This is a genomic window from Streptomyces sp. NPDC085481, assembly GCF_044541845.1.
Classification (GTDB): Bacteria; Actinomycetota; Actinomycetes; order Streptomycetales; family Streptomycetaceae; genus Streptomyces.
The window spans coordinates 167,167-221,663 of record NZ_JBITTJ010000009.1; the positions used below are offsets into that span (position 1 = coordinate 167,167).

Annotated in this window: 54 protein-coding genes, 2 pseudogenes and 1 riboswitch (1 of these 57 running past the window's edge); of the genes and pseudogenes, 24 read left to right on the forward strand and 32 right to left on the reverse strand. The window is 72.4% G+C overall.

Going from position 1 to position 54,497, the window contains the following annotated elements:
• Positions 1-432: the 3' portion of a hypothetical protein gene (locus tag ACIGEZ_RS20585; protein ID WP_399833023.1), read on the forward strand. 180 nt of this gene lie to the left of the window's left edge; 432 of the gene's 612 nt are visible here — the last part of the coding sequence; its start codon lies beyond the left edge, outside the window; it ends in the stop codon at positions 430-432.
• Positions 433-635: 203 nt separating this feature from the next.
• Positions 636-1,067 (forward strand): ATP-binding protein, encoded by a 432-nt coding sequence (locus ACIGEZ_RS20590; protein WP_399833025.1) that lies wholly within the window; start codon positions 636-638, stop codon positions 1,065-1,067.
• A gap of 105 nt (positions 1,068-1,172) precedes the next feature.
• Here the strand turns inward: ACIGEZ_RS20590 and ACIGEZ_RS20595 are convergent, their stop codons facing one another.
• The 3 genes from ACIGEZ_RS20595 to ACIGEZ_RS20605 all read right to left on the reverse strand — a co-directional run bounded on the left by ACIGEZ_RS20595 (position 1,173) and on the right by ACIGEZ_RS20605 (position 3,102).
• Positions 1,173-1,649 (reverse strand): C40 family peptidase, encoded by a 477-nt coding sequence (locus ACIGEZ_RS20595; RefSeq protein ID WP_399833027.1) that lies wholly within the window; start codon positions 1,647-1,649, stop codon positions 1,173-1,175.
• A 3-nt stretch (positions 1,650-1,652) separates the two neighbouring features.
• Positions 1,653-1,850, reverse strand: a riboswitch (cyclic di-AMP (ydaO/yuaA leader).
• Positions 1,851-2,165: 315 nt separating this feature from the next.
• Positions 2,166-2,471, reverse strand: coding sequence for a hypothetical protein (locus ACIGEZ_RS20600; protein ID WP_399833029.1), 306 nt, complete (start codon positions 2,469-2,471; stop codon positions 2,166-2,168).
• A gap of 7 nt (positions 2,472-2,478) precedes the next feature.
• Entirely contained in the window at positions 2,479-3,102 is a 624-nt protein-coding gene (locus ACIGEZ_RS20605; protein WP_399833031.1) for an ATP-dependent Clp protease proteolytic subunit, read from the reverse strand.
• A gap of 56 nt (positions 3,103-3,158) precedes the next feature.
• Between ACIGEZ_RS20605 and ACIGEZ_RS20610 the strand changes: the two genes are divergently transcribed.
• The 8 genes from ACIGEZ_RS20610 to ACIGEZ_RS20645 all read left to right on the forward strand — a co-directional run bounded on the left by ACIGEZ_RS20610 (position 3,159) and on the right by ACIGEZ_RS20645 (position 9,923).
• Positions 3,159-3,443: a type II toxin-antitoxin system Phd/YefM family antitoxin gene (locus ACIGEZ_RS20610; protein WP_399833033.1), complete on the forward strand. Its 285-nt coding sequence runs from the start codon at positions 3,159-3,161 to the stop codon at positions 3,441-3,443.
• 210 nt (positions 3,444-3,653) lie between these two features.
• Complete coding sequence (locus ACIGEZ_RS20615; RefSeq protein WP_399833035.1) at positions 3,654-3,956, forward strand: urease subunit gamma; 303 nt, start codon at positions 3,654-3,656, stop codon at positions 3,954-3,956.
• A gap of 16 nt (positions 3,957-3,972) precedes the next feature.
• The gene (locus ACIGEZ_RS20620; protein WP_399833037.1) at positions 3,973-4,311 is read left to right on the forward strand and encodes an urease subunit beta; all 339 of its coding nucleotides are present in this window, start codon (positions 3,973-3,975) and stop codon (positions 4,309-4,311) included.
• Positions 4,304-6,025 carry an urease subunit alpha gene (locus ACIGEZ_RS20625; protein WP_399833039.1) on the forward strand — a complete coding sequence of 574 codons (1,722 nt, stop codon included), beginning with the start codon at positions 4,304-4,306 and terminating at the stop codon, positions 6,023-6,025. Before ACIGEZ_RS20620 ends, ACIGEZ_RS20625 begins: the two co-directional genes overlap by 8 nt.
• A gap of 8 nt (positions 6,026-6,033) precedes the next feature.
• The gene (locus ACIGEZ_RS20630; RefSeq protein WP_399833041.1) at positions 6,034-6,696 is read left to right on the forward strand and encodes an urease accessory protein UreF; all 663 of its coding nucleotides are present in this window, start codon (positions 6,034-6,036) and stop codon (positions 6,694-6,696) included.
• Positions 6,697-6,723: 27 nt separating this feature from the next.
• The gene (gene ureG / locus ACIGEZ_RS20635; RefSeq protein WP_399833043.1) at positions 6,724-7,401 is read left to right on the forward strand and encodes an urease accessory protein UreG; all 678 of its coding nucleotides are present in this window, start codon (positions 6,724-6,726) and stop codon (positions 7,399-7,401) included.
• Positions 7,398-8,159, forward strand: a complete 762-nt coding sequence (locus ACIGEZ_RS20640) for an urease accessory protein UreD (RefSeq protein WP_399833251.1) — start codon at positions 7,398-7,400, stop codon at positions 8,157-8,159. The genes ureG and ACIGEZ_RS20640 overlap by 4 nt, the downstream gene beginning before the upstream one ends.
• A 141-nt stretch (positions 8,160-8,300) precedes the next feature.
• The gene (locus tag ACIGEZ_RS20645) at positions 8,301-9,923 is read left to right on the forward strand and encodes an alpha/beta hydrolase (protein WP_399833045.1); all 1,623 of its coding nucleotides are present in this window, start codon (positions 8,301-8,303) and stop codon (positions 9,921-9,923) included.
• Positions 9,924-9,974: 51 nt separating this feature from the next.
• On the opposite strand, the gene ACIGEZ_RS20650 is transcribed toward ACIGEZ_RS20645, so the two are convergent.
• Both ACIGEZ_RS20650 and ACIGEZ_RS20655 read right to left on the reverse strand, forming a co-directional pair.
• Positions 9,975-11,009, reverse strand: a complete 1,035-nt coding sequence (locus ACIGEZ_RS20650) for an NAD-dependent epimerase/dehydratase family protein (protein ID WP_399833047.1) — start codon at positions 11,007-11,009, stop codon at positions 9,975-9,977.
• Positions 11,010-11,073: 64 nt separating this feature from the next.
• Positions 11,074-11,790 (reverse strand): lysophospholipid acyltransferase family protein, encoded by a 717-nt coding sequence (locus ACIGEZ_RS20655; protein WP_399833253.1) that lies wholly within the window; start codon positions 11,788-11,790, stop codon positions 11,074-11,076.
• An 82-nt stretch (positions 11,791-11,872) separates the two neighbouring features.
• On the opposite strand from ACIGEZ_RS20655, the gene ACIGEZ_RS20660 reads away from it, so the two are divergent.
• Positions 11,873-12,856 carry a DUF3048 domain-containing protein gene (locus ACIGEZ_RS20660; RefSeq protein WP_399833049.1) on the forward strand — a complete coding sequence of 328 codons (984 nt, stop codon included), beginning with the start codon at positions 11,873-11,875 and terminating at the stop codon, positions 12,854-12,856.
• Between the two features lie 3 nt (positions 12,857-12,859).
• On the opposite strand, the gene ACIGEZ_RS20665 is transcribed toward ACIGEZ_RS20660, so the two are convergent.
• The 5 genes from ACIGEZ_RS20665 to ACIGEZ_RS20685 all read right to left on the reverse strand — a co-directional run bounded on the left by ACIGEZ_RS20665 (position 12,860) and on the right by ACIGEZ_RS20685 (position 17,416).
• Complete coding sequence (locus ACIGEZ_RS20665; RefSeq protein WP_399833257.1) at positions 12,860-13,069, reverse strand: hypothetical protein; 210 nt, start codon at positions 13,067-13,069, stop codon at positions 12,860-12,862.
• 78 nt (positions 13,070-13,147) lie between these two features.
• On the reverse strand, positions 13,148-14,098 hold the full coding sequence (locus ACIGEZ_RS20670) for a cytochrome c oxidase assembly protein (protein WP_399833051.1): 951 nt from the start codon (positions 14,096-14,098) through the stop codon (positions 13,148-13,150).
• Between the two features lie 116 nt (positions 14,099-14,214).
• Entirely contained in the window at positions 14,215-15,240 is a 1,026-nt protein-coding gene (locus ACIGEZ_RS20675) for a 6-phosphofructokinase (protein ID WP_399833053.1), read from the reverse strand.
• 174 nt (positions 15,241-15,414) lie between these two features.
• Entirely contained in the window at positions 15,415-16,143 is a 729-nt protein-coding gene (locus tag ACIGEZ_RS20680; RefSeq protein WP_399833055.1) for a type 1 glutamine amidotransferase, read from the reverse strand.
• 31 nt (positions 16,144-16,174) lie between these two features.
• Positions 16,175-17,416 carry a MurT ligase domain-containing protein gene (locus tag ACIGEZ_RS20685; RefSeq protein WP_399833057.1) on the reverse strand — a complete coding sequence of 414 codons (1,242 nt, stop codon included), beginning with the start codon at positions 17,414-17,416 and terminating at the stop codon, positions 16,175-16,177.
• Positions 17,417-17,530: 114 nt separating this feature from the next.
• Between ACIGEZ_RS20685 and def the strand changes: the two genes are divergently transcribed.
• Positions 17,531-18,091, forward strand: a complete 561-nt coding sequence (def, locus tag ACIGEZ_RS20690) for a peptide deformylase (RefSeq protein WP_399833059.1) — start codon at positions 17,531-17,533, stop codon at positions 18,089-18,091.
• A gap of 83 nt (positions 18,092-18,174) precedes the next feature.
• Here def and ACIGEZ_RS20695 read toward each other — a convergent pair whose 3' ends face one another.
• Entirely contained in the window at positions 18,175-18,825 is a 651-nt protein-coding gene (locus tag ACIGEZ_RS20695) for a TetR family transcriptional regulator (RefSeq protein ID WP_399833061.1), read from the reverse strand.
• A gap of 163 nt (positions 18,826-18,988) precedes the next feature.
• On the opposite strand from ACIGEZ_RS20695, the gene ACIGEZ_RS20700 reads away from it, so the two are divergent.
• Positions 18,989-20,215, forward strand: a complete 1,227-nt coding sequence (locus ACIGEZ_RS20700; protein WP_399833063.1) for an acyl-CoA dehydrogenase family protein — start codon at positions 18,989-18,991, stop codon at positions 20,213-20,215.
• 40 nt (positions 20,216-20,255) lie between these two features.
• Here ACIGEZ_RS20700 and ACIGEZ_RS20705 read toward each other — a convergent pair whose 3' ends face one another.
• Positions 20,256-20,735 (reverse strand): VOC family protein, encoded by a 480-nt coding sequence (locus ACIGEZ_RS20705; protein WP_399833065.1) that lies wholly within the window; start codon positions 20,733-20,735, stop codon positions 20,256-20,258.
• A 155-nt stretch (positions 20,736-20,890) separates the two neighbouring features.
• Between ACIGEZ_RS20705 and ACIGEZ_RS20710 the strand changes: the two genes are divergently transcribed.
• Positions 20,891-22,273, forward strand: a complete 1,383-nt coding sequence (locus ACIGEZ_RS20710) for a cytochrome P450 (RefSeq protein ID WP_399833067.1) — start codon at positions 20,891-20,893, stop codon at positions 22,271-22,273.
• 12 nt (positions 22,274-22,285) lie between these two features.
• On the opposite strand, the gene ACIGEZ_RS20715 is transcribed toward ACIGEZ_RS20710, so the two are convergent.
• The 5 genes from ACIGEZ_RS20715 to ACIGEZ_RS20735 form a co-directional block, all read right to left on the reverse strand.
• Complete coding sequence (locus ACIGEZ_RS20715) at positions 22,286-23,533, reverse strand: serine hydrolase domain-containing protein (protein ID WP_399833069.1); 1,248 nt, start codon at positions 23,531-23,533, stop codon at positions 22,286-22,288.
• Between the two features lie 103 nt (positions 23,534-23,636).
• Positions 23,637-24,404 carry a putative protein N(5)-glutamine methyltransferase gene (locus tag ACIGEZ_RS20720; protein WP_399833071.1) on the reverse strand — a complete coding sequence of 256 codons (768 nt, stop codon included), beginning with the start codon at positions 24,402-24,404 and terminating at the stop codon, positions 23,637-23,639.
• Positions 24,397-24,879: a glutathione peroxidase gene (locus ACIGEZ_RS20725; protein ID WP_399833073.1), complete on the reverse strand. Its 483-nt coding sequence runs from the start codon at positions 24,877-24,879 to the stop codon at positions 24,397-24,399. Before ACIGEZ_RS20725 ends, ACIGEZ_RS20720 begins: the two co-directional genes overlap by 8 nt.
• A 93-nt stretch (positions 24,880-24,972) precedes the next feature.
• On the reverse strand, positions 24,973-25,836 hold the full coding sequence (locus ACIGEZ_RS20730) for an acyl-CoA thioesterase (RefSeq protein WP_399833075.1): 864 nt from the start codon (positions 25,834-25,836) through the stop codon (positions 24,973-24,975).
• A gap of 11 nt (positions 25,837-25,847) precedes the next feature.
• Positions 25,848-28,421 (reverse strand): DEAD/DEAH box helicase, encoded by a 2,574-nt coding sequence (locus ACIGEZ_RS20735; RefSeq protein ID WP_399833077.1) that lies wholly within the window; start codon positions 28,419-28,421, stop codon positions 25,848-25,850.
• A gap of 94 nt (positions 28,422-28,515) precedes the next feature.
• On the opposite strand from ACIGEZ_RS20735, the gene ACIGEZ_RS20740 reads away from it, so the two are divergent.
• Positions 28,516-29,307, forward strand: a complete 792-nt coding sequence (locus ACIGEZ_RS20740) for a metal-dependent hydrolase (protein WP_399833079.1) — start codon at positions 28,516-28,518, stop codon at positions 29,305-29,307.
• A gap of 14 nt (positions 29,308-29,321) precedes the next feature.
• Here the strand turns inward: ACIGEZ_RS20740 and ACIGEZ_RS20745 are convergent, their stop codons facing one another.
• Complete coding sequence (locus ACIGEZ_RS20745) at positions 29,322-30,047, reverse strand: TetR/AcrR family transcriptional regulator (RefSeq protein WP_399833082.1); 726 nt, start codon at positions 30,045-30,047, stop codon at positions 29,322-29,324.
• Between the two features lie 106 nt (positions 30,048-30,153).
• Here ACIGEZ_RS20745 and ACIGEZ_RS20750 point away from each other — a divergent pair, with 106 nt between their 5' ends.
• Complete coding sequence (locus ACIGEZ_RS20750; protein WP_399833084.1) at positions 30,154-30,861, forward strand: NAD(P)-dependent oxidoreductase; 708 nt, start codon at positions 30,154-30,156, stop codon at positions 30,859-30,861.
• A gap of 24 nt (positions 30,862-30,885) precedes the next feature.
• On the opposite strand, the gene ACIGEZ_RS20755 is transcribed toward ACIGEZ_RS20750, so the two are convergent.
• Entirely contained in the window at positions 30,886-31,341 is a 456-nt protein-coding gene (locus ACIGEZ_RS20755) for an Lrp/AsnC family transcriptional regulator (protein ID WP_399833086.1), read from the reverse strand.
• Between the two features lie 93 nt (positions 31,342-31,434).
• Between ACIGEZ_RS20755 and ACIGEZ_RS20760 the strand changes: the two genes are divergently transcribed.
• Both ACIGEZ_RS20760 and ACIGEZ_RS20765 read left to right on the forward strand, forming a co-directional pair.
• Complete coding sequence (locus tag ACIGEZ_RS20760; protein WP_399833088.1) at positions 31,435-32,247, forward strand: TIGR03619 family F420-dependent LLM class oxidoreductase; 813 nt, start codon at positions 31,435-31,437, stop codon at positions 32,245-32,247.
• A complete protein-coding gene (locus ACIGEZ_RS20765) occupies positions 32,244-32,681 on the forward strand; it encodes a nucleoside deaminase (RefSeq protein WP_399833090.1) in 438 nt (145 codons plus the stop codon). The genes ACIGEZ_RS20760 and ACIGEZ_RS20765 overlap by 4 nt, the downstream gene beginning before the upstream one ends.
• 18 nt (positions 32,682-32,699) lie before the next feature.
• Here the strand turns inward: ACIGEZ_RS20765 and ACIGEZ_RS20770 are convergent, their stop codons facing one another.
• Together ACIGEZ_RS20770 and ACIGEZ_RS20775 are read right to left on the reverse strand one after the other, a co-directional pair.
• Complete coding sequence (locus tag ACIGEZ_RS20770; protein ID WP_399833092.1) at positions 32,700-34,481, reverse strand: ABC transporter ATP-binding protein; 1,782 nt, start codon at positions 34,479-34,481, stop codon at positions 32,700-32,702.
• Positions 34,478-36,304, reverse strand: a complete 1,827-nt coding sequence (locus ACIGEZ_RS20775) for an ABC transporter transmembrane domain-containing protein (RefSeq protein ID WP_399833094.1) — start codon at positions 36,302-36,304, stop codon at positions 34,478-34,480. The genes ACIGEZ_RS20770 and ACIGEZ_RS20775 overlap by 4 nt, the downstream gene beginning before the upstream one ends.
• Before the next feature lie 160 nt (positions 36,305-36,464).
• Between ACIGEZ_RS20775 and ACIGEZ_RS20780 the strand changes: the two genes are divergently transcribed.
• Positions 36,465-38,069: a peptide-N4-asparagine amidase gene (locus tag ACIGEZ_RS20780; RefSeq protein ID WP_399833095.1), complete on the forward strand. Its 1,605-nt coding sequence runs from the start codon at positions 36,465-36,467 to the stop codon at positions 38,067-38,069.
• 52 nt (positions 38,070-38,121) lie between these two features.
• Here the strand turns inward: ACIGEZ_RS20780 and ACIGEZ_RS20785 are convergent, their stop codons facing one another.
• From ACIGEZ_RS20785 to ACIGEZ_RS20795, 3 genes are all read right to left on the reverse strand, one after another.
• Positions 38,122-39,549: a Gfo/Idh/MocA family protein gene (locus ACIGEZ_RS20785; protein ID WP_399833097.1), complete on the reverse strand. Its 1,428-nt coding sequence runs from the start codon at positions 39,547-39,549 to the stop codon at positions 38,122-38,124.
• A 151-nt stretch (positions 39,550-39,700) separates the two neighbouring features.
• Positions 39,701-42,625, reverse strand: a complete 2,925-nt coding sequence (locus ACIGEZ_RS20790; RefSeq protein ID WP_399833099.1) for an FAD-binding and (Fe-S)-binding domain-containing protein — start codon at positions 42,623-42,625, stop codon at positions 39,701-39,703.
• 52 nt (positions 42,626-42,677) lie between these two features.
• Positions 42,678-43,145 (reverse strand): MarR family winged helix-turn-helix transcriptional regulator, encoded by a 468-nt coding sequence (locus ACIGEZ_RS20795; RefSeq protein WP_399833101.1) that lies wholly within the window; start codon positions 43,143-43,145, stop codon positions 42,678-42,680.
• Between the two features lie 94 nt (positions 43,146-43,239).
• On the opposite strand from ACIGEZ_RS20795, the gene ACIGEZ_RS20800 reads away from it, so the two are divergent.
• The gene (locus tag ACIGEZ_RS20800; RefSeq protein ID WP_399833103.1) at positions 43,240-45,096 is read left to right on the forward strand and encodes an ABC transporter ATP-binding protein; all 1,857 of its coding nucleotides are present in this window, start codon (positions 43,240-43,242) and stop codon (positions 45,094-45,096) included.
• Between the two features lie 286 nt (positions 45,097-45,382).
• On the forward strand, positions 45,383-46,246 hold the full coding sequence (gene mltG, locus ACIGEZ_RS20805) for an endolytic transglycosylase MltG (protein WP_399833105.1): 864 nt from the start codon (positions 45,383-45,385) through the stop codon (positions 46,244-46,246).
• On the opposite strand, the pseudogene ACIGEZ_RS20810 reads toward mltG, so the two are convergent.
• Positions 46,212-47,304: pseudogene (locus ACIGEZ_RS20810) on the reverse strand (NAD(P)-binding domain-containing protein). The gene mltG and the pseudogene ACIGEZ_RS20810 overlap by 35 nt on opposite strands.
• 164 nt (positions 47,305-47,468) lie before the next feature.
• On the opposite strand from ACIGEZ_RS20810, the gene ACIGEZ_RS20815 reads away from it, so the two are divergent.
• Positions 47,469-47,885 carry a secondary thiamine-phosphate synthase enzyme YjbQ gene (locus ACIGEZ_RS20815; RefSeq protein WP_399833107.1) on the forward strand — a complete coding sequence of 139 codons (417 nt, stop codon included), beginning with the start codon at positions 47,469-47,471 and terminating at the stop codon, positions 47,883-47,885.
• A 76-nt stretch (positions 47,886-47,961) separates the two neighbouring features.
• Here the strand turns inward: ACIGEZ_RS20815 and ACIGEZ_RS20820 are convergent.
• The 3 genes and pseudogenes from ACIGEZ_RS20820 to ACIGEZ_RS20830 form a co-directional block, all read right to left on the reverse strand.
• Positions 47,962-48,373: pseudogene (locus ACIGEZ_RS20820) on the reverse strand (integrase core domain-containing protein).
• Positions 48,374-48,736: 363 nt separating this feature from the next.
• Entirely contained in the window at positions 48,737-49,537 is an 801-nt protein-coding gene (locus ACIGEZ_RS20825; RefSeq protein WP_399833109.1) for a hypothetical protein, read from the reverse strand.
• Positions 49,420-50,511, reverse strand: coding sequence for a hypothetical protein (locus ACIGEZ_RS20830; RefSeq protein WP_399833111.1), 1,092 nt, complete (start codon positions 50,509-50,511; stop codon positions 49,420-49,422). The genes ACIGEZ_RS20825 and ACIGEZ_RS20830 overlap by 118 nt, the downstream gene beginning before the upstream one ends.
• Positions 50,512-50,751: 240 nt before the next feature.
• Between ACIGEZ_RS20830 and ACIGEZ_RS20835 the strand changes: the two genes are divergently transcribed.
• Complete coding sequence (locus ACIGEZ_RS20835) at positions 50,752-51,447, forward strand: ricin-type beta-trefoil lectin domain protein (RefSeq protein WP_399833113.1); 696 nt, start codon at positions 50,752-50,754, stop codon at positions 51,445-51,447.
• 58 nt (positions 51,448-51,505) lie between these two features.
• On the opposite strand, the gene ACIGEZ_RS20840 is transcribed toward ACIGEZ_RS20835, so the two are convergent.
• The 4 genes from ACIGEZ_RS20840 to ACIGEZ_RS20855 all read right to left on the reverse strand — a co-directional run bounded on the left by ACIGEZ_RS20840 (position 51,506) and on the right by ACIGEZ_RS20855 (position 53,619).
• Complete coding sequence (locus tag ACIGEZ_RS20840) at positions 51,506-51,856, reverse strand: MFS transporter (RefSeq protein ID WP_399833114.1); 351 nt, start codon at positions 51,854-51,856, stop codon at positions 51,506-51,508.
• Positions 51,853-51,996 carry a hypothetical protein gene (locus ACIGEZ_RS20845; RefSeq protein WP_399833116.1) on the reverse strand — a complete coding sequence of 48 codons (144 nt, stop codon included), beginning with the start codon at positions 51,994-51,996 and terminating at the stop codon, positions 51,853-51,855. Before ACIGEZ_RS20845 ends, ACIGEZ_RS20840 begins: the two co-directional genes overlap by 4 nt.
• Positions 51,993-52,415 carry an MFS transporter gene (locus ACIGEZ_RS20850; RefSeq protein ID WP_399833118.1) on the reverse strand — a complete coding sequence of 141 codons (423 nt, stop codon included), beginning with the start codon at positions 52,413-52,415 and terminating at the stop codon, positions 51,993-51,995. The genes ACIGEZ_RS20845 and ACIGEZ_RS20850 overlap by 4 nt, the downstream gene beginning before the upstream one ends.
• A 217-nt stretch (positions 52,416-52,632) precedes the next feature.
• The gene (locus ACIGEZ_RS20855) at positions 52,633-53,619 is read right to left on the reverse strand and encodes a GlxA family transcriptional regulator (protein WP_399833120.1); all 987 of its coding nucleotides are present in this window, start codon (positions 53,617-53,619) and stop codon (positions 52,633-52,635) included.
• 159 nt (positions 53,620-53,778) lie between these two features.
• Here ACIGEZ_RS20855 and ACIGEZ_RS20860 point away from each other — a divergent pair, with 159 nt between their 5' ends.
• Positions 53,779-54,369, forward strand: a complete 591-nt coding sequence (locus tag ACIGEZ_RS20860; RefSeq protein ID WP_399833122.1) for an isochorismatase family protein — start codon at positions 53,779-53,781, stop codon at positions 54,367-54,369.
• Positions 54,370-54,497: the final 128 nt, after the last annotated feature.

Genomic DNA, 54,497 nt, shown 5'->3' on the forward strand with positions numbered 1-54,497 from the left:
CGCGCGGTGGTGTACGGCGGCCCGTTCGACGCGCAGCGTCAGTACGCCTTCCAGTACGGCTACGCCTACAAGCGGCTGTGCTCGCTGACCGGGTCCTTCCTGGACAACTCGTGCTTCTCGCCGTTCCGCGGGGACTGGCTGGAGATGGTGGACGAGGGGCTGCGGGCGCTGCGGATCACGGCGGTGTCGGTGGCGGAGTTCGGCTACTACGGGGGCATGCCCGACGTGGTGCCGACCTACGACCTGCCGCGCTGCGGCGAGTGGACGCACGAGCAGTGCCTGGCGGCGCTCGAGCAGTTCGAGCAGACCAAGAAGGACGGCCACGCACCGCCGCTCGACTCCGAGGTCGTGGACGCCGTCATGGACGTCATGGGCTGGCTGCGGCACGTGGAGTCGCGCCCCGGGTTCGGGGTCGTCGGCTTCGTGTCGTAAGGCGCCTCGCAAGGCGCCTCGGAAGCCGTTTCGTAAGGCGCCTTGCCAGGGCCGATCCGGTCGCCCGTAGCGGAGTTCACCGCTTCGGGCGACAGATATCCGGATATCTTGGTGGATCGCTGCCCACGGCGGCAGCATCGGTGGCACTCTGACGCGAAGCGCAATCCGGGGCCGGGCCCCGGTGGGAAAGGGACAGCGTCGCGATGGCAGACCACCAGGAAGCAACACTCACGCTGCCGAGCGATCCCGCCTCGGTCTCCGCCGCCCGGAGATACGTCGCCGACGTCCTCGTCTCCTGGGGGCTCGAGGGCGACACCGACACCGCGGACGCGGTCCGACTGATCGTCTCCGAACTGGCGACCAACGCCGTCCAGCACACCTTCGGCCAGTCTCCCACCTTCACGGTCGACATCCGCCTGGAGTGCGACGCACTGCTCCACATCGGCGTCACGGACAGCCACCCCCGCTGGCCGCAGCGCCTCCCGGCCGCGGTCCAGCAGGACAACGGCCGCGGCATGGTCATCATCCGCTCCCTGACGGCCGGGGCGGGCGGCCGGCTCGCGGTCACGCCCACGGCGGAGGGCGGCAAGACGGTCTGGATCAACCTGCCCTGGACGGCCGTGCTCCCCGGCTGAGCGGGCCCGGCCGAGCGGGCGGCGGGAGGAGGGGGCCGGCGGCGCCACCGGGCGCCCCCTCCCGCACCGTGCGTCAGCGGGACGGCGGATCAGCGGGACGGCGAATCAGCGGACCCGGCCGTAAGAGACCTTCGAGCTCCAGATCTTGTCCAGCTTCACCCATGAACCGGTCTTCGGCGAGTGCCAGATCCTGTTGTTACCCGCGTAGATCCCGACGTGGTACACCCTTCCGCCGGAGTGGAAGAAGACCAGGTCCCCCTTCTGCCGGCCGGAAGCCGAGACGTGCCGGGTCTTGTTGTACTGCTGCTGCGCCGTGCGGGGCAGCGACTTGCCCGCCTTCTTGTACGAGTAGACCGTGAGGCCCGAGCAGTCGAAACGGGTCGGGCCGGAGGCGCCGTACTTGTAGGGCGATCCCTTCTTCGAGGCGGCGACGTTCAGCGCCTTGTTGGCGTAGGACGTCGCTGCCTGGGCCTCCGGTGCCGCTCCTGGGGCGAGCAGCGTGCCGCCGACGGCGGCGAGGGTGAGAGCCGAGACGGCTCCGGCCCGGGACAGCAGGGACGGGACATGCATCTGCGCAGTCATGCGCAACCCTTCGTCAGCCGCCTGTGAAGGATGACCTGTCGGGTTCGGGCAGGCGAAGATGCCCGGCCGCGGCTGCGGCTTCACCCCGAGGAACGTCCGCACTGCGCGCACGTCCCGTGTTGCTCGGGTCCTCCACTCCTGCCGATCCACTCCTGTCGACCAGACGTCCGGAACGGCGGCAGGACTCGGCGTCCGCCCGGACCGCCCCGCCTCGGGTGGCGGGGGCTTGTCGTCGACAGGGATCTTGACTCACACCATGGGCGAAATCCGAGTTGAAACGGCGATATGTGAGGCTCCTCACGACTGATCCATACGGGTGGACAGTCGGCTTTCTCGATCTTCAGAGGTTTGCCCGACGAGCTCCGTACCAGGCGTGGAACGCCCCATTCCGCCAGATGCGTACACCTGTTGCGCAACTTGCCTGAGCCCTCTGTCGATGCATCGAATACGCCGAACGGGGGAGCGATTCTGCGGCCGCGTTGCCCCGGGTGGACCTGGACACGACACGCGCAACTGTCAACTCGCCGACTCCCCGGGCACGGTGACCCGCCCGGCCCTCCGCTCCCCGTCCAACACCCGCAGCGCACGGGCCAATGTCTCCGCGTGGACCTCGCTCTCGCCCCGCATATGCATGAGTGTCAGGGCCTCGCGCAGGGCCGTCGCCCGCCCCACCAGCGCTTGGGCGGCCCGAAGTGCCCCATAGGTATGCGAGGACCTGGATGGATTGATTCTGCCCAGGAGGTCGACGACTTCGAGGTAGGCGTCGACGAACTCACCCTCGGCGCGCGTCAGCGCGGGCAGCTGCGGCAGCTCCGGGACCACGGCGGGCTCACTCCTCCCCGGTACCGGTGGACGCGTGGCGGGTCTTCAGGACGTGGTCCACCAGGCCGTAGGCGCGGGCGGCGGCCGCGTCGAGCACCGTGGTCCGGTCGATGTCGGCGTCGGTCCGCTCGGGGCTCTGCCCGGTGTGCTCGGCGAGCAGCCTGACCACCAGCTCGCGCTGGCGCAGCAATTCCCGGGCCTGGATGTCCAGATCGCTCGGCTGGCCCTGCAACGGCTCGTCGAGCGTGGGCTGCTGAAGCACGATCCGGGCCCCGGGCAGCGCGAGTCGCCGGCCCGGCGAGCCGGCCGCGAGCAGCACCGCGGCGGGGCCGACGGCCTGGCCGAGGCAGGTGGTCTCCACATCGCAGGAGACCGTGCGGATCGTGTCGTGGATCGAGGTCATGGCGCTGATCGAACCCCCGGGGGAGTTGATGTAGAGGCTGATCAGCTGCTCGGGCGAGGCGTAGTCGAGGTGCAGGAGCTGGGCGATGACGTCATTGGCCGCGGTCTCGTCGATCGGCGTGCCCAGAAAGACGATCCGCTCCTGGAGCAGCTTCGAGTACGGGTCGAGGGTGCGGGTTCCGAAGCTCGTGCGCTCGGTGAACTCGGGCAGGACGTGGCGAGCATCCATGGCGAAGACCTCCCTGTTGAAAATGTACAGGACGTACAGACCGTAAGATGAGGAGCATGGCCTACGAGATTCCGGTGACGCAAGCCCGCGCAGAGCTCGCCGATCTGATCAACCGCGTCGTCTACGGCAACGAGCGCGTGGTCGTCACCCGCCACGGCAAGCCGCTGGTCGCCCTGGTCTCCGCCGCTGACCTGGAACGACTGGAGAACCTGGCGGAGCCGGCCGAGGAGCAGGTGATCAGCTCGGTCTCGGGCGTCCGGCCCGTCCCGTCCGCTCCGGGTGAACAGCGCCGCTTCGGCATCGCGGCCCACCACCAGGACCCGGGCGCCCCCCGCGCATAGCCCTCCGTCGCCCTCGCGGGTCACCCGGCGGCCGCCCGGGCCGATGACCATGCCCACGCAAAGCCCGAGTTAACGAGCCGGAAAAACTTCCGCCCTAACGTGCAATGTCTGGCCCAGCGGGCCATCCGTGCAGGTCAACAGAGTGTTGAAGATCTGTAGGGTCCGCTGCTGTCCGGGAGTGACCCCGGTGGACGACAGTGAGGTGGAAGCGTGCGACTCAGCCCCCACGAGCAGGAACGGCTGCTCATCCATGTCGCGGCCGACGTGGCCGAGAAGCGCAGGGCACGCGGCGTGCGCCTCAACCATCCCGAGGCCGTCGCCCTCATCACCACCCATGTGCTGGAAGGCGCCCGGGACGGCCGCACGGTCGCCGAGCTCATGGCCTCCGGGCGCAAGGTGCTCACCCGCGACGAGGTCATGGACGGCATCCCCGAGATGATCCACGACGTCCAGGTCGAGGCCACCTTCCCCGACGGGACCAAGCTGGTCACCGTCCATGACCCGATCGTCTGAGAGCGGACCGCCACCGATGATTCCCGGAGAGATCCTTTACGGTGCCGGTCCGGTGGCCCTCAACGAGGGCCGCCCCGTCACCCGCCTCACCGTCCTCAACGCCGCCGACCGGCCCGTCCAGGTCGGCTCCCACTACCACTTCGCCGAGGCCAACCCCGGGCTCGGCTTCGACCGCGCCGCCGCCCGCGGACTGCGTCTGCACATCGCCGCCGGCACCGCCGTCCGCTTCGAGCCCGGCATCCCCGTCGAGGTCGAGCTGGTGCCGATCGCCGGCCGCCGGATCGTGCCCGGCCTGCGCGGCGAGACCGCGGGACCCCTCGACGAGTCCGCGACGAACGGAGGCGACCGTGCCTGAGCTGCACCGCGCCGTCTACGCCGACCTGTTCGGCCCCACCACCGGCGACCGCATCAGGCTCGCCGACACCGACCTGCTCGTCGAGATCGAGGAGGACCGCTCCGGCGGCCCGGGGCGGGCGGGAGAGGAGGCCGTGTTCGGCGGCGGCAAGGTCATCCGCGAGTCCATGGGCCAGTCCCGCACCACCCGTGCCGAGGGCGCCCCCGACACCGTGATCACCGGCGCCGTGGTCATCGACCACTGGGGGATCGTCAAGGCCGACATCGGTATCCGCGAGGGCCGGATCACCGCCCTCGGCAAGGCCGGCAACCCCGACACCATGGACGGGGTCCACCCCGAGCTCGTCATCGGGCCCGAGACCGAGGTGATCGTCGGCAACGGCCGGATCGTCACCGCCGGAGCCGTCGACACCCATGTCCACTTCATCTCGCCGACCGTGGTCGAACAGGCCCTGGCCACCGGCGTGACCACTCTCGTCGGCGGCGGTACGGGACCGGCCGAGGGCACCAAGGCCACCACCATCACCCCCGGCCCCTGGCACATGGCCCGGATGTTCGAGGCCCTGGACACCTTTCCCGTCAACATCGGCCTGCTCGGCAAGGGCAACACCATGTCCCGGGAGGCGATGCACTCCCAACTGCGGGGCGGCGCACTCGGATTCAAGATCCACGAGGACTGGGGGGCCACCCCCGCCGTCATCGACGCCTGCCTCGGAGTCTGCGAGGAGACCGGCGCCCAGCTCGCCATCCACACCGACACCCTCAACGAGGCGGGCTTCGTCGGCGACACCCTCGCCGCCATAGCCGGCCGCACCATCCACGCGTACCACACCGAGGGCGCGGGCGGCGGGCACGCGCCCGACATCATCACCGTCGTCTCCGAGCCGCACGTGCTGCCCAGCTCGACCAACCCGACCCGGCCGCACACGGTCAACACCATCGACGAGCACCTCGACATGCTGATGGTCTGCCACCACCTCAACCCGGCCGTCCCCGAGGACCTCGCCTTCGCCGAGTCCCGGATCCGGCCCTCGACCATCGCCGCCGAGGACGTCCTGCACGACATCGGCGCCATCTCGATCATCTCCTCCGACTCCCAGGCCATGGGCCGCATCGGAGAGGTGATCATGCGGACCTGGCAGACCGCCCACGTCATGAAGAAGCGGCGCGGCGCCCTGCCCGGCGACGGCGCCGCCGACAACCACCGCGCCCGTCGCTATGTCGCCAAGTACACGATCAACCCGGCCGTCGCCCAGGGCATGGGCCACCTCATCGGCTCCGTCGAACCCGGCAAGCTCGCCGACCTGGTGCTGTGGGAGCCCGCCTTCTTCGGCGTCAAGCCGCTCGCCGTCGTCAAGGGTGGCCAGATCGCGTACGCCCAGATGGGTGACGCCAACGCCTCCATCCCGACCCCCCAGCCCGTGCTGCCCCGGCCGATGTTCGGCGCGCTGGGGCGGGCGGCCGCGGCCGGCTCGGTCAACTTCGTCGCCGAGGCGGCCATCGAGGACGACCTGCCGCACCGGCTCGGCCTGCACAAGGAGTTCACCGCCATCGGATCCACCCGGCGGATCACCAAGGCCGACATGCGGGAGAACGACGCCATGCCCCGGGTCGAGGTCGACGCCGACACCTTCTCGGTGACCATCGACGGCGAACCGGTCGAGCCGGCCCCCGCCGCCGAACTGCCCATGGCCCAGCGCTACTTCCTGTTCTGAGGGCCCCGATGACCCGCTCTGCTCTCCTGGTGCTCGCCGACGGGCGGTTCCCCGCCGGCGGGCACGCCCACTCGGGCGGCGCCGAGGCCGCCGTGAAGGCCGGCCGGCTCCGGGACGCCGCCGACCTGGAGGCGTTCTGCCGGGGCCGGCTGCACACCACCGGGCTCACCGCGGCCGCGCTCGCCGCCGCGGCCGCCCTCGGCGCGGACCCGTACGAGCTCGACGCCGCCGCCGACGCCCGTACCCCCTCGCCCGCCCTGCGCGCCGCCGCCCGCAGGCTCGGCCGGCAGCTGATGCGGGCCGCCCGCGCCGCCTGGCCAGGCCCCGAACTCGACCGGCTGGCCACCGCGTTCCCGCGTGGCGCCCACCAGCCCGTCGTCCTCGGCACCGCCGCCCGGGCCGCCGGGCTCGGCCCCGAGGACGCCGCGCACTGCGTCGCCTACGAGACGGTCGGCGGCCCCGCCACCGCCGTCGTACGCCTGCTCGGCCTCGACCCCTTCCAGGCCACCGCGGTCCTCGCCCGGCTCGCCCCCGCCATGGACGAGGTCGCCGCACGTGCCACCGCCGCGGCCCGCGAGGGCCTGGACGCGCTGCCCGCCGCCTCGGCCCCGCTGCTCGACCTCACCGCCGAACAGCACGCGGCCTGGCCCGTCCGCCTCTTCGCCTCCTGACACCCGTAGCCCGCAAGGAGCCCGCCCATGCACCTCGACCACGGCCACTCCCACGGCCCCGCCGTCTCCGCCGACGCCCACCGCCCCGACGGCAGCCGCCGCGCCCTGCGCATCGGCCTAGGCGGCCCGGTCGGCTCCGGCAAGACCGCGACCGTCGCCGCCCTGTGCCGCGAACTGCGCGACACCCTCTCCCTCGCCGTCGTCACCAACGACATCTACACCCGCGAGGACGCGGAGTTCCTGCTCCGCGAGGCCGTCCTGCCGCCCGAGCGGATCACGGCCGTCGAGACCGGCGCCTGCCCGCACACCGCGATCCGCGACGACATCTCCGCCAACCTCGAAGCCGTCGAGGAGCTCGAGGACTCGGTCGGCCCGCTCGACCTCGTCCTCGTCGAGTCCGGCGGCGACAACCTCACCGCCACCTTCTCCAAGGGCCTCGTCGACGCCCAGATCTTCGTCATCGACGTGGCCGGCGGCGACGACATCCCGCGCAAGGGCGGCCCCGGCGTCACCACCGCCGACCTCCTCGTCGTCAACAAGACCGACCTCGCCCCGTACGTCGGCTCCGACCTGGCGCGGATGGCCCGCGACGCCGGGGAACAGCGCGGCGAACTGCCCGTCGCCTTCACCTCGCTCCGCTCCGAGCAGGGCGTCGCCCCCGTCGCCGACTGGGTCCGCGGCCGCCTCGCGGCATGGACCGCATGAGCCTGCGCGCCACCGCCAGGATCGTCGCGGGAGCGGACGGCTCGCTGCCCGTCCTGGAGAGCGACGGGCCGCTCGCCCTGCGCCGCACCCGCGCCCCCGGCCCGTACACCCGCGTCACCGTCGTCGGCGCGATGAGTGCTCCGCTCGGCGGTGACCGGCTCGCCCTGCACACCGAGGTACGGGACGGGGCGCGGCTGCTCGTCGACTCCGCCGCCGCGACCGTCGCCCTGCCGGGCTCCGACGGCGTCCCCGCAACGTACGATCTCGCGCTCACCGTCGGCCGGGGCGCGGAGCTGCGCTGGCTGCCCGAACAGCTGGTCTCGGCCGAGGGTTCCGAGCTGCGCATGCGGACCACGGTCGAACTCGCCGCCGACGCACGGCTGGTGCTCCGGGAGGAGCAGATCCTCGGGCGCCACGGTGAGCTGCCCGGCACCCTCACCACCAGGCTGACCGTGCGCCGCGGCGGCCGCCCGCTGCTCGACCAGGAGCTGGCGTACGGACCCGGCGCCCCCGGCGGCTGGGACGGCGCCGCCGTCCTCGGCGGGCACCGCGCCACCGGGCAACTCCTCGTCGTCTACCCGGACTTCGCCATAGAAGGGGACAACCAGCTCAAGCCGGTCGAATCCCGACTTGTCGGTGAGTACGCCGTGCTGGTGCGCCTCGCCGGCCCCGCCGCCCTGGTCACCGCCGTCGCGCCCGACGCGCTTGCGCTGCGCCGCGCCCTGGACGAGGGGCTGGAGCTGCTCGCTCCTCGGTGAGTTCCCGCGATTTCCGGTGGAGTTCCGGCGGAGTCCCGCTCAGCGGTACACCGCTCTCCGGTTATTGGTTCGGCAAAGAAACACGTGTACGCCCTTTTACCGGAGGCCCCAAGGACGAAAGGATCCCCCGGACAGCCCACCATGGCGCTGCCACGGGGGCGGCGCCCACCGAGGGGGAGGAACCACTTGAGACGCACAGCAGTGCTCGGCTCCGCCGGCACTCTGATGACGGCGACGCTCATAGTCGGCGCGCTGGCCGCACCGACGGCCAGCGCGCAGAGCCGCCACGACCGCGACGACGAGGCCCGCGGCGCGACCATCGCCGCCGCCCGCGCCGCGAAGGCCGGTATCGACTGGCAGGACTGTCCGGCCGACTGGGGGCTCGAGAAGCCCATCAAGTGCGGCTGGGTCTCCGTTCCGGTCGACTACGCGCGCCCCGACGGCAAGCAGATCAAGATCGCCGTCGACCGCATCGGCGCCACCGGCACCGCCGCCGAGCGCCAGGGCGCGCTGCTCTACAACCCGGGCGGCCCCGGCGGCTCGGGCCTGCGCTTCCCGCGCCGGGTCACCACCAAGAACGCGATCTGGGCGAACGCCGCCAAGGCCTACGACTTCGTCGGCTTCGACCCGCGCGGCGTCGGCCACTCGGCGCCGATCTCCTGCGTCGACCCGACCGAGTTCGTCAAGGGCCCCAAGCCGGACCCGGTCCCGGACAGCGAGGCGGACAAGCTGGCCCAGCGCAAGCTGGCCGCCGAGTACGCCAAGGGCTGCGCCGAGAAGAGCGGCGACATGCTGCCCTTCATGACCACCCGCAACACCGTCCGTGACCTGGACGTCATCCGGGCCGCGCTCGGCGAGAAGAAGCTCAACTTCGTCGGCGTCTCCTACGGCACCTACCTCGGCGCCGTCTACGGCACGATGTACCCGGACCACGTGCGCCGCATGGTGGTCGACAGCGTGGTCAACCCGGCGAAGAGCAACATCTGGTACCAGGCCAACCTGGAACAGGACATCGCCTTCGAGGGGCGTCTCAAGGACTGGATGACCTGGGTCGCCCAGCACGACGACGCCTACCACCTCGGCAAGACCTACGCCGAGGTGCAGCAGCAGTGGGTGACCCTGCGCGCCGCCGCCAAGAAGAACCCCCTCGGCGGCAAGGTCGGCCCGGCCGAGCTCATCGGCTTCTTCCAGAGCGCCCCGTACTACGACTCCTCGTGGGCCCCGGTCGCGGAGGCCTGGAGCGCCTACGCCCAGGGTGACCCGCAGCCGCTCATCGACGGTGCCGCCGCGGACCTCACCGACACGGCCGGAAACATCGCGTCGGAGAACGGCAACGCGGTCTACACGGCCGTCGAGTGCGCCGACGCGCCCTGGCCGACCAGCTGGAAGAAGTGGGACCGGGACAACTCCCGGCTGCACGAGCAGTACCCGTTCATGACCTGGGCCAACGCCTGGATGAACCTGCCCTGCGCCACCTGGTCCACGCCGCGCGAGCGGGCGACCGACGTGAAGACCGGCAAGGGCCTGCCGCCGGTGCTCATCGTCCAGTCCGAGCGTGACGCCGCGACGCCGTACGCCGGCGCCGTCGAGCTGCACAAGCGGTTCAAGGGTTCGCGACTGATCACCGAGAAGAACGCCGGCTCGCACGGCGTCACCAGCCTGGTGAACTCCTGCATCAACCCGAAGGTCGAGACCTACCTGCTCACCGGCAAGGTGGACAGCAAGGACGTGACCTGCGAGCCGCACGCCACGCCGAAGCCGTAACACCCGCACCACAGAGGGGCGGTCGCCGTACGGCGACCGCCCCTCCGCTGGTCAGCGCGCGGCGAGCCAGGCGTCCTCGGCCGCGTAGTCGAAGAAGTCCACCCCGTACTTCACCAGGCCGGGGAAGGCGTCCCGCCAGTCCCGCTCCGCCACCGTCGCGGCCAGGAACGCGATCGTGCCGGGCAGCGACTCCTCGTACGTCACCACCGGCCGGTAGCCCAGCTCCCGCTCCGCGGCCGACATGTCGCAGACCGTGGGATGGGGCGTCGTCCACGGCGTGTAGCCGACCATGTCCTTCCCCGCAGGCCCCTCGAAGAGGATCGTCTCGCTGCTCACGCCCATCGCCGCGTCGATCGCCGCGCCGATCTCGGCGACCATCGGGGCCTCCGGGTCGGCGCCGTTGAGCACCCGGCTGCCCGGGTGCGTGGCGGCCAGCCGGATCAGTTCGGCCAGGTTGTCCACGTGCACCGGGTGGAAGCGGGACCGTCCGCCCTCCGCCAGGATCCGCACCGGACGGCCGTCCAGCGCCCGCTTCACGAACCACAGCTCGCGCGGTCCCGGGCTGTACGGGCCGTGGACGGCCGCGGCGCGCAACAGGGTGGTCGGCAGCCGGTCGCCCGCCGCGAGGAGCTCCCGCTCCAGAGCCACCTTCCGGGTGCTGTACGAGGAATCGCCCGGCGCGACCGTGCGCCAGGTCTCCGGAAGGGGCAGCGGATAGCGCGGGAAGCCGTCCGGCTCGTCCTGCGTGTCGAAGTTCCGCCCCTGCTCGTCCTCGTAGACGGCGACACTGGAGATCACCACGGCCGAGCCGATCCGGTCGGCGAGCCCCGTCAACTGCCGCCCGTGCGCGGCGTCGTAGGCCACGATGTCCACCAGGACGTCCGTGCCCCCGCCGAGCGCCGCCGCGAGCGCCCCCTCCTCGGTGCGGTCCACCGCCACCGACCGGACCTCCGCCGGCCACCGTTCGTCCCGGCCGCCCCGTCGCGAGGCGGCGGTCACCTCCCAGCCGTCCGCCACGAGCGCCCGCACGGCCGCCCGTCCCACCTGTCCCGTCGCACCCAGCACGAACGCGTTTCCCTTGGTCATGGGTGCGACGCTACGGCCCCCGGGCAGGCCGGCCCAGGCTCTTTCGCCGTGCGCGGATCCGCCCTCAGCGTTCCGCCGGCGGGAACTTCCCGGACCCGCCCCGGCCGTTGTCCGCGGCCTTCACCTTGACCGCGTACTCGTCGACGTACTCCTGACCCGACAGCGCCAGGATCTCGTACATGATCTCGTCCGTGACCGCGCGCACCGCCGCCTTCTCCCCGGCGAGGCCCGCGTAGCGGGAGAAGTCCAGCGGCTCGCCGAAACGGATGGTGACCCGCCGGATCCGCGGGACGACCCGCCCCGGCGGCTGGATCTCGAAGGTGCCCACCATGGCGCACGGCACCACCTTCACGCCGGCCGTGAGCGCCATCACCGCGACCCCCACCTTGCCCTTGTACAGCCGCCCGTCGTGCGAGCGCGTCCCCTCGGGATAGATGCCGAGCAGCTCGCCCCGGCCGAGCACGGCGAGCCCCTCGCGGATCGCCGCCTGCCCCGCCTCCTTGCCGGACCGGTCCACCGGGATCTGCCCCGCGCTGCGGAAGAACGCGGCGGTCAGCCGGCCCTTGAGGCCGGGCCCCGTGAAGTACTCCTGCTTGGCCAGGAAGGTGATCCGGCGGCCCAGCATGACCGGCATCAGGAAGTGGTCGGAGAACGACAGATGGTTGCCGGCGACGATCGCCGCACCCTCCTCGGGAATGTTCTCCAGGCCCTCCACCCGCGGCCGGAACAGCAGTTTCAGGAGCGGGCCGAGCAGCACGTACTTCATCACGTAGTAGAACACCGACAACCCCCGTTCATCGTCCGTCAAGCCCTTTGTATCCGCGGAGATGGGCGTGGTCCACTGGTGGGGAGGAGCGGGACCGATGGCAGGCGCGCGCGGGCACAGGCGTCCCGGCCCAGCCGTCACCGCCGTACTGTGCGCCGTGACGGCCGCCGGTCTGTACGGCTGCTCCGACTCGGGCCCGCCGAAGCCGGCACCGACGCCCGCGCCGGTGCCCGCCACTCCCCGCCCCGGCGGCGTCTCGCCGCTCACCGGACTGCCCGCGCGGCCGGCCCCCGTCCTCGCCGTCAAGATCGACAACGTGCCGCCGGCCCGGCCGCACACCGGCCTCGACGCCGCCGACCTCGTCTACGTCGAACAGGTGGAGTCCGGCCAGACCCGGCTCATGGCCGTCTACGCCTCCCGGCTCCCGGACCGGGCCGGCCCGGTCCGCAGCGCCCGCGAGTCCGACCTCGCCCTGCTGCGCCAGTTCGACCGCCCGGCCCTCGCCTACTCCGGCGCCCAGAGCGCGCTCACTCCGCTGCTGCGGGCCGCCCCGCTCCACCTGGTCGACGAGGCCGGCGCGCCCGCCGCCTTCGTCCGCGACAACGCCCGTGCCGCCCCGCACAACCTCTACCTGCGGCCCGCCCGGGCGCTCGGCGCCGCCCCCGAGGCCGGCGCCGTCAAGGACATCGGCTTCCGCTTCGGCCCCGCCCCGGTGGACGGCACCCCGGTCAACAGCCGTACGGTGCGCTTCCCCGCCGCCCGCTACACCTTCACCTGGACGCCCGCCGAGCGGGCCTGGCACGTCACCATGGACGGCCGCTCCGACGGGCCGCTGAAGCCGGCCACCGTCGTCGTGCAGCACGTCACCGTGCGGCCCTCGCGCTTCCACGACTTCCTGGGCGCCGTCTCCCCGTACACCGTGACGACCGGCACCGGCACCGCCGAGGTGCTGCGCGACGGACGGGCCTTCGCGGCCCGCTGGAGCCGGCCGGACCCGGCCTCCGGCACCGCCTTCACCACACCGGCGGGCGCGCCGCTGAACTTCGCGGCCGGTCAGGTGTGGGTGCTGCTGGCGGGATGACCCTCAGGGCTGCGGTTTCGGGCGGCGGCGCCGGACCGGGCGCGCATGGGCCTCGCCGCTGTCCGCGGCCGCCATCCCGATGGTGACCACGCCGAGCACCACCCAGCCGAACCAGAGCCAGCCGCTGCTGCCGAGGGCCACCGTGTACGCGGTGGTCAGCACCAGCGCCGCGAAGGTGAGCACACCCATCGTCTTCGTAGGACCGGACATCATCGCTCCGCCCTCCTCAGAGCCATCGTGACCCCTGGGACAGGGCGTGCGCCACCCCTCGGCGGGGAGCAGGGCGGGCAGCTACCGCCCGCGGGCCTGGAGCGAGGCGAGATACGCGTTGTACGCCTCCAGCTCCTTGTCCCCGTTCCGGTCCGCGGCCCGGTCCGTGCGGACCGCCTGCCGCTGCTCGGAGTGGTACCACTGGTACACCAGCGCGATCAGCACGAGGACGGACGGGATCTCGCTGAACGCCCAGGCGATGCCGCCCGCCGCGTTCTGGTCGGTGAGCGCGTCGATGCCCAGCGAGGCCGGCGGGTTCCGGTACGCCTGCACCATCGGCTCGGTCGCCATCATCAGTGCGATGCCGAAGAAGGCGTGGAACGGCATGCCCGCGAACAGTTCCAGCATCCGCATCACGTAGCCCGGCCGGTGCGGGCCCGGGTCGACGCCCATGATCGGCCAGAAGAACACCAGGCCCACCATGAGGAAGTGGACCATCATCCCGATGTGGCCCGCCTTGGACCCCATCAGGGTGTCGAACAGCGGCGTGAAGTACAGCCCGTACAGGCTCGCGATGAACATCGGGATCGTGAACGCCGGATGCGTGATGATCCGCATGTACCGGCTGTGCAGCAGCTTCAGGAGCAGCTCGCGCGGACCCGTCGAGCCCCGGCCCGCCACCGGCAGCGCCCGCAGCGCCAGCGTCACCGGAGCGCCGAGCAGCAGCAGGATCGGCGACAGCATGGAGATCACCATGTGCTGCACCATGTGCACGCTGAACATGACCATGCCGTAGTCGTTGAGCTTGGTGCACATCACCAGGGCGATGCTCAGCACGCCCACGGTGAAGAACACCGTGCGGCTCACCGGCCAGGCGTCGCCGCGCCGCCGCAGCCGGGCGACGCCCCAGCCGTACAGGCCGAGGCCGGCGAGCGAGCCGAGCAGGAAGAACAGGTCGGGGGAGAACTCCAGGGCCCGCCCCAGCGTGAACGGCGGCAGATCCATCGTCATGCCGTGCCCGCTGTGATCCATGTGCTTACTCCTGGAGCCCGATTCGCGCTTGTTGTCCGCACCAGACTAGAACCGCCCCCGGCCGCGACTGCGACCGGGGGCGGTTCGTGGCGCAGGGAAGCCGCGCGGAAAGGTGTTCAGATCACGCACTCCGCCTCGGCGTAGCGCTCCGCCGGGACCGTCTTCAGGGTCTCCACGGCCTTCGCCAGCGGCACCAGCTCGATGTCCGTGCCGCGCAGCGCCGTCAGCATGCCGAACTCGCCGCGGTGCGCCGCCTCCACCGCGTGCCAGCCGAAGCGGGTCGCGAGGACGCGGTCGTACGCGGTCGGGGTGCCGCCGCGCTGGACGTGGCCGAGGATCACCGGGCGGGCCTCCTTGCCGAGGCGCCGCTCCAGTTCGACGGAGAGCTGGTTGGCCACGCCGGTGAAGCGCTCGTGGCCGTAGATGTCGGTGCCGGCGGTCTCGAAGTCCATCGAGCCTTCGCGCGGCTTCGCGCCCTCGGCGACCACGACGATCGCGAAGCGCTTGCCCGCCGCGAAGCGCTCGCCGACCCGGGCGGTCAGCTCGTCCATGTCGAAGGGCCGCTCGGGCACCACGATGGCGTGGGCGCCGGCCGCCATGCCGGAGTGCAGGGCGATCCAGCCGGTGTGCCGGCCCATGACCTCGACGATCAGCACCCGCTGGTGCGACTCGGCGGTGGTCTTCAGCCGGTCCAGGGCCTCGGTCGCCACGGTGACGGCGGTGTCGAAGCCGAACGTGACGTCGGTCGAGGCGATGTCGTTGTCGATGGTCTTCGGCACGCCGACGATCGGGAGGCCCGCCTGGGAGAGCAGGTTCGCGGCCTTCAGGGTGCCCTCACCGCCGATCGGGATGATCGCGTCGAGCCCGAGGTCGGCGACGTGGCCCCGGGCGCGCTCGACGCCGTCGACCAGGTGGGCGGGCTGCACCCGCGAAGAGCCGAGGATGGTGCCGCCGCGGGCGAGGATGCCGGCCACCGCGTCGAGGTCCAGCTTGCGGTAGTCGCACTCCAGGAGGCCCTTCCACCCGTCGTGGAAGCCGATGACCTCGTCACCGTGGTCGACGACGGCGCGGTGCACGACGGACCGGATGACGGCGTTCAGACCGGGGCAGTCTCCGCCGGAGGTGAGCACACCAATGCGCATAGCCCAAAAACCTTTGCAACGTGGGCCGACTCCCGGACCACGTCGTCCGGCTGGGATCCCCGCCACCCTATCGGTGCAGGGTGGCGGGGCCGAACCGGATGTCCGCACAGTGGACACCGTACTTTCGTACGATCCCTGGTCCGCGCGGCGCTCGTACGCTGCGTCGAGCGGCCGTCAGGCGGGCTGCGTGGCCGCCGCGATGCGCTCGGCGCGCAGCGCCTCGTACCAGCGGTCGTCGGTCGGCGGCAGCGCGTTGACGTCGAGGGCCAGCTTCAGGAGCAGGTCCGCGACCTGCGGGTTGCGCGCCATGACGGGGCCGTGCATGTACGTGCCGAAGACCGTGTCGTTGTACGCGCCCTCGGTGCCGTCGCCGGTGCCGTTGCCGTTGCCGAAGACGGTGCGGGCGAACGGGCGGGCGGTCGGGCCGAGGTGTGTGACGCCCTGGTGGTTCTCGAACCCGGTGAGCTGGGGCAGGCCCAGCTGCGGGTCGATGTCGGCGAGCACGTCGCCGACGCAGCGGGCGCCCTCGCCGCGAACCGTGGTCACGTCGAGCAGGCCGAGGCCGGCCTGGCGCTCGCCGACGTCGTTGACGAACTCGTGGCCCAGGATCTGGTAGCCGGCGCACACCGAGAAGATGATCGCGCCGTTGGCCGCCGCCCGGCTCAGGCCGCCGTCGCGGACCAGTCGCTCGGCCGCGAGCCGCTGCGGCCGGTCCTCGCCGCCGCCGATCAGGTAGATGTCGCCGGAGGTCGGGACCGGCTGGTCGCTGCGCACGTCGACGCGCTCGACGCTGAGTCCGCGCTGGCGGGCGCGGCGCTCCACGACCAGGACGTTGCCCTGGTCGCCGTAGGTGCTGAGCAGGTCCGGGTAGACCCAGACCAGACGCAGGCTGCTGTCAGTCATGCTGCAAGTCCTTTTGCGGGGTCGTGTCGGGTCAGTTGCCGACGCGGCGGCGGACGTCCTGGAAGGCCGTGTAGTTCGCGATCAGCTCGATCTGGCCGGGCGGGGCCACCGTGACGGCCTCGTCGAGCGTCTCGCACACGCGGAAGTCCACGCCCGCGACCTCGAGGCGGACCGCGAGGTCCAGCTTGCGGTCGCCGATCACCATGATCGGGTGGCCGGCCAGGCGGCCGTAGTCCACGTCCCACAGCCAGGAGGTGTCCGTGCCGTCGGCGCCGCGCGCGTTGACGGAGAGGATCACCGGAGTCGGCGGCTGGTCGATCAGGGAAAACGTTTCGAGCCAGCCCGCCGGGTTCTTGGCGAGCAGCAGGCGCAGGTCACGGCCCTGGAAGGAGACCACGTCGTAGCGGCCGGCCACGGCCTGCACCTGGTACATGCGCTCCAGGGCGACCTGCGGCGGCACCCCGAAGACCGCGGCCACGGCGGCGGAGGTGGCGGCGTTGGCCTTGTTGGCGCGGCCGGGCAGCTGGAGGTGGATCGGCCAGGCCGAGCCGTGCGGGTCGAGCACGTGGTCGCCGCTGAGCGCCCAGCTCGGCGCGGGGCGGCGGAAGCCGCACTCGCCGCAGAACCAGTCGTCGCCGGGGCGCTGCATCACACCGCCGCAGGCGGGGCAGGACCAGGCGTCGTCCTTCCACTCCTGGCCGGCGGCCACCCACACGACGTTGGGGGAGGAGGAGGCGGCCCAGACGATCAGCGGGTCGTCGGCGTTGGCGATGACGACGGCCTTGGTGCCGTTGAGGCCCTCGCGCCACTTCTCGGCCAGCATCCGGGTCTCGGCGGCCCGGTCGAGCTGGTCGCGGGAGAGGTTGAGCAGTGCGATCGCCTTGGGGGTGGTGTCCCGGGCGACGCCCGCCAGGTACTTCTCGTCGACCTCGATGACGCCGTACTTGGCGTCCGAGCCGCCGGCCAGGGCCGAGGTGATGCCCGCGGGCATGTTGGCGCCGAGCGCGTTCGACACGACCGGGCCGCTGGCCCGCAGGGCCTCGGCGATCAGCCGGGTCGTGGTGGTCTTTCCGTTGGTCGCCGACACGAGGACGACGTCCAGGTGCTGCGCGAGCCGACCCAGCAGATCCGGGTCGAGCTTGAGCGCGACCCGGCCGCCGATCACCGATCCGCTGCCGCGTCCCGCGGCCCGTGACACGGCGGCGGCGGCCTTGCCCGCCGTCACGGCCAGCTTGGCGCGCGGCGACAGCGGCTCCGAGTTGCTGCCTGACATCGTCCTTGTTCCTCCTTGCGTCGGTCCGGCCTCAGCCTATCGAGATCCGGCCAGCAGCCCGAACCGCGGCACCGCGCCACGGGTGGGCTGACCCCTGAACGTACCCTTGCGCCCATGCGAAACCGCCCCATCCCCGGCAGTTCCGGCCACGTCCGAGCGATGACCCTGCTCGGCGACCCGGTCCTGCACACCCCCTGCGAACCCGTCACCGACTTCGGCCCGGAGCTCGCCCGGCTCGTCGAGGACATGTTCGCGACGATGTACGCGGCGAACGGCGTCGGCCTCGCCGCCAACCAGGTGGGCGTGGGGCTGCGGGTCTTCGTGTACGACTGCCCGGACGACGAGGACGTCCGGCACCTGGGCCATGTGGTCAACCCGCGCCTGGTGGCCGCCGACGGCGACGTGGTCCGCGGCCCGGAGGGCTGTCTGTCGCTGCCCGGCCTGGAGGCCCCGACGCCCCGCTTCGACCGCGCGGTCGTCGAGGGCGTCGATCTGGGCGGCGCCCCGGTCCGCATCGAGGGCACGGGCTTCTTCGCCCGCTGCCTCCAGCACGAGTGCGACCACCTGGAGGGCGGCGTGTACGCGGACCACGTCACCGGATGGCGGCGCGGGCGGCTGCTGCGGGCGATCCGGAAGGAGCCGTGGGGGACGGGCGTGGAGGCGCTGAGCTCGTAGCGGCGGGGCCGGCCGCGCCGTCGCCGCGGGCGGGGCGTCCCGCCGCCCTGTGGTCGCGGGCGGGGCGGTCCACCGCCCGGTGGTCAGAATCCGGGCCCGTCGGCCCGGTCGCCCGCGGCCGCGAGCCGGCCCCACAACAGGTCCGCCAGGCTGCGCACCAACTCCGCGCGGGAGCAGGGGCGTTCGCCCAGCCACCAGTCGCCGGCTGCGTGCATCATGCCGACGATGCCGTGGCCCCAGATGCGGGCCTGGGCGTCGCTGCCGGGGCCGAGGTCTATGCGTTCGGCGATGACCTGGCCGAGCTCCTCGCCCATGCGCCGCAGCAGCGGCGCCGAGTGGCGGCCCACGTCGAAGCCCTGCTCGGACTGGTGCGGCTCCTCCGCCGGGTGCATGAGGAAGCGGTAGACCTGTGGCATCGCCTCGATGGAGGCGAGGTAGGTGTCGAGGGTGGACTCGACCCGGCGGCGCCGGTCCGACGGCGCGTCGAGCGCGGCCCGCAGGGCCGAGAGCAGCGCGTCGGTGTGGCGGGTGGCGAGGGCCCGGTAGAGGCCGCCCTTGTCGCCGAAGTGGCGGTAGAGGATCGGTTTGGTGATCCCGGCCTCGGCGGCGATCGCGTTCATCGAGGCCTGGGGCCCGTCCCGGAGGACCACCCGGTCCGCCGCCTCCAGCAGTTCGCGCCGCCGCTGGTCGGCCGGCTTCTGCTGGTCGGTGCTGGTCCGGTGTGTGGTGTCCATCAGCGCGTCTCCCCGCCCGTACGAATTCCTGCGGCTGTCGCAACGTAACACCCGAACGGCACTCGGTGCCGTTCGGGTGGAACCGCTCCACCGCTGGTTGACAGCATCTACCCGTCGGTAACAGACTGCGGTTACCGCAAGTAACGTAGTGCCTGGAGGGAACATGGCCGAGTTCACGCTCGAACTCAACGACGACCAGAAGCAGGTGCGCGACTGGCTGCACGGCTTCGCCGCCGATGTGATGCGCCCGGCGGCCGCCGAGTGGGACGAGCGTGAGGAGACTCCCTGGCCGATCATCCAGGAAGCGGCCAAGATCGGCATCTACTCCCTCGACTTCTACGCCCAGCAGTTCTTCGACCCGACCGGTCTCGGCATTCCGATGGCCATGGAGGAGCTCTTCTGGGGCGACGCCGGCATCGCGCTCTCCATCGTCGGCACCGGCCTTGCCGCCGTCGGCGTCCTCGCCAACGGTACCGAGGAGCAGATCGGCACCTGGATCCCGCAGATGTACGGCGACGCCGCCGACGTCAAGGTCGCCGCCTTCTGCTCGTCAGAGCCCGACGCCGGCTCCGACGTCGCCTCCCTGCGCACCCGCGCCGTCTACGACGAGGCCAAGGACGAGTGGGTGATCAACGGCACCAAGACCTGGGCGACCAACGGCGGCATCGCCAACGTCCACGTCGTCGTCGCCGCGGTGGACCCCGAGCTCGGCTCCAAGGGGCACGCCTCCTTCATCGTGCCGCCGAACACCCCCGGTCTCTCCCAGGGGCAGAAGTTCCAGAAGCACGGCATCCGCGCCTCGCACACCGCCGAGGTCGTCCTGGAGGACGTCCGGGTCCCCGGCAACTGCCTGCTCGGCGGCAAGGAGAAGCTCGACGAGCGCCTCGCCCGGGCCCGCGAGAAGGCCAAGGCGGGTGGCGAGCGCGTGAAGAACGCCGCCATGGCCACCTTCGAGGCCTCCCGCCCCGCCGTCGGCGCCATGGCCGTCGGCACCGCCCGCGCCGCGTACGAGGTCGCCCTCGACTACGCCAGGACCCGCGAGCAGTTCGGCCGCCCGATCATCGACAACCAGGGCGTCGCCTTCCAGCTCGCCGACATGCGCACCCAGATCGACGCGGCCCGCCTCCTCGTGTGGCGCGCCTCCTGGATGGCGACCGCGGGCAAGCCCTTCACCTCCGCGGAGGGCTCGATGTCCAAGCTGTACGCGAGCGAGGTCGCCAAGAAGGTCACCGCCCAGGCCATCCAGATCCTCGGCGGCAACGGTTACACCCGCGAGTACCCGGTGGAGCGGATGCACCGCGACGCGGCGATCTACACGATCTTCGAGGGCACCAGCGAGATCCAGCGCCTCGTGATCGCCCGCACCCTCTCGGGCATGCCGATCCGCTGACCTCCGGGGAGTCCAGGCCACGGGGCCCGGGCCCGGAGGGTCACACGACGCAGAACTCGTTGCCCTCCGGGTCCTGGAGCACCACCGCGTAGTACGCCATGCCGTCCGGCTCGTCCATCGTGTACAGCACCGAGGCCCCCAGGCCCATGAGCCTGGCCACCTCGGTGTCCACGCGCTCGCGGCGCAGGGCGAGCGGGACGGTGCGGCCGCCGCCGACCTTCAGGTCGAGGTGGAGGCGGTTCTTGACCGTCTTGGGCTCCGGGACCTGCTGGAACCAGACGCGCGGGCCGGTGCCCTTCGGGTCGACGATCGACTCGGGGAGCTCCCCGGCGCCGTCCGTCAGCTCGTCCTCGGGGACGCCGATCGCCCGCCAGTACGCGCTCCAGCTCGCGTGGCCCTCCGGCGGTGGCTCCGGGACGTAACCCAGGGCCTCGGCCCAGAAGGCGACGAGCCGCCGGGGGTTCGCGCAGTCGACGGTGAGCTGCAGGGTCATCTCGTTCGCTGCCGTGGGGGAGTCCATGGGGAAAGCGTCCCAGACGCCACTGACAGTGCCGTCGCGTACGGATCGGCCTGGTGGCGCCTGATGGCCTGATGGCCTGTTGTGCCGCCTACCGACCGGTCGCCTGGTGGGGCAGAATCGAACGCGCCACCGACCGTCAACGGGGGGACAGCACGATGGCGACCACCGCACAGCCGGCGCCCGGACGCGCGATACCCGAACTCACCGGGCTCCCGCTCCTCGGCTCCCTGCTCGACCTCAAGAACGACTCGCTCGGCACCTTCCTCAAGGCCCGCCGCGACCATGGCGACGTCGTGCGGATCAGCGCCGGACCGCCCGGGATGCGGGCCACCGTCCACTGCGTGTTCTCCGCCGAGGGCGCCCAGCAGGTGCTCGCCGGCGACGCCGCCAACTTCCGCAAGGACAACGCCTTCTACCAGGAGATCCGGGAGTCCTTCGGCAACGGCCTGCTGACCAGCCAGGACGGCGACTACCTGCGCCAGCGCCGGCTCGTCCAGCCGCTGTTCACCCGCCGCAGCGTCGACGGTTACGCCTCCGCGATCGCCACCGAGGTCACCCGGCTCACCGACGCCTGGCGCGAGGAGGACCGCGGCTCGGTGGACGTCGTCCACGAGATGACCAGGCTCGCCCTGCGCGCCGTCGCCCGCATCCTGTTCGGCACGGACGTCGAGGCCGCCGTCGCCATCGTGGAGCGCTGCTTCCCCGCGCTCGGCGACTACGTCTCGCGACGCGGCTACTCGCCCCGGAAGGTCCCGCGCGCCTGGCCCACCCCGGGCAACCGCCGCGCCACCGTGGTCCACGAGGAGCTGTACGCCGTCTGCGACCGGATCATCGCCGAGCGGCGCGCGGCCGGCACGGCGGGTGAGGGGCAGGACCTGCTGACCCTCCTGGTGGCCGCCGGCAGCGACGAGGACGGCGGCTTCGACGCGGCCGAACTGCGCGAACAGGTCCTGGTGTTCCTGCTCGCCGGGCACGAGACCACCGCCACCTCGCTCGGCTTCGCCCTCCACCTGCTCGCCCGCCACCCCGAGGAGCAGAAGCGGGCACACGAGGAGCTCGACCGGGTCCTGTCCGGCCGCACGCCGGGCGCCGCCGACCTTGACGAGCTGCCGTATCTCACCCGGGTCCTGAAGGAGGCCATGCGGCTCTTCCCGGCGGCTCCGGCCATCGGCCGCCGGGCCGTCGAGGCCACCGAGATCGGCGGCCACACGATTCCCGCCGGGGCCGATGTGATCGTCTCCCCCTGGGTGACCCACCGTCACCCGCGCTACTGGGACGACCCGGAGCGCTTCGACCCCGACCGCTTCACCCCCGAGCGGGAGGCCGAGCGGCCCCGCTACGCCTGGTTCCCGTTCGGCGGTGGCCCGCGGGCGTGCATCGGCCAGCACTTCTCGATGCTGGAGTCGGTGATCGCGCTGGCGATGATCCTCCAGTCCTACGAGCTGGAGGCGATCGACACCCGTGTGCCGCTCGCCTCCGCGATCACCCTCCAGGCTCTCGGCCCGGCCCGCTGCCGTCTGCGGCCCCGAACCGCCTGAGGCGCTACGGGGTCAGACGTCCAGCGGGTGGTCCGGTGCGAGGGCGGCCGCGATGAGCTCGGCGACGTCCTCGGCCGTGTTGCCCTCCGGCGTGTCGGCGGTCTTGGTGGTGGAGACCGCGATGGCGAGACGCTGGGACGGCAGATACGCCTGGATCGCCGCGTAGCCCGAGAACGACGGGTTCTGCACCAGCCAGCCGCCCACCACGAGGACGCCGAGGCCGAAGTGCTTGTCCTCGGTCTGCGGCAGACACACGGTGGCGGGGCACGTGTCGGTCGGGTGGCCGAGGCCGACCGTGCCCGGGTTCAGCAGGGTGCGGTACGAGCGGGGCGAGAGGAGTTCACCGCGGCCGACGGCCTCGGCCGATCGGGCCAGGTCGCAGATGTGGGTGGTGATGACCGCGCCGGGCCCGGTGGTCCACGACGGGTTCCAGAACGTGGACTCCTCGTAGAGGCCACGGTCGGAGGTGAAGGCGTGCAGGACCGGGCTCGGGATGTCGGGGGTGAAGTTGTTCTGCGTGTCGCGCAGCCCCAGGGGGCCCCAGACCCGCTGCTCCAGGAACTCGTCGATCCGCGTCCCGGTGATCTTCTCCAGGGCTTCTTCCAGCAGCAGGTAGTTGGCGTGCGAGTAGCTCCAGTTGGTGCCCGGCTCGTACCAGAAGGAGTGGCTGAAGGGGAACGCGAGCAGGTCCTGCGGCGTCCAGTGCCGGAACGGGTGTGCCTCCAGCTCCGCGCCGAAGGCCGGGTCGGTCACGTAGTCGTGCAGGCCGGTGGTGTTGGTGGCCAGCATCCGCAGGGTGATCTTGTCGGCCTTCGGCAGGAAGGGCAGCCAGCGCTCCACGGTGTCCTCGAGGCTGACCCGGCGCTCCTGTACCAGCTGGAGGAGGGCGTTTCCGATGTGCGCGAAGGCCACCGACCCGGCCCGGAAGTGCATGTCCGGCTCGGCCGGAACGCTGGTCATGGACTCGCCGAGCGCGTCGGTGACGACCTCGCGCCCGTCGAGGGTGACCTTCAGGACGACGGAGTTGAGCTTGAGGTCCTTCTTGGCCTTGCGGGTGATGTCCAGGACCTTGCGCGCCTGGCCGCCCAGGGGGCCCTGAGTCCGCACGCAGTCGCGTCCACCGTGACCGCCGGACCCGCCGGCGAGAGCGGGAGCGGCGGCGGAGGTCTGGGCCGTGAGGGCGAGCAGGGCGACGCAGAGGAGGGCCGCACGGGCCCGCGCACGGGTGCGCGGGCGCGTGGGGGAGGGGGTGCGTTTCACGCCCGCACTATGGCGGGAAAGAACGGGGCAATTCGGCGAACACTCCGCAGAACACCCCAGACTTGCCCATGTGGGCCACGGCCTGGGGGCCGGCGAGACACGCCTAGGGTCGCGTCGCCACGATCGCGGTCGCGTACAGCTCGTCGTCCGTGAGGACCCGGGCCTTCAGGCCGTGGCCCGTGACCGCCGTGACCGCGCGGTCGACCTGGCGTTCGCTCGTCTCCACCAGCAGGTGGCCGCCAGGGGCCAGCCACTCGCCGGCCGCGGCCGCGACCCGGCGCAGCACGTCCAGGCCGTCCGCGCCGCCGTCCAGGGCCACCAGGGGCTCGTGGTCGCGGGCCTCGGGCGGCAGCAGGGGCACGTCCTCGCTCGGTACGTACGGCACGTTGGCGACCAGCACCTCGATCCGGCCGCGCAGCTCCCGCGGCAGCGCGTCGAAGAGGTCGCCCTCGTACACCCGGCCGCCGCGCGGCTCCACGTTGCGGCGGGCGCAGCGCACCGCGGCCGGCTCGATGTCGGCGGCGTGCACCTCGGCGCCCGCCACGGAGGCGAGCAGCACCGCGCCCGCCGCACCCGAGCCGCAGCACAGGTCGACGCAGACGGCGCCCGGCCGGGCGAGGGACACCGCCTGGCCGACCAGGAACTCCGTGCGCCGACGCGGTACGAACACGCCGGCGTCGACCTCGATCCGCAGCCCGAGGAACTCCGCCCAGCCCACGACGTGCTCGAGCGGCAGGCCCGCGGCCCGCCGCCCGACCATCGCGTCGAGCTCGGCCGGACCGGCCGCCGCCGCGCGCAGCAGCTCCGCCTCTTCCTCGGCGAAGACACAGCCCGCGGCCCGCAGCCGCTCCACCACTCCCAGGTCAGACAAGCTGGGCCTCGATCGCCGCCACGACCTCGGGGGCGTCCGGCTCGGTGCGCGGACGGAAGCGGGTGATCACGCCGTCGCGGCCGATGAGGAACTTCTCGAAGTTCCACTGGATGTCGCCGGCCTCGCCCTCGGCGTCCGCGACCTTCGTCAGCTCCGCGTACAGCGGGTGCCGCCCGGTGCCGTTGACGTCGGCCTTCTCCAGGAGCGGGAAGCTCACGCCGTAGGTCGTCGAGCAGAAGGTCTGGATCTCCTCCGCGCTGCCCGGCTCCTGGCCCGCGAACTGGTTGCACGGCACACCGAGCACGGTGAAGCCGCGCTCCCCGTACTCCTTCTGGAGCCGCTCGAGCCCGGCGTACTGCGGGGTCAGACCGCACTTGGACGCCACGTTCACGACCAGGACGGCCTGGTCGCGGTAGTCGGCGAGGGAGAGGGGGGCACCGGTCAGGGTCTTCAGCGGGATCTCGTACAAGGTCATGGACAGCTCAGCTCCTCTGGGGAATGTGGCTCGATCTCAACATGAGAGATGAACCGCTGGCAATCGCCGTCGATTCCGGGGACCCCGTCCGGGTCAGAGCTTGCGGAACAGGCCCTCCTGGACCACCGACACCAGCAGTCGCCCCTCGCGGTCGTAGATGCGGCCGCGGGCCAGGCCCCGGCCGCCGGTCGCGATCGGCGACTCCTGGTCGTAGAGGAACCACTCGTCGGCCCGGAACGGGCGGTGGAACCACATCGCGTGGTCGAGGGACGCCATGTCGAAGCCGCGCGGGCCCCACAGCGGCTCGACGGGGATGCGGACCGCGTCGAGCAGGGTCATGTCCGAGGCGTAGGTGAGCGCGCAGGTGTGCACCAGCGGGTCGTCGCCCAGCGGGCCCACCGCCCGCATCCACACCGCGCTGCGCGGGTCCGCGCCCTGGACCTCCTCCTTCGTCCAGCGCAGCCGGTCCACGTAGCGGATGTCGAAGGGCTGGCGCCGGGCCATCCGCTCCAGGGCCTCGGGCAGCACACCGAGGTGGTCGCGGATCTCGTCCGCGAGCTGCGGCAGGCTCTCCGGGTCGGTGAGGTGCCGCGGCGGCAGCTGGTGCTCGAACGCCGAGTCCTCCGGGCGGTGGAAGGAGGCCGTCAGGTTGAAGATCGTCCGGCCCTCCTGGATCGCCGTGACCCGCCGGGTCGTGAAGGAGCGGCCGTCGCGCACCCGCTCCACCTGGTAGACGATCGGCACGCCGGGGCGGCCCGGACGCAGGAAGTAGGCGTGCAGCGAGTGCACCGGGCGCTCGCCGTCCGTGGTGCGCCCGGCCGCCACCAGGGCCTGGCCGGCGACCTGCCCGCCGAAGACCCGCTGCAGCGACTCCTGCGGGCTGCGGCCGCGGAAGATGTTCACCTCGATCTGCTCCAGGTCGAGCAGATCCACGAGTCTCTCGGCGGGATTGGTCACCTCAGGCTCCTCTACAGCTGTCCGACCGACGTCACGCGGACGATGGCCCGGCCCTCCTCGTCCGAGGCGGCGAGGTCCACCTCCGCGCTGATGCCCCAGTCATGGTCGCCGTTCGGGTCGGCGAAGGTCTGGCGGACGCGCCAGAGGCCGTGCTCCGGGTCCTCCTCGATGGACAGCAGCTTCGGGCCGCGCGCGTCCGGGCCGGTGCCGAGGTCGTCGTACTCGTCCCAGTACCCGTCCATCGCCTCGCCCCACGCGTCGGCGTCCCAGCCGGACTCCCCGTCCAGCTCGCCGAGCTCGGCCACGTTGTCCAGGGCCGCGAGCTCCACCCGGCGGAACATCGCGTTGCGTACCAGGACCCGGAAGGCGCGGGCGTTCGCCGTGACCGGCTTGACCTGGTCGGCCTTCTCCTGCGCCTCCTCGGCGGTCTCGACGTCCGGGTTGGCCAGCTGCTCCCACTCGTCGAGCAGCGAGGAGTCGACCTGCCGCACCATCTCGCCCAGCCAGGCGATGAGGTCCTCCAGGTCCTCGGTCTTCAGGTCGTCCGGGATGGTGTGGTCGAGCGCCTTGTACGCGCTCGCCAGATAGCGCAGGACGATGCCCTCGGTGCGCGCCAGCTCGTAGAAGGAGGTGAACTCGGTGAAGGTCAGCGCCCGCTCGTACATGTCGCGGATGACCGACTTCGGCGAGACCGGGTGGTCGCCGACCCACGGGTGGGACTTCCGGTAGACGTCGTACGCGTGCCACAGCAGCTCGTCGAGCGGCTTCGGGTACGAGATCTCCTGGAGCCGCTCCATCCGCTCCTCGTACTCGACCCCGTCGGCCTTCATCTGCCCGACGGCCTCACCGCGCGCCTTGTTCTGCATGGCGGCCAGGATCTGGCGCGGGTCGTCGAGCGTCGACTCGACGACGGAGACCATGTCCAGTGCGTAGGACGGGGACTCCGGGTCGAGCAGGTCGAACGCGGCGAGCGCGAACGTGGAGAGCGGCTGGTTCAGCGCGAAGTCCTGCTGGAGGTCGACGGTCAGCCGGATCGTGCGGCCCTCGGCGTCCGGCTTGTCGAGCTGCTCCACCACCCCGCCGTCGAGCAGCGAGCGGTAGATCGCGATGGCCCGGCGGATGTGCCGCAGCTGCGCCTTGCGCGGCTCGTGGTTGTCCTCCAGGAGCTTGCGCATCGCCTCGAAGGCGTTGCCCGGCCGGGCGATCACCGACAGCAGCATGATGTTGGTGACCTTGAAGCGCGAGGTCAGCGGCTCCGGCTCGGAGGCGATCAGCTTCTCGAAGGTCGTGTCGCTCCACGCGACGAAGCCCTCCGGCGCCTTCTTGCGGACCACCTTGCGGCGCTTCTTCGGGTCGTCGCCCGCCTTGGCGAGCGCCTTCTCGTTCTCGATGACGTGCTCGGGCGCCTGGGCCACGACGAAGCCGGCGGTATCGAAGCCCGCCCGGCCCGCCCGGCCCGCGATCTGGTGGAACTCCCGCGCGCGCAGCGTGCGCACCCGGTTCCCGTCGTACTTCGTGAGCGCCGTGAACAGGACCGTACGGATGGGCACGTTGACGCCGACGCCGAGGGTGTCCGTGCCGCAGATGACCTTCAGCAGACCGGCCTGGGCGAGCTTCTCGACGAGCCGGCGGTACTTGGGCAGCATGCCGGCGTGGTGCACGCCGATGCCGTGGCGCACGTACCGCGAGAGGTTCTGGCCGAACTTGGTGGTGAAGCGGAAGTTGCCGATCAGCTCGGCGATCTTGTCCTTCTCCTCCCGCGAGCACATGTTGATGCTCATGAGCGACTGCGCGCGCTCGACGGCCTGGGCCTGGGTGAAGTGGACGATGTAGACCGGAGCCTGCTTGGTCTCCAGGAGCTCGGTCAGGGTGTCCGTGATCGGGGTCGTGCGGTACTCGTACGACAGCGGGACCGGCCGGGTCGCCGAGCGGACCACCGAGGTCGGCCGCCCGGTGCGCCGGGTCAGGTCCTTCTCGAACATCGCCACGTCGCCGAGAGTGGCCGACATGAGCACGAACTGGGCCTGCGGCAGTTCCAGGATCGGGATCTGCCAGGCCCAGCCGCGGTCCGCCTCCGCGTAGAAGTGGAACTCGTCCATCACGACCTGGCCGATGTCGGCGTCCTTGCCGTCCCGCAGCGCGATGGAGGCGAGCACCTCGGCCGTGCAGCAGATCACGGGGGCGTCGGCGTTCACGGACGCGTCGCCGGTCAGCATGCCGACGTTCTCGGTGCCGAAGATCTTGCACAGGTCGAAGAACTTCTCCGACACCAGCGCCTTGATCGGCGCGGTGTAGAAGGTCACCTGGTCATTGGCCAGGGCCGTGAAGTGTGCACCCGCCGCGACCAGCGACTTTCCCGAGCCGGTGGGGGTGGAGAGGATCACGTTCGCCCCGGAGACCACCTCGATCAGCGCCTCCTCCTGGGCCGGGTAGAGCGTGATGCCCCGGTCCTCGGCCCAGGAGGAGAAGGCCTCGAACAGGGCATCGGGGTCGGCGGTCGGCGGCATCTGATCGATAAGGGTCACGCCCCCATCTTGCCTGGATTCCGCCCGGATGAGGGAACCGGCCACCGGATCGAAGATCACGGACGATAGGCTGGCCCGTCGACCGGTCGTGCACCGGCTGTCCGACCGGCCGTCAACTGGGCGCCGGCGCACGAGGAATGGGGCGGGAACGACCATGATGGGACCGGCGCACTCGCTGTCCGGAGCGGCGGCCTGGCTGGGCGTCGGGGCGGCTGCCGCCGCCTTCGACCACCCGATGCCGTGGCCGGTCCTCGTCGTCGGAGCGCTCATCTGCGCCGGCGCGGCCCTCGCCCCCGACCTCGACCACAAGTCCGCGACCATCTCGCGCGCCTTCGGGCCGATATCCCGCGGCCTGTGCGAGATCGTCGACAAGCTGTCGTACGCCGTCTACAAGGCGACCCGCTCCTCCGCCGACCCGCGCAGGTCCGGCGGCCACCGCACGCTCACCCACACCTGGCTGTGGGCGGTCCTGATCGGCGTAGGCAGCTCGGCCCTCGCGGTCACCGGGGGGCGCTGGGCGGTGCTGGCGATCCTCTTCGTCCACCTGGTCCTCGCGGTCGAGGGCCTGCTGTGGCGGGCCGCGCGGATGTCCAGCGACGTCCTGGTGTGGCTGCTCGGCGCGACCAGCGCCTGGATCCTCGCGGGTGTCCTGGACCAGCCCGGCAACGGCGCCGGCTGGCTGTTCACCGGAGCCGGCCAGGAGTACCTGTGGCTCGGCCTGCCGATCGTCCTCGGCGCCCTCGTCCACGACGTCGGCGACGCCCTGACCGTCTCGGGCTGCCCGATCCTGTGGCCCATCCCGGTGGGCCGCAAGCGCTGGTACCCGATCGGCCCGCCGAAGGGCATGCGCTTCCGGGCGGGCAGCTGGGTCGAGCTGAAGGTCCTGATGCCGGCGTTCATGGTGCTCGGCGGAGTGGGCGGGGCGTCGGCGCTCGGCTTCCTGTAGCTCTCCGATGCCGCTCAGGCCGTCTGCGGCGGGATGCCCAGGGTCCGGGTGAGCTGGGCCAGTTCCTCCTGGAAGAGCTTGTCCGGGCTCGAGGTCTGGCGGGCGAGATGGCCGTACACCTCCAGGGCCACCATGCCGTGCAGGTGTCCCCAGATGCGCAGGGCGAGCGCCACGGCGGCGGGCGGCAGCTCGGGGAAGGCAGGGCGGACCTTGTCGAGGAGCCCGGCGTCGAAGTCGGACCAGTCGAAGGCGCTGCCCCGGTAGAGCGGTTCGGCGTACGGCCAGGCCGCCGCCGCCAGCGCGGTGAGCCCGGTGCACACGCGGCGGGCCGCGTCCGGCGCGGGGCCGCCCTCGGGGGCCCGGTAGCCGGGGACGGGGTCGCCGTAGACGAGCCGGAAGCCCTCGGGGTTGGCCAGGGCCCAGCCGCGGAAGGCGCGGGCCCAGGCCAGGATGCGGGCGGCCGGGTCGCCGGTGGGGGCGTTGGCCCAGGCCGCGTCGACGGCGTCCGCGAGCGCTGAGTACACGTCGTCGATGAGTGTGCTCACCAGGTCGTCGCGGGTGGCGAAGTAGCCGTAGATCGCGTTGGCCGTCATGCCCATCTCGCGGGCGATGGCCCGCAGGGTGATGGCATCGGGCCCGCCGGTGGCCATGAGCCTCAGGGCCGTGGTCTTGATCTCGGCCGTCGTCTCGGCCCGCAGCCGCTCGCGCCGGCCTCGCACGACCCGTTCCGTTCCTGTCACGCAAAGTACTCTACAGCGTCACTTGAGGGCGTCCATGTGCATAAACTTCACGGCGTATAGTTTTCGCACGCCGTTCTCTTCGGCGGTCGCGACACAGGGGAGAGTCATGTTCATCGGAGTCATCGGAGCCACCGGCACCATCGGCAGCCGCGTCGTCGCGGAAGCGCTGGAGCGGGGCCACCACGTCCGGGCCTTCAGCCGCGACGCCACGCGGCCGGCGGCGGGCGAGACCCGCGGCGACATCACCTGGGCGAGCCTCGACGTCCTCGACCCGGCGGCCGTCGCCGCCGTGCTGCCCGGCCTCGACGTTCTCGTCAGCGCCTTCCAGCCGGGGAACGCGGCCCGGGACCTCGGTGACACCGTGGAGCGCTCGATCGCCGACCCCACCGTCTACGCGGGCGCCGCGCGGTCCCTGCTGAAGGCGCTGGAGAGCCACCCGAGGACCCGGCTCATCGTGGTCGGCGGCGCCGGCAGTCTGGAGACCGGGCCCGGGGTGGTGCTCGCCGACGACGAGGTGCGGATCCACGAGACCCTCGACGCGATCGGGCTGCCCCGCGCGTACGCGGCGGCGGTACGCGGCCACCGCGACGCGCTGAACGTGCTGCGCACCTCGAACCGGCTCTGGACCTACTTCAGCCCCGCCGAGGACATCGCCCCCGGGGAGCGCACCCGCCGCTTCCGGCTCGGCGGCGACGAGGCCGTACGCGACGCCGACGGGCGCAGCCGCATCTCGGCCGAGGACGCCGCCGTCGCCCTGGTCGACGAGGCGGAGCTGCCCCGCTTCGTGCAGCGCCGCTTCACCGTCGGCTACTGAGGGAGCCCGGACCGGTGCCTGTGATCAAGGCACCTGGGGCCGGCCGGGCCCGCGCCACGGCATCGTCCGGCTGTAGACGACGCTCGTGGTCGTGCTGCCGAATCCGGCCAGCTCGTCCACCAGCGTCTCCAGGTGCTCCATGGAGGTGGCGGCCACCTTGAGGGTGTAGCAGTCGTCGCCGGTGGTGCGCAGGCACTCCAGGATCTCCCGGCGCTCGTCGAGCATCCGCCGCAGCGGCTCGTGGCGGTTGCCCGGGTACTTCAGCCGGACGACGGCGAGCACCGGGTAGCCGACCTTCGCCAGGTCGACCACCGCCTGGTAGCCGGTGACCACGCCCGCCGCCTCCAGCTGGCGCACCCGCTCCGTGGTGGCCGACGGGCTGAGGCGCACCCGCCGGCCCAGTTCGCTGAGGGAGATCCGGGCCTCCAGCTGCAGCTGTTCGATGATTGCCCAGTCCACGTCGTCGAGATTCACGGCCATGGCCCGACGATACCGGGAAACTCACGGGGGAAGCCCATGATCACAGGGAGATGCCTCTTCAGCTCGCCATGATCGCGGGGATAGCCTCCGACCATGCGAATCGGCGTGAACGTACCGAACTTCGGCCCCGGCACCGACCCCGGCGTGCTGCGCGACTGGGCGCGGACCGTGGAGGACCTCGGCTTCGACCTCCTCATGGTGTCGGACCACGTGGCCGTCACCCCGGACGTCGCCGAGCGGTACCCGGAGCCGTTCCACGAACCGTTCACCACGCTCGCCTGGCTCGCCGGGATCACCACCCGGGTACGGCTCGGCACGACCGTGCTCGTGCTGCCCTACCGGCACCCCCTGCTCGTGGCACGGATGGCCGCCACGCTCGACGGCCTCAGCGACGGCCGGCTGGTGCTCGGCGTCGGCATCGGCTGGGCGCGACAGGAGTTCGACGCGCTCGGCGTGCCGTTCACCGCGCGCGGCAGGCTGACCGACGACGGCCTGCGCACCCTGCGCGAGACCTGGCGGGCCCAGGCGAAGGCGCCGACCGTGCCGCTCTGGGTGGGCGGCAACAGCGAGGCGGGCATCCGCCGGGCCATCCGCTTCGGCGACGCCTGGCACCCGCTGCGGGGCACGCTTCCCTGGATGCGCTCGGTCGTGACCCGGCACGAACTGCCGGGCTTCGCACCCCGTATCGCCCTGCGCCGGACCGCGACCCCGGTCGACGACCCCGAGCGGCTCGCCGGCGTCGGCACCATCGAACAGATCCTGGACGACCTCGACCAGCTCGAACGGCTCGGCGCCGACACCGTCGTACTCGACCCCTACCACGGCGACCCGGAGGAGACCCGACGGCCCGGAGCGGCCTGGCAGACCCTCACCGCCGTGGCCGACCACCGGAGGACAGCACCGTGATCACCCCTGCCGACGAGAAGCTCCTGCGACGCGCCATCGACCTCGCGGCGAACGCAGTCGTCCTCGGCGACGCCCCCTACGGCTCCCTGCTGGCCGGCCCCGACGGCACGGTCCTCGCCGAGGCCCACAACACCGTGCGGCGCGACGACGACATCACCGCCCACCCCGAGCTGAAGCTCGCCCGCTGGGCGGCCCGCGAACTCGACCCCGACACGGCAGCGCGGACCACCCTGTACACCAGCTGCGAGCCCTGCGGCATGTGCGCCGGGGCCATCGTCCGCTCCGGACTGGGCCGGGTCGTCCACGCGCTGTCCACCGAACAGCTCGTCGCCCTCAACCCGGAGTCGGGGGCCTGGCCGGCGGTGCCGCAGGACGGCCCCGCCCTCTTCGACCGGGCCCGCGCCCCGATCGAGGCCTACTACCACCGGGCGTGAACCCCGCGGCGCCGCCCGCTACCCGTGCCAGGAGCGCCACAGGGCCGCGTACGCCCCGTCCGCCGTCACCAGGTCGTCGTGGCTGCCGAGTTCGCTGATCCGGCCGCCCTCGACGACCGCGATCAGGTCGGCGTCGTGTGCGGTGTGCAGCCGGTGGGCGATGGCGACGACCGTGCGGCCGTCCAGGACCCGGGCCAGCGAGCGCTCCAGGTGGCGGGCGGCGCGCGGGTCGAGCAGCGAGGTCGCCTCGTCCAGGACCAGGGTGTGCGGGTCGGCGAGGACGAGCCGGGCGAGGGCGACCTGCTGGGCCTGGGCCGGGGTGAGGGCCTGACCGCCCGAGCCGACCTCGGTGTCGAGGCCCGCGTCGAGGGCCTTCGCCCAGCCGTCCGCGTCCACCGCCGCAAGAGCCGCCCACAGCTCGGTGTCCCCGGCGCCCGCGCGGGCGAGCAGCAGGTTGTCGCGGAGCGATCCGACGAAGACGTGGTGCTCCTGGTTGACCAGGGCCACGTGCTCGCGGACCCGCTCGGCCGGCATCCGCGCCAGCTCGGCCGAGCCGAGGGTGACCGAACCCGTGCGCGGGGCGTAGATGCCCGCGAGCAGCCGGCCGAGCGTCGACTTGCCGGCGCCCGAGGGGCCGACCAGGGCGAGCCGGGTGCCGGGGGCCACGTCCATCGACACCCGGTGCAGCACGTCCACGCCCTCGCGGTAGCCGAAGTGCACCTCGTCGGCGCGGACCGCCCGGCCCTCGGGCCGTACCCCCTCGTCACCCGTGTCGGGCTCGATGTCCCGGACGCCCACGAGCCGGGCCAGCGACACCTGGGCGACCTGGAGCTCGTCGTACCAGCGCAGGACGATCCCGATCGGGTCGACGAGCATCTGCGCGAGCAGGGCGCCCGTGGTCAGCCGGCCCACGTCGATCCAGCCCTCCAGGACGAACACCCCGCCGAGCAGCAGGACCGAGGCGAGCACCGTGGTGTGGGTGAGGTTGACGACCGGGAAGAGCACCGAGCGAAGGAAGAGCGTGTACCGCTCCCACGCCGTCCATTCCCTGATGCGCTGGTCGGACAGCGCGATCCGGCGCCTGCCGAGGCGGTGCGCCTCGACCGTACGGCCCGCGTCCACGGTCTCGGCGAGCGCGGCGGCCACGGCCGCGTACCCGGCGGACTCCGAGCGGTACGCGGACGGTGCCCGCTTGAAGTACCAGCGGCAGCCCACGATCAGCAGCGGTGCGGCGAGCAGCAGCGTGAGCGCGAGCGGCGGCGCGGTCACCGCGATACCGCCGATGAGCAGCCCCGCCCACACGACGCCGATGGCGAGCTGCGGCACGGCCTCGCGCATCGCGTTGGCGAGCCGGTCGATGTCCGTGGTGATACGGGAGAGCAGATCGCCCGTGCCCGCCCGTTCCAGGACGCCCGGCGGGAGGGCGACCGAGCGGACGAGGAAGTCCTCGCGCAGATCGGCCAGCATCTCCTCGCCGAGCATCGCCCCGCGCAGCCGTACGAGCCGGGTGAACGCCGTCTGGACCAGCAGGGCCACGGCGAACAGCGCGGCCGTGCGCTCCAGATGGAGCTCGCGGTCCCCGTCCGTCAGTCCCTCGACGACCGAGCCGAGCAGATAGGGACCCGCCATCGAGGCGGTCACCGCGACCGCGTTGACCCCGATCAGGAGGGCGAACGCGCCGCGGTGACGGCGCAGCAGATCCCGGACGTAGCCCCGGACCGTCGCGGCGGAGCCGACGGGCAGCGTCGTCGCCGACCGGGGGGCCGCCGGGTCGTACGCCGGTGGCGCGAAGCCGGTCATGCCGACTCTCCTTCCAGCTCTTCGAGCGCACCGAGTCCCTCGACACCGCTGCCGAGGGCGGTCGCGGTACGGGCGAGCTCCTCGTCCGTCTCACGGGTGACGACGGCCCGGTAGCGGGGCTCGCCGGCCAGCAGCTCGCGGTGCGTGCCGACCGCGACCGCCGCGCCCTCGTGGACCAGGACGACTTGGTCGGCGAGGTCGAGCAGCAGCGGCGAGGAGGCGAGCACCACCGTCGTACGGCCCGTGCGCAGCCGCTTGATCCCGGCGGCGACGCCGGCCTCGGTGTGCGAGTCGACCGCCGAGGTCGGCTCGTCGAGCACCAGCACCTCCGGGTCGGTGACCAGCGAGCGGGCCAGCGCGAGCCGCTGGCGCTGGCCGCCCGAGAGCGACCGGCCGCGTTCGGTGATCCTGGTCCGCATCGGGTCGCCGCCGGTGTCGACGGAGGCCTGGGCGAGGGCGTCCAGGACGTCCCCGCACTGGGCAGCGTCCAGCGCGCCGGCCGCCGCGACCTTCCCCGAGGCCGGCACGTCGAGCAGCTCGCCCAGGGTGCCCGAGAGCAGCACCGGGTCCTTGTCCTGGACGAGGACGGCGGTACGGGCGGTGTCCAGCGCGAGTTCGTCGAGCGCCACGCCGCCGAGCAGCACGGACGCGTGCGCGTCGCCGGGCTCCGCCGGGTGGCCGCCGAGGCGGTCCGCGAGCCGGCCGGCCGCGTCCGGGTCGCCGCACACCACCGCCGTGAGCCGGCCCGCCGGGGCGAGCACCCCGGTCACCGGGTCGTACAGGTCGCCGCCCGGCGCCTCACCGCCCTCCCCGGCCTTCGCCGTGGTCGTACGGGACAGCGACAGCACCCGCGCGGCCCGCTTCGCGGACGGCCGGGAGAAGGAGAACGCCATCGCGATCTCCTCGAAGTTGCGCAGCGGATGGTGGGTGAGCGCCACCGCGCCGTACACGGTGACCAGTTCGCCGACCTCGATCCGCCCGTCGAGCGCCAGACGCGCCCCGTGGACGACGACGGCGACGAGCAACAGGCCGGGCAGCAGCACCTGGATCGCCGCGATCAGGGCCCACATCCGGGCGCTGCGGACGGCGGCCCTGCGGACCTCCTGGGAGGCGGCCCGGTAGCGGCCGAGGAACAGCTCCTCGCCGCCGATGCCGCGCAGCACGCGCAGTCCCGCGACGGTGTCGGAGGCCAGCTCGGTGGCCCGGCCCGCCTTCTCGCGCTGCTCGTCGGCCCGGCGGGTGGCGCGGGGGAGGAGCGGCAGCGTGGCCAGGGCGAGGACGGGGACGCCGAGTGCGACGAGCAGGCCCAGGTCCGGCTGGTAGACGACGAGCGCGACGCACACGACCAGGAGGGTGACGGCGGCGGCCGCGAAGCGGGAGGCGGCCTCGACGAACCAGCCGATCTTCTCGACGTCCACGGTGGAGACGGCGACGACCTCGCCCGCCGCGACCCGGCGGGTCAGCACCGAGCCCAGCTCGGCGGTCTTGCGGGAGAGCAGCTGCTGGACGCGGGCGGCGGCGGTGATCCAGTTGGTGACCGCCGTACGGTGCAGCATCACGTCGCCGACCGCGATGGCCAGCCCGAGGACGCCGAGCAGCACCCCGGCGAGCGCGAGGCGCCCGCCGTCGCGGTCGACGACGGCCTGGACGGCGAGTCCGACGCCGAGCGGCAGACCGGCGATGCCCAGCTGCAGGAGCAGGCCCCAGAGCAGGCATCTCACCTGCCCGCCGAGCTGGTTGCGGCCGAGCCAGAGGAGGAACCTGGTGCCCGAGCGGACATCCGGGACCCCTGGGTCGGCGTACGGTAGGTCGCGAATCTGCATGGTGTCCCAAGGGCTTCGACCGAGTGTCTCGAACCGGTCAAGGCTCGCTCCGCCGGCCGCCGCTCGGCAATCGATTTTCCGGCAACTCGGAACAGAACGCGCCAAGGCAGACCCACGCCCTCTGGACCGCATCCCGGGGCCCGCGCTTCACTCCGGACCCATGAGACAACGGAAGATCATGAGCATGATCGGCGGCCTCACCCTGGCCGCGGGACTGCTGCTCGCCGCACCCGCGGCCCACGCGGACGAGGCCCCCGACACCCCGCCGGCCGAGTTCACCAGCGACTGGCACGACCCGGTGACCGCCGCGCCGCCCGTCGCGACCCCCGGTACGCGCACCTGCCAAGTGACCCTGGCGGCCGCCCGGTTCCGCGACTTCACGCCGTACCAGGGGAGCTACACACCCCCGAAGGAGTGCGGCAAGCGCTGGAACAAGGTGGTGCTGCGCCTCGAAGGCACGGTGAAGGGCCGCCAGTACGACCGGCTCGGCTACCTGACCGTCGGTGGCGTGGAGCTCTTCCGCACCTCCACCCCGCAGCCCTCGCCCGACGGCATCGCCTGGTCCGTCGAGAAGGACGTCACCCGCTACCGCGACACCCTCAGCCGCCCCCAGCCCGTCGAGATGCTCATCGGCAACGTCGTCGACGACACGTACACCGGGATCTTCGACGTCCGCGTCACCCTCACCTTCCACACCGCCGAGGGCGGGGCGAAGCCCGCCGCCGGCACCCCCGACCGCGTCCTGCCGCTCACCGGCGCCACCCTCACCACCCCGCGCAACACCGAGCGGATCCTCGCCGAGGTGTACGCCACCGGCTCCGGCGGCGGCTGCGAGGAGTACTGGTACCTCACCGTCCCGGACGCCGCGCCCTACTCCTGCAAGGCGACCGACGGGCCGTACCGGGAGGTGCGGATCTCCGTCGACGGCCGACTCGCCGGCATCGCCGCGCCGTTCCCCACCGTCTGGACCGGCGGCTGGTCCAACCCCTTCCTCTGGTACGTGACCCCCGGGCCGCGCGCCTTCGACATCCAGCCGATCGTCTACGACCTGACCCCCTTCGCGGCGCTCCTCAACGACGGTCGCGCCCACCGTGTGGAGGTCTCCGTGGCCGGCGTCCCGGCCGGGCAGACCGGCTGGAGCACCCCCATCAACGTGCTGCTCTGGCAGGACGAGGGCCGCGCGGTCGTCACCGGCGCGCTCGACCGGCACGAGGCCGGCGAGCCGCTCAACTCGGCGGTGTACACGGCCGGTTCGCCCCACCGTCTGGAGACCACCGGCGGGCACACCCTCACCGTCGCCGGCCATCTGAACACCTCGCACGGCCGGGTCTCCACCACCGTCACCCGCACCCTCGACCACCGCTCCACGCACCGCTGGGGCGCGGACGAGAACCCGGACGCGCTCACCGCCCGCTGGACCGACGACGAGACGGTCACCGTCGGCCGGACCGCCACCCGCGCCCACCGCACGTACACGATGGACGGCGAGACGACCGTCGGCGCGGGCGACCGGCTGCGGACCGTCCTCACCCTCGGCGACCGCGCCTCCGTCACGGTCGTACGCGGCGGGAAGCAGCTGTCCTGGTCCCGGCTCGACGACACGTACACCGGCGACGCCACGTACACCACGGGCGTCCCGCGCGACCAGCGGCACGCGGTCGGCACCACCGCCGAGCGCTACCGCCTCCACGGCTCCGGCGGCTGCCACGACCGCTCCCTGAAGACCGTCCAGGGCACCCTCGTCGAGGACCTGCGGCGCTGCTGAGAAGCGGGTGTCCGGGCCCCGGCAGCTCGCCGTGGCCCGGACACCGGGGAGGTCAGGCCGGCCTGGCCGAGTCCACGCCGGAGCGGGCCTTGCGCCACTCGCCGCGCGTGAAGTCCGGGATGGCCTGAGGAGCGCCCTTCGCCTTGATCGAGGCGTGGCTCAGCGGCACCGGCGAGGTCCAGGTCGCCGCGTCGTACACGTCGAAGTCGGGGACGAGCCCCAGCTGCATGCACTGCATGAGCCGGAACACCATGAGGTAGTCCATGCCGCCGTGGCCGCCGGGGGGGTCGGCGTGCTCCTTCCACAGCCAGTGGTCGAACTCCGCCGCGTACGCGCCGAAGTCGGCCCACTGGTCGCCCTTGTGGTCCGGTTCCAGATAGATCCGCGCCGGATAGTCCTCGAAGACGCCGCGGGTGCCGCCGAGGCTGTTGATCCGGCTGTAGGGGTGCGGCGTGGAGACGTCGTGTTCCAGGCGGATGACCCGGCCCCGCGCCGTCTGGACCAGACTGATCGTCCGGTCGCTCTCGATGTACGACTCCTTCCAGCTCGGGTCGCCCTTCGGCATGTGGGCGGCCCGGTACTCGGCGAGGCCGAGCGCGGGCGTGCCGAAGCTGCTGATGCTGACGACCCGGTCGCCCCGGTTGACGTCCATGTAGTTGGCGACCGGGCCGAAGCCGTGGTTGGGGTAGAGGTCGCCGCGCAGCCGGGTGTGCCAGAGGCGGCGCCAGGGGCCCTCGTAGTACGTCGGCGAGAACATCAGCGCGCGCAGGTCGTGGTTGTACGCGCCCGCGCCGTGCAGGAGCTCGCCGAACTTGCCGGCGTGCGCCATGCGCAGCACCCGCATCTCGTTGCGCCCGTAACAGCAGTTCTCCAGCTGCATGCAGTGCCGCCGGGTCTGCTCGGACAGGTCGACGAGCTCCCACAGGTGCTCGAGCCGGAGCGCGACCGGACACTCGACGCCGACGTGCTTGCCGTGCAGCATCGCCTCTTTGGCCATCTCGAAGTGCAGGTCCCAGGGCGTGGCCACGTGGACGAAGTCGACGTCCGTGCGCTCGTACAGCCTGAGGTAGTCGTCCTCGCCGCTTGCGTAGACGGCGGGGGAGGGCCGGCCCGCGGCGACGACCTTGGCGGCGGCCTGCTCGGCCTTCGCCTTCACCGGGTCGCAGACCGCGACCACCCGGACGCCCGGCAGGGCCAGATAGAGGTCGATCATGCTGCCGCCGCGGTTGCCGAGCCCGACGAGGGCGACCCGGACCGTGGAGCGGCGCTCGAAGGGGACACCGGCCATGGTGGCGCCCTTGCGGGGCGGGGTGGCGGGCGCCGTCCCGGAGTGCGCTTCGGCGGCGGTGGCCGCCTCGGCGGGGGCTGCCGCCTCGGCGGGGGCCGCTCCTAAGGAGCCGAGGCCGAGTCCGGCACCTGCGGCACCCGTGGTCCTGAGGACGGAGCGGCGGCTGGGGCGCGGGGGAGTGCTGTCGGTCATGGAACCTCCGATTGCCGTGAGTGCATGGTGGGTTCATGAATCCCGAACAGGACCTTGGCCGTTGATGCTCCTGATCCGCAAGGGCGCCGTTTGGACTTGTGCGTAGCGGTGGTTGGACTCCTCGGACTCCTCTGTTCCGGTGGCGAGGGCCTTACGGGCGGGTCGCGCGCTCCAGCTCCAGCAGAGCGGAGTAGTACGTGCGACCGGTGGCCCGGTCCATGCCGATCTCGCACATCCGGTTCGCCGACAGATGCGCGTCGAACGGCCGGGCACCGACCTCGGCCGCCTCCCGGGCCGTGGCCGACGCCGTCAGCTCCGGGTGCAGCATCCCCCGGTCGCCGGCGAAGGCGCAGCAGCCGGCGTCGACCGGGACCACGACCTCCTCCGCGCACGCCCCGGCGAGCGCGGTCAGCCGGTCCTCGTCGCCCAGGAGCCGCATCGAGCAGGTCGGGTGCACCACCGCCGAGCCGACCCGGTGGCGTACGTCGAGCCGGGGCAGCAGCTCGTCCGCCGCCCACACCAGCGAGTCGACCACCGTCAGCTCCGCGTGCAGCTCCCGGTTGTCGTCGGTGAGGTACGGCACCACCTCGTGGGCGATGCCGAGGGTGCAGGAGGAAGCGTCCACCACCAGCGGAAGGCGGCCGCCTGCGGTCCAGCCCCAGGCCGCCTCGACGATCCGGTTGGCCATCACCTCGTTGCCGCGCTCGTACCCCTTGGAGTGCCAGATCGTCGCGCAGCACGTCCCCGTCACGTCGTCCGGGATCCACACCGGCCGCCCTGCCCGCGCCGAGAGCGCCACCACGGCCTCGGGCAGCGACGGGCCTTCGAGGCCGCCGGGGTTGCCGAAGATCCGGTTCACACAGGCCGGGTAGTAGACGGCGACGGCGGCCGGGCGGTGGGTGCGGGGCAGCCTGCGGGCGGCCGCGCCCGGGATCTGGGGAAGCCACTCCGGTACGAGGTCGGGGCGCACCGCCCTGCGCGCGAGCCCGGTCACCGACTCCAGGAGCCGGTCCCCGATCCGCTCGGCGGCGCCCGCGGCGAGCCGTGCCGAGGCCTCCACGGCGCGGAAGTTCCGCGCGGTGAGGGCGGCGATCCGTTCCTCGCGCGCGGAGTGCCGCTCGTGCCGGAAGGCCTTCATCAGGGCGCCCGTGTCGATGCCGACCGGGCAGGCCAGCCGGCAGGTGGAGTCGCCGGCGCAGGTGTCGACGGCGTCGTAGCCGTACGACTCCAGGAGGCTGGTCTCGACCCGGGAGCCGTCGGCCTGCCGCATCATCTCGCGGCGCAGCACGATCCGCTGGCGCGGAGTGGTCGTCAGGTCGTGGCTGGGACAGGTGGGTTCGCAGAAGCCGCACTCGATGCACGGGTCGGCGATCGCCTCGACCGTGGGGATGGTCTTCAGGCCCCGCAGGTGGGCCTGCGGATCGCGGTCGAGGACGATGCGGGGGGCGAGCACCCCGTCCGGGTCGATGACCTCCTTGGTCCGCCACATCAGTTCGGTGGCCTTGGCGCCCCACTCCAGCTCGAGGAACGGCGCGATGTTGCGGCCGGTGGCGTGCTCCGCCTTCAGGGAGCCGTCGAAGCGCTCCACGGTCAGCTTGCAGAAGTCGGCCATGAACTCGGCGTACCGCTCGACGTCGGCCGGGTCGCCCGCGTCGAAGGCCAGCAGGAAGTGCAGGTTCCCGTCGGCAGCGTGCCCGGCCACGGCGGCGTCGAAGCCGTGCCGGGCCTGGAGGTCGAGCAGCTCCGCGCAGGCCTCGGCGAGCCGGGCGGGCGGCACCGCGAAGTCCTCGGTGATCAGGGTCGTCCCCGAGGGGCGCGCGCCGCCGACCGCCGTCACGAAGGCCTTGCGGGCCTTCCAGTACCCGGCGATGGTCTTGGGGTCGCGCGTGAAGGCGTTGCTGACGGAGCCGACGGGGGCGACGAGCCGCAGCTCCCCGAGCACGGCCTCGGCGGCCCGCTCGTACGCCTCCTGCGCGGCCTGGTCGGGGGCGCGGAACTCCACGAGCAGGGCGGCCGTGTCCCTGGGCAGCTCCGCCCAGTCGGCCGGCACCCCGGGCACGCGCACCGAGGCCCGCAGCGTGTTGCCGTCCATCAGCTCGACGGCCAGCGCGCCCGCGTCGCGGAAGCGGGGAACGGCGGCGGCCGCGGCGGGCAGCGAGGGGAAGAAGAGCAGCGCCGTGGAGACCTCGCGGTCCAGCGGGAGGGTGTCGAAGACGACCTCGGAGATGAAGCCGAAGGTGCCCTCGGAGCCCACCATCAGGCCGCGCAGGATCTCGACGGGGGTGGCACCGTCGAGGAAGGCGTCGAGCCGGTAGCCGTTGGTGTTCTTGATCCGGTACTTGGCCCGGATCCGGGCGGTGAGCTCCGCGTCCGCCTCGATCTCGGCCTTCAGGGCCATCAGTCCCGCGCACAGCCGCGGCTCCGCCCGGGCCAGCTCCTCGTCGGCGGCCGGGTCGGCGGTGTCGACGACCGTGCCGCTCGGGAGCACGAAGGTGAGCGAGGCGACGGTCCGGTAGGAATTGCGCGTGGTCCCCGCGGTCATGCCGGAGGCGTTGTTGGCGACCACGCCGCCGATCGTGCAGGCGATCGCGCTCGCCGGGTCGGGGCCGAGCACCCGGCCGTGCGGGGCGAGCGCCGCGTTGGCCCGCACCACGGTGGTGCCCGGCCGGATCCGGGCGCGGGCGCCGCCGTCCAGGACCTCGACGCCCGCCCAGTGGCGGCGCACGTCGACCAGGATGTCCTCGCCCTGCGCCTGTCCGTTGAGGCTGGTGCCGGCGGCCCGGAACACCACCTCGCGGCCCTTGCCGTGCGCGTAGGAGAGGACCGCGGACACGTCGTCGAGATCCTCCGCCACCACCACGACCTGGGGCACGAAGCGGTAGGGGCTCGCGTCGGAGGCGTACCGGACCAGATCGGAGATCTTGGACAGCACCTTGCCGGGGCCGAGGACGGCGGTCAGCTCCTCGCGCAGGTGCTTCGGGGTGCCGCGGGCCTGGAGGTCGGGCACCCGGTCGGGCGCCGCCCGCCGCTTCGTACCGGCTCGCAGGGCCCGCGGGTTCGGCTCCAGTACCGGCATGGCGACGGCTCCCCTCCGGCGCGGCCGTACCCCGGTCTCGGCTGCCCCGGTCTCAGCAGACGCGCTCAGGACCGCGGTCGACCAGAGCGGACAGCAGACCTCCGAGCACCTCGCGCTGTTCGACGGTCAGTGGAGCCAGCATGTCCTCTGCGGCCGCCCGGCGCGCGCTGCGCAGCTCCCTCAGTGTGTCGCGGCCGGCGTCGGTGAGCTCGATCCGCACCACCCTGCGGTTCGTCGCATCGGGCACCCGGCGCACCCGGCCGGCCGTCTCCAGGCCGTCGACGAGGCTGGTCACGGCCCGCGGGACGACCTCGAGCCGGGCCGCCAGATCGGCCATCCGGGGCGGCTGCTCGTAGTGCGCGACGGTCCGCAGCAGCCGAGACTGTGCGGGGGTGATGCCGACCGGCTCCAGGTGGTGCTTCTGGATGCGGTGCAGCCGGCGGGTGAGCCGGAGCAGCTGCTCGGCGAGGAGGCCGTCCGGGTCGGGGGCGCCGAGGGCGCCCGGGGCGGGGGTGCTCATGCGGGAACAATATCAGGACCTGGTTCATTGTGAGTGTAGGTAACAATGAGCTACGCTCTCGTCCGTCGTACCGTCTCACCCCTCGTAGGAGCCCATGCATCCGCACGACGAGTCCACCTGGACACCTCCCGCCCGTGACCCGCGGCAGCCCGAGGAGCCCGCCCAGCTGCGGCGCATCCTGCGGCTCTTCCGGCCCTACCGGGGCCGCCTCGCCGTCGTCGGCCTGCTCGTCGGGGCCTCGTCCCTCGTCACGATCGCCTCGCCCTTCCTCCTGCGCGAGATCCTGGACACCGCGATCCCGCAGGGCCGCACCGGACTGCTCAGCCTGCTCGTGCTCGGCATGATCGTCACCGCCGTGACCTCGGGCGTCTTCGGTGTGCTCCAGACCCTGATCTCCACCACGGTCGGCCAGCGCGTCATGCACGACCTGCGCACCGCCGTCTACGCACAGCTCCAGCGGATGCCGCTGGCCTTCTTCACCCGCACCCGCACCGGCGAGGTCCAGTCCCGGATCGCCAACGACATCGGCGGCATGCAGGCGACGGTCACCTCGACCGCCACCTCCCTCGTCTCCAACCTCACCGCGGTCGTCGCCACCGTCGTCGCGATGCTCGCCCTCGACTGGCGGCTCACCCTCGTCTCGCTGCTCCTGCTGCCCGTCTTCGTATGGATCAGCCGCCGGGTCGGGAAAGAGCGCAAGCGGATCACCACCCAGCGCCAGAAGCAGATGGCCGCCATGGCGGCGACCGTCACCGAGTCCCTCTCGGTCAGCGGCATCCTGCTCGGCCGCACCATGGGCCGCGCCGACTCCCTGACCAGGTCCTTCGCCGAGGAGTCCGAGCGCCTCGTCGACCTCGAAGTGCGCTCCTCCATGGCCGGGCGGTGGCGGATGTCCACCATCGGCATCGTGATGGCCGCCATGCCCGCGCTGATCTACTGGGCCGCGGGCCTCGCCCTCCAGGCCGGCGGCCCCGCCGTCTCCCTCGGCACGCTCGTCGCCTTCGTCTCGCTCCAGCAGGGCCTGTTCCGGCCCGCCGTGAGCCTGCTGTCGACCGGTGTGCAGATCCAGACCTCGCTCGCGCTCTTCCAGCGCATCTTCGAGTACCTCGACCTGCCGGTCGAGATCACCGAGCCCGCCGAGCCCGTCCGCCTCGCGAGGACCACCGGGGAGGTGGCCTTCGAGAAGGTCTCCTTCCGCTACGAGCCCGGGGGCGCGGGCCGGGCCACCCTCGACGGCATCGACCTCACCGTCCCGGCCGGCGGCAGCCTCGCCGTGGTCGGCCCCACCGGCTCCGGCAAGTCCACCCTCAGCTACCTGGTGCCACGGCTCTACGACGTCACCGGCGGGCGCGTCACGCTCGACGGCGTGGACGTGCGGGACCTCGACTTCGACACGCTCGCCCGGGCCGTCGGCGTGGTCTCCCAGGAGACCTACCTCTTCCACGCCTCCGTCGCCGACAACCTGCGCTTCGCCAAGCCCGACGCCACCGACGGGGAGATCGAGGCCGCCGCGCGCGCCGCCCAGATCCACGACCACATCGCCTCGCTGCCCGAGGGCTACGACACCCTCGTCGGCGAGCGCGGCTACCGTTTCTCCGGCGGCGAGAAGCAGCGCCTGGCCATCGCCCGCACGATCCTGCGCGACCCGCCGGTGCTGATCCTCGACGAGGCCACCAGCGCCCTCGACACCCGTACCGAACACGCCGTCCAGCGGGCCATCGACGCGCTCTCCGCCGGACGCACCACGATCACCATCGCCCACCGGCTCTCCACCGTCCGCGACGCCGACCAGATCGTCGTCCTGGAGGCCGGCCGGATCGCCGAACGCGGCACGCACGACGAGCTGCTCGCCCGCGACGGGCGGTACGCGGCGCTGGTCCGGCGGGACGCCCAGGCGCCCGCGGCGGCCGAACGCACGAACGTGGGAGCGGTTGTTCCCCAGAACGTGTGATCGTCCCGGATTTCGTTGCCCGACTCCCTTGTGACGGCTGATGATTACGGTGCGCGAGCGACGGGCTGCAGACCGCGACCGCGCAGTCCCACAGAAGTCCCGTACAAGGAGAAGGCACCACCATGAACGTCATCACCACCGTCCTCGCCGGCGTCCTCCACTTCCTGGGCTGGCTCGTCTGACGATCGCCGTACGAGGCACCGCCGGACCCCCGTCCCAGGGGACCGGCGGTGCCGCCGCGTTGCGGCTCCCCGGATTCGCGGGTCGAGCGGGTTAGCGTGCGCCCATGACGTACCGGTCCTGGCAGCCCGAACACCGTCGCCGCCGCGCCCGCCTCACCCGGCGCGGCCGATTCGTCCTCATCCTGAGCACCCTGGTCGTCGCCACCGCCGTCACGGTCCCCCTGCTGCTGACCGGCGGGCAGGAGCGACGGCCCCCGGCCGAGAAGCAGCGCACCCTCCTCATCCCGGAGGGCTGGCGGGCCGGGGAGGTGTACGCGGCCGTCGACCGCTCCCTCGGCCTCCCCGAGGGCACCACCCGCACGACCGCCCACGCGCCGGCCACCGGCCTCGCCCTGCCGCCCGCGGCCGAGGGCAACCCGGAGGGCTATCTCTTCCCCGCGACCTACCCGGTGGTCGAGGCGACCACCGCCAAGGGCCTGTTGCGCTACATGGTCGAGACGGCGGCGAAACGCTTCGGCGCCGAACGCATCGCGCAGGGCGCCCGGCGCCAGGGGATGAGCGTCCACCAGACCGTGATCATCGCCAGCATCGTGCAGGCGGAGGCCGATTCCGCCGAGGACATGGGCAAGGTCGCGCGGGTCGTCTACAACCGCCTCGCCCGGGGCATGGCGCTTCAGATGGACTCGACGATCAACTACGCCCTGGGCCGGGACACCGTCGACACCACGCACCAGGACACCCGCATCGACAGCCCGTACAACACCTACGAGCGCAGGGGACTGCCCCCGTCGCCCATCGGGAACCCGGGCGACGCCGCGATGGCGGCCGCGATCGAGCCGGCGAAGGGTGACTGGCTCTACTTCGTCACGGTCAAGCCGGGCGACACCCGGTTCACGGCCGACTACGCCGAACACCAGGCGAACGTGTCCGAGTTCAACGAGAACCGACGGGCTGCGGGTCGCGCCTGAGGAGCCGGCGGATCTCGGCGACGGCCGCCCGCCCGGCGCGGTTGGCGCCGATGGTCGAGGCCGAGGGTCCGTATCCGACGAGGTGGACGCGCGCGTCGCGGACCGCCCTGGTCCCCTCGACGCGGATGCCGCCGCCCACCTCGCGCAGCCGTAGCGGCGCGAGGTGGTCGATCGCGGCCCGGAAGCCGGTCGCCCACAGGATCACGTCCGCCTCGACCGTCCGCCCGTCGTCCCAGGCCACCCCGGTCGGTGTGATCCGGTCGAACATGGGCTCGCGGTCGAGGATGCCGCGCTCGCGGGCGCTGCGGATCGCGTCGTTGACGGGGAGTCCGGTGACCGAGACCACGCTCTGAGGCGGCAGGCCCTGCCGGACCCGCTCCTCCACCAGGGCGACCGCCGCCCGGCCCTGGTCCTCGCCGAACGGGCCCTCGCGGTAGACGGGCTCGCGGCGGGTGACCCAGGTCGTCCCGGCGGCGACCTCGGCGATCTCCATCAGGTGCTGGGTGCCGGAGGCTCCGCCCCCGACCACGACCACGCGCAGGCCGGCGAAGGCCTCGGGGCCGGGGTACTGCGAGGTGTGCAGCTGGCGGCCGCGGAAGGTCTCCTGCCCCCGGGTAGCGCGGCCAGAACGGGCGGTCCCAGGTGCCGGTAGCGTTGATCAGCGCCCGGGTCTCGTAGCGGCCTTCCGAGGTCTCGACGCGCAGCCGGCCCCCCTCCTCCTCGCGCACGGCCGTCACGTCCACCGGCCGGTGGACGCGCAGGCCGAAGGTCTCCTCGTAGTCGGCGAAGTAGCCGCCGATCACCTCGGAGGACGGTCGCGCGGGATCGGCTCCGGTCAGCTCCTTGCCGGGCAGCGCGTGCATCCCGTGGACCTTGCCGTACGTGAGGGAGGGCCAGCGGAACTGCCAGGCGCCGCCGGGGCGCGGGGCGTGGTCGAGGACGACGAAGTCCCGGTCGGGCTCGAACCCCGTGCGCCGCAGGTGGTAGGCCGCGGACAGCCCGGCCTGCCCGGCACCGATGACCACCACGTCCACCTCGTGTACCCCGAATTCGTTCACGATTCCACTAACTGTGGACGGCTCCAGGATCTTCCCGGTCCGACAGGGGCCCGTCGCCCCACACCGGTCCGCGCGAGCGACCCGCGAGGCGCCGCTCGACGGCGCCTCCGCGCCCCGCGGCCCGGGAACGAGCGATCGCGCCCCGTGAACGGCAGGATGAGCCCATGCCCTTCAGCACCACGATCCTCACCCTCACCACCGGCCCCACCGAGACCGTCACCGACCTCACCCGCCACTGTGAGGACTTCCTCTCCCGCGCCTCCGAGGGCCGCGACGGCCTCCTCAACCTCTTCGTCCCGCACGCCACCGCCGGCCTGGCCGTCCTGGAGACCGGCTCGGGCAGCGACCACGACCTGCTCACCGCCCTCCACCACCTGCTCCCCGCCGACGACCGCTGGCAACACCGCCACGGCTCCCCGGGCCACGGCCGCGACCACGTCCTGCCCGCCCTGGTCCCGCCCCACGCGACGGTCCCGGTCATCGCCGGCCGCCTCGAGCTCGGGACCTGGCAGTCGATCTGCCTGGTGGACACGAACAAGGACAATCTGGAGCGCCAGGTGCGGTTGTCGTTCCTCGGATAGTGGACGGCGGGACTGTAAACGGGATCTCCGGCCGCACCAAGCGATGGCTGGGCTCTCAGCGTGTGGCCACCAGTGGCTAGGTGTATTGCCCTGTGAGGGTTGGGGACGCGGCTGGCGGGTGGTTTGCCTGCGAGCGCGGTGTGTCCGCGGTGGTGATGGTAGGTGTGCAGCCACTGTGGGAAGGCGTCGCGTCGTTCCTGTTCTGACTGGTACGGGCGGGCGTAGGCCCACTCGTCCAGCAGGGTGCGGTTGAGGCGTTCGACCTTGCCGTTGGTCTGGGGCCGGTAGGGCCGGGTTCGATGCGGGCGGGACGACCGGTCGGTCATTGCGGCCTCGCCCGCCACGCGGTAGCGGTCGGCCCACCGCTGGGCCGTGGTGGGCGACTGGAAGCGCTCGGTGGCCCTGTGCAGCGGCCAGCCCTCGTCGACGACACAGCGAGCCAGGCGGAGCCGTCCGGTCTCGGTCAGGGGTGCATTACGGTGGGGCATGAGGGCCTTCTGCTGGTCGGTGGAGATGTCGCAATCCACACCGAACCCGGAAGGCCCTCACCCGTTCAAGATCCCTCAGCCGAGACCTGCATCACCCGTCCACAACCTCCCAGGACAGAACACCTAAGGCTCGCCCCGGCCGATGCCCGGCGCCGGGCGGTGGCCGCCTACTCCGCGTACCTGGGGTGGATCGAGCTGCGCCGCGCCGGAAGCCGCTCCGGAGACCGCCGTCGAGGGTCCCGGAGCGGAGGCACTCACCCACCTGGTCGACCTGCTGACCAGGGGGGCACCGCCGCGGAGTGACGGTCACCAGTAGCCCCTCGTCGCGGGATCGACGGTCACCAGTACGGTCCGCGCCGACCGCTACCGGACCGGAGCCTGGAGCCGCGCGCCCAGCGTGTCGAGGCCGTGGCGCAGCCGGCGGAAGTAGGTGGCGCGGCTGAGGTGGAGGCCGCGCGCCACCTGGTGGTGGGTGCGGGGCCGGCCGAAGTAGTAGGCCTGGAGGATCCGCCCGGCCTCCGCCTCCGCTTCGTCCTCGCTCAGCGCGAGTCCGTGTACCGCCTCGTACAGCCAGCCGCGCAGGGCCGCCGGCGTCGGGGTCCGGGCCAGGGCGAGCAGGGGGCTGGCCGCCAGGGCCTGGGGGTCCCGGATGCGGGCCAGCGCCTTGGCAATGTGCTCGCCGACGTCCCGCACCGGGCTCCCGCCGAGCCGGGCGAGCCAGCGCGGTAGTTGGGCAGGGGCGAGGTCGCTGCTGAAGACCTCAGGGGGCCGCCCACATCGGAAGACGTCCTCTCCGACCATGCCGTGCGTACGGAAGCCCAGGCCGTGCACCAGCGTCCGGTAGTCGGGGCTGGCGGTGGAGACGACCAGCCGTCCGGCGCCGACGGCCTCGCGGAGGATGTGCCGCAGCAGGTGGGCGTGGACGGCCCGGTCCGAGCAGTACGCCGCGCCCAGGAAGAGCCCTCCGGCGGCGAGTTCCCCGGTGTGCTTCTGGAGCAGCGGCTCGGTGGAGTCCGCGGTGCGGTCGCCGATGGTGAGCAGGCTCGTCAGGCCGGCCGGCCCCCGCCGTCGCAGACCAGGTGGATGGCCGAGATCTCCTCGGCGGCCCAGCGCTCGGCCAGCCGGTCCGCGCGGCCCGGGTCCAGGCCGCCGGCCAGGGCCCACTCGCGCATCAGCCGGCCGATGTGGCCGGCATCGGCGTCGGTGGCGGTGCGGAAGCACGGGGCGCGGTGCGCCGCGGGGAAGAGCTCCTGCCGCAGCAGCGGATCACCCGTCAGGAAGAGGCCCTGCTCGACGAGTTCACGGCGCGTGGCGGAATCCTGGGCACGGTCCAGCTGGGTGAGCCGGTAGCCGGCCGCGCGGGTGCGGGCGGCCTCGTGGGCCACCGGCTGCCGCCACTGGTAGGCGAGTTCGATGACGTGGCGGTACGGCTCGGCGAGTCCCAGCCCGAGCCACCCCCGGGTGACGATGCTCAGGTCCGCGAGGTCCGTGAAGAGTTCGGGCCCACCGGCCAGCATCTTCTCGTCGGCCCTCCCGACGGTGGCCAGCAGCCGGAGCACGTGCCGGCGCCGTCGGCCCGGCAGTTCCCGCCCGAGCCGTTCGAGGATCTCGGTGGCGAGGAGGTCCGCCACCGCGCCGGGCGAGGCCGGCAGGGTCCCGGCGCGCAGCGCCCGCTGTGCGGCCTGCGCGAGGAGCGGCAGGCCGCCCGCGAGGCGTGCGGTGAGCTCGCGGCCCTCGGCACTCTCGACGCCGGCCGTGATCTCCTCGTCCGGCAGCGGCGGGACCGCCACGGTGACGGCGTCCGGGGGCCAGTCCTCCAGGTCGTCGGCGAGCGGGCGACGGCTGACCACCAGCAGCCGGGCCGCGGCGTCCAGCGCCCCCCGGACCTCCTCCCGCCTGCGGGGGCCGTCCGCGCCGTCGAGGACCAGCAGCCCGTCGAGGGGGACGAGCCGCGCCCCCGCAAGGGCGGCGGCCGCCTGGGGCAGGTCCATGTGCACGGTGCGGGCGGCGTCCAGCGCCGAGGCGAGCCGCGACTTCCCGGACCCCAGGGGGCCGGTCAGATTGACCAGCGGGTGTACGGCCACGGCCGACCGCAATTCCTCCAGGACGGCCCGCCGCGACCCGTGGATTTCACTCATCCCGCACCAGAGCCCCTCGTGATCTTCATCCGCAGCGGCAGGACGATACCCAGCGGGGCGCCCGCGCGTCCGGCGATCCCTCAGACTTCCTGTGCGGTGGCGGTGTTGAGACTTCCGTGAGACTGCCGCAGGCCGTCCGGTCGGTAGCGTCGTCCTCACCGGAATCCGGACGGGCCCGAACCCGCCGGACTCCTTTGTCAGGTGCACCTCACGCGCAAAACCCATTGGAAGGACCCGACAATGAAGTTGGCCCGCACCTTCGCGGCTGCCCTGATGGCCGTGATCGTGGCCTTGTTCGTGCCACCCTCCGCAGCCGGCGCCGCCACGCTGCCCACCACGGACAAGTACTTCTCCGGCGAGGGTGACGGCCCGTACAACCTCGTCCAGCAGGTGGCCATCGACAACGCCTACGCGCAGGCCACGGCCGAGGGGTATCCGTCCGCTCTCTGCCACATCACCCAGGGGCCCTCGGGGCCCGTGCTGATCTGGGGCGAGACCTACCAGTCCCTCGTGAAGATCCACTGCTTCCCGCCGCCGCCGGAGGGCTCCGGCCCGATCATCGCCGTGCCCAACGGCAGGTGCGTGGACGTCAAGGACGGCAGCACCCAGGACGGCACCATCGTCCAGCTCTACGGCTGCCACGGCGGCAACAACCAGATGTGGGTCCTGGAGCCCGACAAGACCATCCGCTCCATGGGGCACTGCCTGGACGTCCAGTACGCAGCGACGGAGAACGGCTCGCGCCTGGGCCTGAACTCCTGCCACGGCGCCGCCAACCAGCAGTTCGAGCTGCTGCCCGGGGGCAAGCTGCGCAGCGTCCACTCCGGCAAGTGCGTGGACGTGGCCGTCACCTGGTTCTCCACCCGCCTCGTCATCTGGGACTGCTCGGACGCCCGCCCGTACCAGAACTGGCGCGGCTCGGCCCTCGGCCTGTGATCCCGCACATCCCCTGAGCGCGGCCCCCGGTCCCCCGACCGGGGGCCGCGCCCGCGTCTCAACCACCCTGTGCAGGCGCGGCCGTACGGGGCCCCCGGCTGCGGTTCGGGGAGCTGCCGGACCGCCGGCTGCTGCTCCGGGGCCGGCTGGGCCACCAGTTGGCCGGTCGCGTCAGGGCCGACCGCGGGCAGCTGGTGAAGGCCGCCAGCGCGCCCAGTACCGAGATCAGTCCGCCCGCGTACAGGGCCCAGCGGACGCCCCACGCGCCGGCCGCCCAGCCCGTGAGCAGGGCGCCGAGCGGGGTCGTGCCCTGGAAGATCACCGTGTAGAGGGCCATCACCCGGCCCCGGTACTCGGGGTCCGAGCCCAACTGGACGCGGTGGTTGGCGGCCTGGGTGAAGTACATCATCGTGAAGCCGTACCGGCGAGCAGTACGCAGGCCGCCCGCAGCCCCGGCGCCAGCCCGGTCAGGAACTCGAACACCCCGAAGGCCAGCGCCGATCCCGTGACGACCAGTGCCGTCAGCCGGCCCCGCCGGGGAGTGGTCACCAGCGCCGCGCCCAGCGAGCCCACCGCCAGCGGCTCAGCAGGCCGAAGGAGGCGGAGTCGGCGTGGAACTCCGTCTTGGCCAACAGGGGCAGCGTCAGCTGGAAGTTGAAGCCGACCAGTCCCAGCACGCCGGTCAGGAAGATGGGCCGCATCAGGTCCGGCCGGCGCACCGTGTAGCGCAGCCCGTCCGCGATCTTCGCCGCGCGGGGCCGCACGGCGGCCCGGTACAACTCTCCCGGGCGCATCGCCAGTACGCTCAGGACGGTCGCGAGGTAGCTGACCGCGTTGATCACGATCACGGTGGCGACGTTGAGGTGGGAGATGAGGAGGCCGGCGACGGCCGGGCCCACCACCCGGGCCGCGTTGAAGTACGCGGCGCTCATCGCCGAGGCGTTCGGCAGCAGTTCGGCGCCGACCATCTGGCTTCGGCCGCACCATCCCCCGCACCGTCGACGAGGTCGTTGGCCTCCAGTTCTCCTACGGCTTTTCCACGCCGGCGCTGTTCGGGGACCGCCGCGGCGACTTCGAGCGGGACCTGCGCCAGGCCCTCGCCGACAACCAGCCCGACGGCCAGTTCACCGAGACCGTCCGCGCCGAAGCCCTTGTCGCCACCCGCCCGGCTTGAGCGCTGCGCGTTCAGCCGGTGTGGCGGAAGCGGCGGCGGTACTCGCTGGGGGTGAGTCCGAGGCGCTTGCGGAAGACCCGTATGAGGGTGTCGGTGCTGCCGAACCCGCACGCCGTGGCGATCCGGGGGAGTGTCTCCTCGGTGGCTTCCAGGCGGTTGCGGGCGAGCTCGATCCGCGCGGTCTCGACGTAGGCGGCCGGGGTCATGCCGGTCTCATCCTTGAAGATGCGGGTGAGCTGGCGCTCGCCGATGTGGGCGTGGGCGGCGAGTTCCGTCATGGTGATCTTCTGGTGCAGGTTCGTGGTGACGTAGTGCCGGAGGTCGTCCATGCGGCGGCTGGTGTAGGCGGGTTCGATCGGCACGGAGAACTGTGACTGTCCGCTGGGGCGCTTGAGGTACATGACGAGCTGGCGGGCGACGCCCATGGCGGCGTGCTCGCCGAAGTCTTCGGCGACGAGGGCCAGGGCGAGGTCGAGGCAGGCGGTGATGCCGGCGCCGGTCCAGACGTTGCCCTGCCTGATGAAGATCGGGTCGGGGTCGACGTCGACGCCGGGGTAGCGGGTGGCGAGCTGTCGGGCGGTCGACCAGTGGGTGGTGACCCGCTTGCCTTCGAGGAGGCCGGCCTCGGCGAGGAGGTGCGCGCCGACGCAGACGGAGGCGACGCGGCGTGAGCGGTAGGCGAGCCTTCGGACCCAGGCGACTACGGCGGGGTCGATCACTGGGTGTATGCGGTGTTCGCGGTCGATGGTGACGGATCCGGGCACGATGAGGGTGTCGATGCGTCGTTCGGCGATGTCGGAGAATGCGACGTCCGGTATGAGGCGGACGCCTGCGCCGGTGGTGACGGGGTCGAGGGTTTCCGCGGCGAGTTGGACCCGGTATCCGGGGTCTTTCTTCAGGTCACGGCCCAGGAGTGCGAAGACTTCTGGTGGGCCGGTGACGTCGAGGAGGTCCACGCCGTCGAAGATCATGATCGCTACGAGTCTGGACCCCAGCATGTCCGGAATCCCCCATTCCGCTAGGTGTCGTGTCGGTTTCTGCAACTTATCCGACAGGGGTTCGATTCAGCCAGCCCCTACGGTGGGGAACGTAACTCGCCGCACACGGTGCCGAGTTAAACCTTCGATCTTCGAACCACCCACAGGAGAAGCACACCCATGCCGTCCACCACGCTCCGTGAGCTCAACCAGTTCGACCAGACCCCCGCCGCCCTCGCCAACTCCACCGTCATCCTCGTGGACTACCAGAACACCTACACCCGCGGCGTCATGGAACTCGACGGCTGGCAGCCCGCGCTCGACGCCGCCGCCACCCTCCTCGCCAAGGCCCGCGAGGCCGGCGCCACCGTCATCCACGTCATCAACGACGGCGGCGAAGGCACCCCCTACGACATCCGCGCCGAGATCGGCCAGATCCACCCCGCCGTCGCGCCCATCGAGGGCGAGGCCACCATCGTCAAGACCGTTCCGGACGCCTTCCGCGACACCAACCTCGGCGACCTCGTCGACTCCGCCGGGAACAAGGACGTCGTCATCGCCGGGTTCATGTCCCACATGTGCGTCCTGTTCACCGCCCAGGGCGCGTTCCTGCGCGGCAACCGGCCGACCGTCGTCGCCGACGCCACCGCCACCCGCACCCTGAAGTCCGCGGTCGCAGAGGTCTCCGCCGAGCAGCTGCACCACGGCGCGCTCGCCACCATCGACGACCTGTGGGGCGTCGTCGTCCCCACCACCGCCGACCTCGGCTGAGCCACCCCCTGAACGTCGCTGCCGGACCCAACCCCCAGAACTCGCGCTCTGGCCCGAGTGCCACCACACCCGGCACGCCCGGGCCCGGCAGCGACACCCCCCACCCCGCACCACCCAGCACCCCGCAC

Bases quoted from the DNA above. Each gene is read 5' to 3' on its own strand.
- ACIGEZ_RS20590 (WP_399833025.1), top strand. From the start codon at position 636: ATGGCAGACCACCAGGAAGCAACACTCACGCTGCCGAGCGATCCCGCC.
- ACIGEZ_RS20595 (WP_399833027.1), bottom strand. From the start codon at position 1,649: ATGACTGCGCAGATGCATGTCCCGTCCCTGCTGTCCCGGGCCGGAGCC.
- ACIGEZ_RS20605 (WP_399833031.1), bottom strand. From the start codon at position 3,102: ATGGATGCTCGCCACGTCCTGCCCGAGTTCACCGAGCGCACGAGCTTC.
- ACIGEZ_RS20610 (WP_399833033.1), top strand. From the start codon at position 3,159: ATGGCCTACGAGATTCCGGTGACGCAAGCCCGCGCAGAGCTCGCCGAT.
- ACIGEZ_RS20620 (WP_399833037.1), top strand. From the start codon at position 3,973: ATGATTCCCGGAGAGATCCTTTACGGTGCCGGTCCGGTGGCCCTCAAC.
- ACIGEZ_RS20630 (WP_399833041.1), top strand. From the start codon at position 6,034: ATGACCCGCTCTGCTCTCCTGGTGCTCGCCGACGGGCGGTTCCCCGCC.
- ureG (WP_399833043.1), top strand. From the start codon at position 6,724: ATGCACCTCGACCACGGCCACTCCCACGGCCCCGCCGTCTCCGCCGAC.
- ACIGEZ_RS20640 (WP_399833251.1), top strand. From the start codon at position 7,398: ATGAGCCTGCGCGCCACCGCCAGGATCGTCGCGGGAGCGGACGGCTCG.
- ACIGEZ_RS20645 (WP_399833045.1), top strand. From the start codon at position 8,301: ATGGCGCTGCCACGGGGGCGGCGCCCACCGAGGGGGAGGAACCACTTG.
- ACIGEZ_RS20650 (WP_399833047.1), bottom strand. From the start codon at position 11,009: ATGACCAAGGGAAACGCGTTCGTGCTGGGTGCGACGGGACAGGTGGGA.
- ACIGEZ_RS20660 (WP_399833049.1), top strand. From the start codon at position 11,873: ATGGCAGGCGCGCGCGGGCACAGGCGTCCCGGCCCAGCCGTCACCGCC.
- ACIGEZ_RS20665 (WP_399833257.1), bottom strand. From the start codon at position 13,069: ATGATGTCCGGTCCTACGAAGACGATGGGTGTGCTCACCTTCGCGGCG.
- ACIGEZ_RS20670 (WP_399833051.1), bottom strand. From the start codon at position 14,098: ATGGATCACAGCGGGCACGGCATGACGATGGATCTGCCGCCGTTCACG.
- ACIGEZ_RS20675 (WP_399833053.1), bottom strand. From the start codon at position 15,240: ATGCGCATTGGTGTGCTCACCTCCGGCGGAGACTGCCCCGGTCTGAAC.
- ACIGEZ_RS20680 (WP_399833055.1), bottom strand. From the start codon at position 16,143: ATGACTGACAGCAGCCTGCGTCTGGTCTGGGTCTACCCGGACCTGCTC.
- ACIGEZ_RS20685 (WP_399833057.1), bottom strand. From the start codon at position 17,416: ATGTCAGGCAGCAACTCGGAGCCGCTGTCGCCGCGCGCCAAGCTGGCC.
- def (WP_399833059.1), top strand. From the start codon at position 17,531: ATGCGAAACCGCCCCATCCCCGGCAGTTCCGGCCACGTCCGAGCGATG.
- ACIGEZ_RS20695 (WP_399833061.1), bottom strand. From the start codon at position 18,825: ATGGACACCACACACCGGACCAGCACCGACCAGCAGAAGCCGGCCGAC.
- ACIGEZ_RS20700 (WP_399833063.1), top strand. From the start codon at position 18,989: ATGGCCGAGTTCACGCTCGAACTCAACGACGACCAGAAGCAGGTGCGC.
- ACIGEZ_RS20705 (WP_399833065.1), bottom strand. From the start codon at position 20,735: ATGGACTCCCCCACGGCAGCGAACGAGATGACCCTGCAGCTCACCGTC.
- ACIGEZ_RS20710 (WP_399833067.1), top strand. From the start codon at position 20,891: ATGGCGACCACCGCACAGCCGGCGCCCGGACGCGCGATACCCGAACTC.
- ACIGEZ_RS20725 (WP_399833073.1), bottom strand. From the start codon at position 24,879: ATGACCTTGTACGAGATCCCGCTGAAGACCCTGACCGGTGCCCCCCTC.
- ACIGEZ_RS20740 (WP_399833079.1), top strand. From the start codon at position 28,516: ATGATGGGACCGGCGCACTCGCTGTCCGGAGCGGCGGCCTGGCTGGGC.
- ACIGEZ_RS20750 (WP_399833084.1), top strand. From the start codon at position 30,154: ATGTTCATCGGAGTCATCGGAGCCACCGGCACCATCGGCAGCCGCGTC.
- ACIGEZ_RS20755 (WP_399833086.1), bottom strand. From the start codon at position 31,341: ATGGCCGTGAATCTCGACGACGTGGACTGGGCAATCATCGAACAGCTG.
- ACIGEZ_RS20760 (WP_399833088.1), top strand. From the start codon at position 31,435: ATGCGAATCGGCGTGAACGTACCGAACTTCGGCCCCGGCACCGACCCC.
- ACIGEZ_RS20770 (WP_399833092.1), bottom strand. From the start codon at position 34,481: ATGACCGGCTTCGCGCCACCGGCGTACGACCCGGCGGCCCCCCGGTCG.
- ACIGEZ_RS20775 (WP_399833094.1), bottom strand. From the start codon at position 36,304: ATGCAGATTCGCGACCTACCGTACGCCGACCCAGGGGTCCCGGATGTC.
- ACIGEZ_RS20780 (WP_399833095.1), top strand. From the start codon at position 36,465: ATGAGACAACGGAAGATCATGAGCATGATCGGCGGCCTCACCCTGGCC.
- ACIGEZ_RS20785 (WP_399833097.1), bottom strand. From the start codon at position 39,549: ATGACCGACAGCACTCCCCCGCGCCCCAGCCGCCGCTCCGTCCTCAGG.
- ACIGEZ_RS20790 (WP_399833099.1), bottom strand. From the start codon at position 42,625: ATGCCGGTACTGGAGCCGAACCCGCGGGCCCTGCGAGCCGGTACGAAG.
- ACIGEZ_RS20795 (WP_399833101.1), bottom strand. From the start codon at position 43,145: ATGAGCACCCCCGCCCCGGGCGCCCTCGGCGCCCCCGACCCGGACGGC.
- ACIGEZ_RS20800 (WP_399833103.1), top strand. From the start codon at position 43,240: ATGCATCCGCACGACGAGTCCACCTGGACACCTCCCGCCCGTGACCCG.
- mltG (WP_399833105.1), top strand. From the start codon at position 45,383: ATGACGTACCGGTCCTGGCAGCCCGAACACCGTCGCCGCCGCGCCCGC.
- ACIGEZ_RS20815 (WP_399833107.1), top strand. From the start codon at position 47,469: ATGCCCTTCAGCACCACGATCCTCACCCTCACCACCGGCCCCACCGAG.
- ACIGEZ_RS20830 (WP_399833111.1), bottom strand. From the start codon at position 50,511: ATGAGTGAAATCCACGGGTCGCGGCGGGCCGTCCTGGAGGAATTGCGG.
- ACIGEZ_RS20835 (WP_399833113.1), top strand. From the start codon at position 50,752: ATGAAGTTGGCCCGCACCTTCGCGGCTGCCCTGATGGCCGTGATCGTG.
- ACIGEZ_RS20840 (WP_399833114.1), bottom strand. From the start codon at position 51,856: ATGATGTACTTCACCCAGGCCGCCAACCACCGCGTCCAGTTGGGCTCG.
- ACIGEZ_RS20850 (WP_399833118.1), bottom strand. From the start codon at position 52,415: ATGGTCGGCGCCGAACTGCTGCCGAACGCCTCGGCGATGAGCGCCGCG.
- ACIGEZ_RS20855 (WP_399833120.1), bottom strand. From the start codon at position 53,619: ATGCTGGGGTCCAGACTCGTAGCGATCATGATCTTCGACGGCGTGGAC.
- ACIGEZ_RS20860 (WP_399833122.1), top strand. From the start codon at position 53,779: ATGCCGTCCACCACGCTCCGTGAGCTCAACCAGTTCGACCAGACCCCC.